The organism is Pseudomonas sp. 18058, from assembly GCF_902706155.1.
GTDB lineage: Bacteria > Pseudomonadota > Gammaproteobacteria > Pseudomonadales > Pseudomonadaceae > Aquipseudomonas > Aquipseudomonas rustica.
Map to the genome: position 1 here is coordinate 1 of NZ_CACSJY010000009.1, position 57671 is coordinate 57671.

Below are 57671 nucleotides of genomic sequence, written 5' to 3' on the forward strand. Positions count from 1 at the left end.
GGCGGTGTGACAATGACATAACGGTTAGCTGACACAACGCCTTCGCGAGCAAGCCCGCTCCCACATTTGGAACGGTGTTGGCTACAAGCCCAGCTCGGACAGGCCTGGGTGATCATCCGGGCGGCGGCCCAGTGGCCAGCGGAATTTGCGTTCGCTCTCTTTGATCGGCAGGTCATTGATGCACGCATAGCGCTGGAACATCAGGCCTTGCTCATCAAACTCCCAGTTCTCGTTGCCGTAAGAACGGAACCAGTTACCCGAATCGTCGTGCCATTCATAGGCGTAACGCACCGCGATGCGCGTGTCGGAGTAGGCCCAGAGTTCTTTGATCAAGCGGTAATCCAGCTCTTTCGCCCATTTGCGCGTCAGAAAGGCTTTAGCTTCCTCGCGGTTATTGGCGAATTCGGCGCGGTTGCGCCATTTGGTGTCGAGGGTGTAGGCCAGCGAAACCTTTTCCGGATCGCGGGAATTCCAGCCATCTTCGGCCAGACGCACTTTCTCGATCGCCGACTCGCGGTTGAAGGGTGGCAATGGCGGACGTACTTGCGCTGCAGTAGACATATCAGACTCCCGATAGGGTTTGCGGTTTAACAACAAGTCCGGCTTATAAAGGCATTACAGATCCAACAACTTTCGCGCCATGTTTTGCGCGTTATCGGCGGCACTGTGATCGCCCATCACACGCGCGACGGTAATGGCGCCGTCAATCAGGATCAGCAGCTGTTTCGCCAGTTGCTGAGGATCCGCGACGCCCTGTTCGGTACATAGCTCAACCACGTAGTCGAGCAGCTTCTGTTTGTGTTCCTTGGCGATCAGACGCACCGGATTCTGTGGATCGCCCGTCTCGCCGCTGGTGTTGATGAAAGCGCAACCACGGAAACCTTCCGAGGCGAACCACTCCTTGAGCACGGTAAACAGGTTGAGCAGGCGATCGGCCGGCGTCTCGGCTTGATCGACGGCGTTGCGGTACCAGTGCATCCAGCGAATGTCGCGGCGTTGCAGAGCGGCGGCGACCAGTTGGTCTTTGTCCGCAAAATAACGGTAGATGCTTTTTCTCGAGACGCCGGCGGTTTTCACCAGGAGATCCATGCTGGTGGCGGCGATGCCACTTTTGTAGATCAGTTTTTCGGTGACGTCGAGGATGATGTCGCGGGTCGAGTTGTCTGTTATTTCGTTCATGTGGCGAACAGTAGAACGATTGTTCTCCATCGTCAATTATTGAATTTTAGATCGCTTTCGCGAGCAAGCCCGCTCCTACATTTGAAATGCGTTCCCCTGTGGGAGCGGGCTTTACAGACACTAACAAGACCCGAAGGATGCGATGGTGTAAGCTCTCGGGTTCTTCGGATTCGACCCATTGCGAGCCCTATGCCGTTGCTTTTCAAACGTTCCTTGCTGCCTAAACTGCGCAGCTTCCCGCTGACCGCCGAGGCCGTGACCATTCTGTCCGGCGCCGCCGAGTTCCGTCGTTGCCTGCTGGAAAAAATCGCCACGGCGACCCAGCGCATCTACATCGTTGCGCTGTATCTGCAGCAAGACGAAGCCGGTCAGGAAATTCTCGATGCTCTCCACGCCGCCAAGCTCAAACGTCCTGAGCTGGAAATCGCCGTGGTCGTCGACTGGCTGCGCGCGCAGCGCGGGCTGATCGGTGCCGGCAAGCAGCCGGGCAATTCCGCGTGGTACCAGGAAATGACACTTACGCACCAGAGCGAAGTGCCGGTGTACGGCGTGCCGGTGCAGACCCGCGAACTGTTCGGCGTGCTGCATTTGAAGGGCTTCGTGATCGACGATTGCGTGGTCTACAGCGGTGCGAGCCTGAACAACGTTTACCTGCACAAGTTCGACAAGTACCGTTTCGACCGTTACCACGTGCTGCAAAGCCACGAACTGGCGGACTCGATGCATCACCTGGTCAAGCATGGCCTGATTGAATCCAAAGCCGTGCATCGCCTCGATCTGCCCAACCTGCCGACCACGCGCAGCCTGCGCAACGACATCGGTGATCTGCGCAGCCGCCTCAAATATGCAACGTACGACACGGCCACTGGCAGCACCGCCAGAGACGGTCTGTCGGTGACACCGTTGCTCGGCGTCGGCAAGAACAACCCGCTGAACCGGGCGATTCTCGAACTGATCGCCAGCGCGCAAAAACAGCTGACCATCTGCACGCCATACTTCAACTTGCCGCTGGGCGTGATCCGCGAGATCAACCGCGCATTGGCGCGTGGCGTGAAGATCGACATCGTCGTCGGTGACAAGACCGCCAACGATTTCTACATCCCGCCGAGCGAGCCGTTCAAGGTCATCGCCGCGCTGCCGTATCTGTACGAGATCAGCCTGCGCCGCTTTGCCAAACGGCATCAGCGCAATATCGACAGCGGCCAGTTGAACCTGCACCTGTGGCGTGATGGCGATAACACCTATCACCTCAAGGGCATGTGGGTCGATCAGCGTTATACGTTGTTGACGGGCAATAACCTCAACCCGCGAGCGTTCCGTCTGGATCTGGAAAACGCGCTGCTGATTGAAGATCCGAAAGGCGAATGGCTGGAACCACGAGCGAAGGAGCTGGAAGAGATTTTCCGCCATACCACGCGGATCGACAGCTTTCAGAATCTTGAGACGTTGCCGGAGTATCCGGGCGCGGTGGCGAAGTTTCTCAAGCGCGTGAGTCGGGTGCGGATTGAGCGGTTGCTGTACCGGATTCTCTAATCGGAATTATGTATTGCGGCTGATATAGCCTTCGCGAGCAAGCCCGCTCCCACAGTTGGAATGCATTCCCCCGGTGGGAGCGGGCTTGCTCGCGAAGGGGCCCGCCCAGACGCTACAAAGTCTTAGTTCAGCCCCAACTTGCCACGCAACGCGGACAGGTCTCCCACAGTTGGAATGCATTCCCCTGTGGGAGCGGGCTTGCTCGCGAAGGGGCCCGCCCAGACGCTACAAAGTCTTAGTTCAGAACCCAACTTCCCACGCAACGCGGGGTCTCCCACAGTTGGAATGCATTCCCCTGTGGGAGCGAGCTTGCTCGCGAAGGGGCCCGCCCAGACGCTACAAAGTCTTAGTTCAGACCCAACTTCCCACGCAACGCGGGGTCTCCCACAGTTGGAATGCATTCCCCTGTGGGAGCGGGCTTGCTCGCGAAGGGGGCCGCCCAGACGCTACAAAGTCTTAGTTCAGCCCCAACTTCCCACGCAGCGTGGACAGGTCTTCCGCCAAGGTATTCACCGGCCCGACCAGCGCTTTACGGTCGTTATCCTTCACCTTGTCATACGTCTCAAATCCACCGTCCTTGGTCTTGTACTTGGCCAGAATCTTGTCGACCGTGGTGAAGTTTTTGTCGACCTTCGCGATGAACGCCTTGTCCTGCTTCTCGATCTGCGGACGGAACAAATCGACGATTTTCTTCGCGCCGTCGATGTTGCCCTGGAAGTCATACAGGTCGGTGTGGCTGTAACGATCTTCTTCGCCGGAGATCTTGGTTGCAGCGACTTCTTCCAGCAGCGCAGCAGCGCCACCGACTACTTTCTCAGGCGGGAAGGTCAGGCCGGCGACGCGGGTTTGCAGGTCTTTGACGTCGCTGTTGAGCTTGTCCGCCAACTCGTTCAGGCCTTGGGTGCTTTTCTCCGAGAACAGCGTGTACTCGATGCGGTGAAAACCGGTGAAGTCATCAGCCTTCACACCTTTCTCGTGGTCGTCGACGCGAGAATCGATGGACGCATCGAGATCACTGAACAGCTCGGCAATCGGCTCGATCGACTCGTAGTAAACCCGGGTCGGGGCGTAGAGCTTTTGCGCGGTGGCCAGGTCGCCTTTCTTCACCGCATCGGTGAATTGTTGCGTGTGGCTGTCCAGCTCATCGAGTTGCTCGGTGACGTAGATCTTGTAGTCCGACACCGGCCCGACCAGATCCAGCGGCGCTGTCGCGGCGAAGGCCGACAGCGGGGTGTTGAGCAAACCAAGGGTCAGCAATAACGCGAGTGGCGTCTTCTTCATGGGGGCGGCTCCAGTGTTGAATGTTGTTTTTAGGCAGCGGTTTTGGGTTGCGTAGCGTTGAGCAGCGAGCGACCGATGAAATCCTTGTCGCCCGTAACACCCGGAAGGGTGAAGAAGTAACCTCCGCCGACCGGTTTGAGGTATTCCTCAAGCGGTTCGCCGTTAAGGCGGGTCTGCACGGTGATGAAGCCTTTTTCCAGATCGGCCTGGTAACAGATGAACAGCAGGCCCATGTCAAGCTGGCCGTTCTTGTTGACGCCGTTGGAATAGTTGAACGGCCGACGCAGGATCAGGTTGGCCTGGCTCGCAGCGGTGCGCGGGTTGGCCAGGCGAATGTGCGCGTCGAGTTTGGTCAGCTTGCCTTCCGGGTCTTTGTGATAGTCCGGGACTTCAGTTTCGTGTTTGCCACCGATAGGCGCGCCGGAGGTTTTCACCCGGCCGAGGATGCTTTCCTGTTCCTGCAAAGGCGTGCGGTCCCAGCGCTCGACGAAGTTGCGGATGATCCGCACCGCTTGATAGCTGCCGTGCGCAGCCCAGGCCGGTTCGTCGCTGCCCGATTGCACCCAGACGATGTTGTCCATGGCTTTCGCATCGTTGGAATTCGGGTTGGCCGAACCGTCGCGGAAGCCGAGGAAATTGCGCGCCGATTGCGCCGGCACACCGGGTTTCGCCGGGGCTTGCGGCGGCACGCTGCCTTCCTGTTTCCAACGCACCAGCAGCAGGTCGGGCAGGTTTTTGACGATGTCGCGCAGGGCGTGAATGTTGGTGTCGGTGGTGTTGGAGCAAAACTGCAGGCTCAGGTCGCCATGGCAGCAATCGGCTTCCAGCGCATCGTTGGGGAAACCGACCATGCGTTGCAGGCGCTTGGGTTTGGCATCGGCCAGACCGAAGCGCTCGTCGAACAGCGATTCGCCGACGGAAACGGTGATGGTCAGGTTATCCGGCGTCACGTTCGGGCCGAGGATGCCGGAATCCGGTGGCGGCAACTTCGGATCGATTTGCTCAACCGGGCCGCCCTTCATCAGGAACGCGATGCGCTCGTTTAGGGTGCGGAACAGTCGCTCAAGGTCTTCACGATCACTGGCCAACACGTCGAACGAAACGAGCATGCCCGACGCCGGGCGTGGGGTGACGATGCCGGTCTGGTGCACGCCGTGGAAATCGTGGCGGTCTTCGGTTTTGTCGCTGCTCGGCGCTTCGGTGACTTGCGCCGGCGCGGCGGCCATGGCCGGGCAGCTCAGGGCTGAGCCGGCGAGGGCGACACCGGCGGCGCCCATGCCCATCAGGACACGGCGACGTTGCAGGTTGAGGGGTTCCAAATCTTTCATCGCGAATTCGTCTTCTGCTTACAGGCCGGAGAGGCCGAGGGCGGGATCAATGCCATCAAGCGCGTCGGCCAGAGCCTGGGCCTTGTCGGCGATCTGCTTGCGTTGTTCGCCGCTGACGGAGTCGTAGCTGGCGTAGCCGTCCTTGATCTTGTAGCTGTTGAGTTGTGTGTCGAAGTCCGTCAGTGCCTTGTCGATTTTCGGCAGCAGGTCAGCGGCTGACTTGCTCAGCATCGGCCGCAGCAAATCGACGACTTTGTGCGCGGTTTCAGCATTCGCGGCAAAACCGTTGAGATCGCTGTGGCTGTAGCGTTCCTCTTCTCCGCTGGCGGCGCGCACGTCGGCCAAGGTATTGAGGTTGCGCACGACGATGTTCACCAGTTGCTCCGGTGGCAGCGATTGGGCGAGCAGTTGCTGTTTGAGCGTGGTGACGTCGCTGAGCAGACGTTGGCCAATCGGCGCCAGTTCATCGAGTTTGCGCTGTTGGAACAGGCCGAATTCGAGGCGATGGAAGCCGACGAAGGCCGGATCCTGTTCGCGTTTTTCGAAATAATCGGCGCGGGCGTTGATGCTGTTGTCCAGCTCGGCCAGGCGTTGAGCGGCCGGGGCCAGACGCTGATAAGCGGCACGGGCCGGCAGGTACAACGCCTGAGCCTGACTCAAATCACCGCTTTCAATCGCTTGATTGAGCGCGGTCACGGCTTTGATCAGCACGCTGCTCTGGCTGGCCAGATAAACGCGGAATTCCGACAGCGGCCCAACGAAAGCGACCATCGATGGTTTGGCTTTCGCGGCAGCATCGGAGGCGGCAGTCGGCGTGACGTGCAAGGTGCCGCGCGGGTTGCTCAGCAGGCCGCAGGTAATCGCGTAATCGCCCGGTTGCAGATTGGCGTTGATCACCTGGCTCAGGCCCGGCGCGATGTTCTCGCGCTCTTCGACAACCAACACGCCGTCGAGGATTTCCCATTCCACCGCGCGGTCGGAGCGGTTGACGATACGGAAGCTGGCGCGGCCGGCCGGTACGGTCAGCGCATTCGGTTCGCAACTGCCCGGATGGATATTCACCACCACTTCATCGTGATTGTGCTGACGCTTGGCCGCAGCCATTTTCGAGGCGTACCAGAACAGGCCACCGGCGGCGATCATGATGACCACCGAACCGGCCACCGCCCAACGCAAGGCGCGGGGAGGGGAGGCCTGAGGAGTATTAGGCTTTGACATGAATGCCCTTATTGGCTGGAAACGGAAGACGATTGCGCGGCGGATTTGGGCGCGGGGAGAAAGAACATCACCAGCGCCACCAGCAGATAAAGCAGATACGCACCGAGGGTGCTGACGGTCGGTGCATCCTGATAACCGAACATGCCGGCCAGCACCGAGCCCAGCGGGCCATCCATCGGCAGCGTCGCGCTGAAGTCGAACAGCACGGTTTGCAGGTGATTCCACAGCCCGGCTTCATGCAGCGCCTGCACCGAGTTGGCGAGAATCCCGGCGGCAACCACCAGAATGAACAGGCCGGTCCACTTGAAGAACGCCGAAAGATTGAGGCGCATGCTGCCGCTGTAGATCAGGAACCCGACGATGATCGCCAGAATCAGCCCGAGCAGGGCACCGATCGGCGCGCCCGGGCCTTCGCTTTGCTGGAACACCGCGAGCAGGAAGAACACCGTTTCCAGACCTTCGCGGGCCACGGCAAAGAAGACCATGGCGATCAGTGCAATGACCTGATGCTTCGAAGAAGTCAGCGCGTGATCGAGTGAGGCTTGCAGCGAATGTTTGATCGAGCGCGCGACTTTGCGCATCCAGAACACCATCGAACTGAGAATCCCCACGGCGACCAGCCCGACGATGCCTTCAAACAGTTCCTGCTGCTTTTGCGGGAATTCGGCGCTGACCAGTTCCAGACCACCACCAACCAGCAGGGCGAGGGCGGCGGCAAGGAAAACGCCGATCCACACGGCAGGCATCCACTGGCCACGGCCGGTTTGCTGGAGGTAACTGGCGATGATGCCAACGATCAGCGCGGCTTCAATGCCTTCGCGCAGCATGATCAGAAAAGGAACGAGCATTAGGTGTCCAACGAATCATTCTGAGGGGTTACAAGTTGTAACATAATGACAACCATTCTCACATGACAATCATTGACACAAACCTGAACAGAAGCTGAACAAAGTAAAGAACAACCATTCTCATGCGGGTGACACCGGAACTTTGTAGGAGCTGCCGAAGGCTGCGATCTTTTGATCTTGGTTTTGAAAATCAAAAGATCGCAGCCTTCGGCAGCTCCTACATAGGGTTTCGTGTGGCCTGAGGTAAGATGCGTGTCATCGAAAAAACAACAAGGTTTACCGCGTTCCATGTCGGAAAAAGACACCATCGCCGTTCAACTGGTGCGTGAAGCGCTGCTGCAAAGTTGTGCCCCGGGCGTGGCCACGGACGAAGTCTTGAACAAGGTCGGGATTGATCCGGCGCTGCTGCAAACCGACAACGGTCGGGTGCCGGCCTCGCAGTACGCCAAACTCTGGCGCCTGCTGGCCCGGCGCGGTGACGACGAATTTTTCGGCATGGATCCGCGCCGGCTCAAGTCCGGAAGTCTGGAATTCCTCTGCCGCAGCGCCATGGCGCAACCCACGCTGGCAGCGGGTTTGAGTACGGGTTTGAGTTTTCTCTCGCTGATGCTCGAGCGCATGCCGGCGCAGTTGGTACACCAGCAGAGCCTCGCCGAAATCGTTCTGCTTGAGGATGACCCCGAACCGCGGCGCGCCTTCACCTATTTCACCTATTGGATGATCGTCCACGGCGTCGCCTGCTGGCTGGCCGGGCGGCGGATTCCGATTCTGGCGATCGAATTGCGTTGCGCTGAGCCGGATTTCACCGATGACTATCGGGTGATGTTTTCCGAGAACCTGCGTTTCGATCGACCGCGCACGCGGATGATCTTCTCGGCGGATTGCCTCGATCTGCCGATCAAGCGGTCTGCCGAAGAGTTGAAACGTTTTCTGGCCCATGCGCCGGCGAACATTCTGGTGAAGTACCGCGATCCCGAGAGCCTGGCGAGTCGGATCAAGCAGGATCTGCGAGAGTTGCCGGCCGAGCAGTGGCCGGAAACCGAGGCCCTGGCGCAGCAATTGTGCATGTCGGCCTCGACCTTGCGCCGAAGACTGGCCGAGGAAGGGCAGACGTATCAGGGGCTCAAGGACAGCGTGCGCAAGGAATTGGCGATTGTCTGGCTGGCGGAGCCTTCGATCAGTTTTGTTGAGATTGCGAGTCGGTTGGGGTTTGCCGATGCGAGTTCGTTTTATAAGGCGTTTCGTAAATGGTCGGGGTCGAATCCGGGGCACTATCGGACGCTAATCCTCAATGAGGTTGTCTGAACTGACGCCTTCGCGAGCAAGCCCGCTCCCACATTTTGGAAAGCATTCCCCCTGTGATGATCGTTCCCACGCTCCGCGTGGGAATGCCTCTAGGGACGCTCCGCGTTCCGGTTCTGAAGTGGACGCAGAGCGTCCGCGGCTGCATTCCCACGCAGAGCGTGGGAATGATCGGTGTGGCAGGGCATGGCCAAACCAGTCAGCCACTTTGATGGCTTTGACCATTGCCCCAACCCCCGCACAGCGCGACTATCCCTCTGTTGTTTACGGTTCCCAGCCTAATAAAAACACAGAGGGATTCTGGCAATGCGCGATTACTTGTCTGCCACCACACAGTTCAACTATCAGCACACCGTGGAAGCCGCGCTCAGCGGTACGCTTGAGGCGCTCAACGCCTGCGTCGAATGCTGCGACCGCCACGCCTTGCCGGGGCGCATTGCGCTGTTCTGGGAAGGCCGCGACGGCGCCAGTGCGACGTACACCTTCAGCGACCTGCAGGACAAAGCTGCGCGTTTCGCCAATTTCCTTCTCGCTCAGGGCGTGCAGAAAGGTGACAAGGTCGCCGGCCTGCTGCCGCGCAACATCGAATTGCTCATCACCGTACTCGCCACCTGGCGCATCGGCGCGGTCTATCAACCGCTGTTCACCGCGTTCGGCCCTAAAGCCCTCGAACATCGCCTGAACAGCTCCGGGGCCAAAGTCGTGGTCACCGATGCGGTCAACCGTCCGAAACTCGCTGAAGTCGCCGATTGCCCAACCCTAGTCACCGTCGGCGGCGCCAAAGGCCAGGGCATCGTCCGTGGCGATTTCAGTTTCTGGGCCGAGCTGGCCAACTATTCCAACCTCTGCGAGCCAGTGCTGCTGACCGGCGAAGACCCGTTTCTGCTGATGTTCACTTCGGGCACCACCGGCCCATCGAAAGCGCTGTCGGTGCCACTCAAAGCCATCGTCGCGTTCCAGAGCTACACCCGCGATGCCGTTGATCTGCGCCCGGAAGATGCGTTCTGGAACGTTGCCGATCCGGGCTGGGCCTACGGCATCTATTTCGGCGTCACCGGCCCATTGTCGATGGGGCATCCGATCACCTTTTACGATGGCCCGTTCACCCTCGAAAGCACCTGCCGGGTGATCAACAAGTACGGCATTACCAACCTCACCGGTTCACCGACGGCCTATCGTCTGCTGATCGCCGGCGGTGACGAGTTCGCCAAGTCGATCAAAGGCAAATTGCGCATCGTCAGCAGCGCCGGCGAGCCGCTGAACCCGGAAGTGATCCGCTGGTTCGCCGACAACCTCGGCGTGGTTATTCACGATCACTACGGCCAGACCGAATTGGGCATGGTGCTGTGCAACCACCATGGCCTCGACCACGCGGTACACGTCGGCGCTGCCGGTTTTGCCTCGCCGGGCCATCGCATCGTCGTGCTCGATGATCAGTACAACGAACTCGGAGTCGGCCAGCCCGGCATCCTCGCCATCGACCGTCCGCAATCACCGATGTGCTGGTTCGGTGGCTACGAAGGCGCGCCGACCAAGGCCTTCGTCGGCGATTACTACTTGAGCGGCGACACCGTGGAATGGAACACGGACGGCAGCATCAGTTTCGTCGGCCGCAGCGATGACGTGATTACCACCTCCGGCTATCGCGTTGGCCCGTTCGACGTCGAAAGCGCGCTGATTGAGCACCCGGCGGTGGTCGAAGCGGCGGTGGTCGGCAAGCCGGATCCGGAGCGCACCGAACTGGTCAAAGCTTTTGTCGTGCTGAGTGCGCAATACCGCGCCGCGCCAGAGCTGGCCGAGGAACTGCGGCAACACGTGCGTAAACGTCTGGCCGCGCACTCGTACCCGCGTGAAATCGAATTTGTCAGCGAATTGCCCAAGACCCCGAGCGGCAAATTGCAGCGCTTTATCTTGCGCAACCAGGAAATCGCCAAGGCTCAAGAGGCCGCGGCGCATAACGTTTCAGCTTGAATCAGGAAAGACAGTCATGCAGATCGAGAACAAGGTTTTTATCGTCACCGGCGGCGCATCCGGCCTCGGTGCGGCCACCGCTGAATTGCTGGTGAATGCCGGCGCCAAAGTGATGCTGGTGGACATGAACGCCGAGGCGGTTGCCGCTCAGGCTCAGCGTCTGGGCGCGCAAAGTGTGGTGGCTGACATCAGCAACGAAGCCGCCGCCGAAGCTGCTGTGCAAGCGACCGTCGCCGCGTTTGGCAGCCTCAATGGTCTGGTCAACTGCGCCGGCATCGTCCGTGGCGAGAAAATCCTCGGCAAGAACGGCCCGCATGCGTTGAGCAGCTTCGCGCAAGTGATCAACGTCAACCTGATCGGTAGCTTCAACATGCTGCGTCTGGCCGCTGCGGCGATTGCCGAATCCGAGGCAAACGCTGACGGCGAGCGCGGCGTGATCATCAACACTGCCTCGGTCGCAGCGTTCGACGGCCAGATCGGTCAGGCAGCTTACGCCGCATCCAAAGGCGCAATCGCCAGTCTGACTCTGCCCGCCGCCCGTGAACTGGCGCGCTTCGGCATCCGCGTGATGACCATCGCCCCGGGCATTTTCGAAACCCCGATGATGGCCGGCATGACCCCGGAAGTCCGTGACTCGCTGGCCGCCGGCGTACCGTTCCCGCCGCGCTTGGGCAAGCCTGCCGAATACGCTGCACTGGTTCGGCATATCATCGAAAACAGCATGCTCAACGGCGAGGTGATCCGTCTCGACGGCGCCTTGCGCATGGCCGCCAAGTAAGGAGGATTTGTCATGACTATTTCCAACGATCCGATTGTTATCGTCAGCGCCGTGCGTACGCCAATGGGCGGTTTTCAGGGCGAACTGAAAAGCCTCACCGCGCCGCAACTTGGCGCTGCGGCGATCAAGGCTGCGGTTGAACGCGCCGGTGTTGCCAGTGATGCGGTTGATGAAGTGCTGTTCGGTTGCGTGTTGCCGGCCGGCCTCGGTCAGGCGCCCGCGCGTCAGGCTGCGCTGGGCGCCGGGCTGGATAAATCGACCCGTTGCACCACCGTCAACAAGATGTGCGGTTCGGGCATGGAGACCACGATTCTCGCCCACGACATGCTGGTCGCCGGCAGTGCCGATGTGGTGATTGCGGGTGGCATGGAGAGCATGTCCAACTCGCCGTATCTGCTGGATCGCGCTCGCGCCGGCTACCGCATGGGCCATGGTCGCGTGCTCGACTCGATGTTCCTTGATGGCCTCGAAGACGCTTACGACAAGGGCCGTCTGATGGGCACCTTCGCCGAGGATTGTGCCGAGACCAACCATTTCAGCCGCGAGGCTCAGGATGCATTCGCCATCGCCTCGACCACCCGCGCTCAGCAGGCGATTCAGGACGGCAGCTTCAAGGACGAAATCGTCCCTCTGACAGTGACCGTCGGCAAAGAACAGGTACTGATCAGCAACGACGAGCAGCCACCGAAAGCCAAACTCGACAAGATCGCCTCGCTGAAACCGGCGTTCCGCGAAGGTGGCACGGTGACGGCGGCAAATTCCAGTTCGATTTCTGACGGCGCGGCGGCGTTGGTGCTGATGCGTCAATCGCAGGCGCAGAAGCTGGGGTTGAAACCGCTGGCGGTGATTCATGGTCATGCTGCATTCGCCGACACCCCCGGCTTGTTCCCGGTGGCGCCGATTGGGGCAATCAAGAAGTTGATCAAGAAGACCGGTTGGTCGTTGGGTGATGTCGATTTGTTCGAAGTGAACGAAGCGTTTGCCGTGGTTGGCATGGCGGCGATGACGCACCTGGAAATTCCGCATGACAAGTTGAATGTGCATGGCGGTGCGTGTGCGCTCGGCCATCCGATCGGTGCTTCCGGTGCGCGGATTCTGGTGACGTTGCTGTCGGCCCTGCGCCAGCGAAACCTCAAACGCGGTATCGCTGCGATCTGCATTGGCGGCGGCGAAGCCACGGCCATGGCCGTGGAATGCCTCTACTAAACACACCACCCCTGTAGGAGCTGCCGCAGGCTGCGATCTTTTGACTTTGATTTTTGGAAAACAAAAGCAAGATCAAAAGATCGCAGCCTGCGGCAGCTCCTACAAGGGATTGTGGAAACCCGGATTTAAGGATTCACCATGATTCCCAACGAAGACCAGACCCAGATCCGTGACATGGCCCGGCAGTTTGCCGAGGAACGCCTCAAGCCGTTCGCCGCCGAGTGGGATCGCGAGCACCGTTTCCCCAAGGAAGCCATCGGCGAAATGGCCGAGCTGGGCTTCTTCGGCATGCTCGTGCCGGAGCAGTGGGGCGGTTGCGACACCGGCTACCTGGCGTACGCCATGGCCCTGGAAGAAATCGCTGCCGGTGACGGCGCTTGCTCGACGATCATGAGCGTGCACAACTCCGTCGGCTGCGTGCCGATCCTCAAGTTCGGCAACGACGATCAGCGCGAACGCTTCCTCAAACCGCTGGCCAGCGGCGCGATGCTCGGTGCCTTTGCGCTGACCGAACCGCAGGCCGGTTCCGACGCCAGCAGCCTGAAAACCCGTGCGCGGCTGGAAGGCGATCACTACGTGCTGAACGGTTGCAAACAGTTCATCACGTCCGGGCAGAACGCCGGGATCGTCATCGTCTTTGGGGTGACCGATCCGAGCGCCGGCAAGCGCGGCATCAGCGCGTTTATCGTGCCGACCGATTCGCCGGGCTACAAAGTCGCGCGGGTCGAAGACAAACTCGGCCAGCACGCCTCCGACACCTGCCAGATTCTTTTCGAAGACGTGAAGGTGCCGGTGGCCAACCGTTTGGGCGAGGAGGGCGAGGGCTACAAAATCGCGCTGGCCAATCTTGAGGGCGGTCGTGTTGGCATCGCTTCACAATCGGTCGGCATGGCGCGTGCGGCGTTCGAAGCGGCGCGCGATTACGCCCGCGAGCGTGACACCTTCGGTAAGCCGATCATTGAACATCAAGCCGTCGCATTCCGCCTCGCGGACATGGCCACGCAAATTGCCGTCGCCCGGCAGATGGTGCATTACGCGGCGGCCCTGCGTGACAGCGGCCAGCCGGCACTGGTCGAGGCGTCGATGGCCAAACTGTTCGCCTCGGAAATGGCCGAGAAGGTCTGCTCGATGGCATTGCAAACCCTCGGCGGTTACGGTTATCTCAACGACTTCCCGCTGGAACGTATCTACCGCGACGTGCGCGTCTGCCAGATCTACGAAGGCACCAGCGACATTCAGCGCATGGTCATCTCGCGCAACCTTTAAACCCAACCCGTGTGTAGGAGCTGACGAGTGCAACGAGGCTGCGATCTTTTGATCTTGAAAATCAAAATCAACAGATCGCAGCCTGCGGCAGCTCCTACACAGGGAATGAATTGAGGAGTTATGTATGAGCTACGAAACGATTCTGCTGGAAAACCATGGCCGTGTTGGCCTGATTACCCTCAATCGCCCGCAGGCGCTGAACGCCCTGAACGCGCAACTGGTCAGCGAAGTGAACCAGGCGCTGGATACGCTGGAAGCGGACGCGAACATCGGTTGCATCGTCATCACCGGTTCGAAAAAAGCTTTCGCGGCCGGTGCCGACATCAAGGAAATGGCTGAGCTGACCTACCCGCAGATCTACATGGACGACCTGTTCAGCGACAGCGATCGCGTGGCCAACCGCCGCAAGCCGATCATCGCTGCAGTGAACGGTTTTGCCCTCGGCGGTGGCTGTGAACTGGCACTGATGTGCGACTTCATTCTGGCCGGCGACAACGCCAGGTTCGGTCAACCGGAAATCAACCTCGGCGTGCTGCCGGGCATGGGCGGCACCCAGCGTTTGACCCGCGCAGTCGGCAAAGCCAAGGCCATGGAGATGTGCCTGAGCGGGCGCTTGATTGATGCGGTGGAAGCGGAGCGTTGCGGGATTGTCGCGCGGATTGTGCCGAGTGATGAGCTGCTGGATGAAGCGCTGAAAGTCGCTACGGTGATTGCGAGCAAGTCGTTGCCGATTGCGATGATGGTCAAGGAGAGTGTGAATCGTGCGTTTGAAGTGAACCTGACGGAAGGCGTGCGTTTTGAGCGTCGGGTGTTCCATGCGGCGTTTGCGACGCAGGATCAGAAAGAAGGGATGGCGGCGTTTGTGGCCAAGCGTGCGCCGGAGTTCAAGGGCAAATAGCGCAGATCAAAAGATCGCAGCCTTCGGCAGCTCCTACAGGAAACGCGTTCCAATGTAGGAGCTGCCGAAGGCTGCGATCTTTTGCCGTTAAAGTTGATAGTTCTTCAAATCCCGCGCAATCACCATCCGCTGAATCTCGCTCGACCCTTCATAAATCTGGGTAATCCGCGCATCGCGGTAGTATTTTTCGACCGGATAATCTTCCAGGTACCCATACCCGCCATGAATCTGAATCGCCGACGAACAGACCTTCTCGGCCATTTCCGAAGCAAACAACTTGGCCTGCGAAGCCTCAGATAAACAAGGTTTCCCCGCCGAACGAAGTCGCGCCGCGTGCAAGATCAGCAGCCGTGCCGCGTTGATCTGCATGTGCATGTCCGCAAGCATGTTGGCGATGCTCTGGTGTTCGATGATCGGCTTGTCGAACTGCACGCGATCCTTCGAATAAGCCAACGCCGCTTCAAACGCCGCGTGGGCAATACCCAATGCCTGAGCCGCGATGCCGATACGTCCACCCTCAAGGTTGGACAGGGCAATCGCCAGACCTTTGCCACGCTCACCGAGCAGATTGGCCTCGGGAATGCTGCAATTGTTCAGCGTCACCGCGCAGGTGTCCGACGCACGAATGCCCATCTTGTGTTCAGTGCGATCCACGATAAAACCAGCGGTATCGGTCGGCACCAGAAACGCCGAGATGCCTTTCTTGCCCAGCTCCGGATCCGTCACGGCAAACACGATCGCCAGTTTCGCCCGTTTGCCGTTGCTGACAAATTGCTTGGCGCCGTTGATCACCCATTGGCCGTCGCGCAGTTCGGCGCGGGTGCGCAGGTTGTGCGCTTCGGAGCCGGCCTGCGGTTCGGTCAGGCAGAAGCAGCCGATGGTTTTGCCACTGGCCAGATCCGCCAGCCAGGTTTGCTTTTGTGCTTCGCTGCCGTAGTTGAGCACCGGGCCGCAGCCGACCGAGTTGTGGATGCTCATGAATGCGCCGGTCGCGCCGTCACCAGCGGAAATCTCTTCCACCGCCAAGGCATAAGCGACGTAGTCGACGTAGGTGCCGCCCCATTCTTCGGGAACCACCATGCCGAGCAAACCGAGCTCGCCCATCTTCGCCACGAGCGCATCGTCGATCCAGCCAGCCTTTTCCCACGCTTGTGCGTGCGGCGCGATTTCGCCACGGGCAAAGTCGCGGGCCATGTCGCGGATCATCACTTGTTCTTCAGTCAGTTCGAGATCGTGCATGGCTCAGCTCCCGCTCTCATCAAAACCGTGGAAGAAACTCGCGACGTGCGCAGCGTCCAGCGCGGCGAGGGTCGGCGGGTTCCAGCGTGGTGACTTGTCTTTGTCGATCAGCAGGGCGCGTACGCCTTCAATCAGGTCGCCACGGGCGAACCATTGGCGATCGAGATGCAGCTCCAGAGCGAAGCAATTTTCCAGGCTCAGGTGGCGACCGCGCCGGAGCATTTCCAGGGTGACGGCCATGGCCAGCGGCGAGCGGGTTTCCAGCAGATCAGCCGTGATGGTTGCCCATTCATGGCTGTCGGCAACGGTCACCGCGCGCAATTGCTCGACCATGCTCGGCACGTCGGGCAGGGCAAAGAAGTGATCGATCGCTGGGCGCAATTTTTCGAGCGGTGCGTCGGGCAGGGTTTGCACGCCGTGTTTGGCCAGCAGGTTTTGCAGCGATTTGAGCGGCGTGTCCTGCCATTCCATCGCGTCGAGTTTTTCGTCGAGGAGTGCGAGTTTGCTGCTGTCCAGATACCAGTCAGCCAAGCCGCAATACAGCGCATCGGCGGCGCGAATCTGCACGCCGCTGACGCCCAGATAAATCCCCAGTTCACCGGGAATCCGAGGCAGGAAATAGCTGCCGCCCACGTCCGGGAAATAACCGATGGCCACTTCCGGCATCGCCAGACGGCTCTTCTCGGTGACCACGCGCAGATCCGCGCCTTGCACCAGGCCCATGCCGCCGCCGAGGACAAAACCGTCCATCAAGGCCAGCACCGGTTTGCGGTAGTGATGAATCGTCAGGTCGAGGGCGTATTCCTCGACGAAGAAATCTTCGTGCAACGTGTCGCCGCTTTTGAAACTGTCGTACAGGGAACGAATATCGCCGCCGGCGCAGAAGGCTTTTTCGCCGGCACCGCGCAACACAACGGCGTGGACGTCGGCATCGGTCGCCCAGGCGTCGAACTGCTGTTGCAGCAGGCGCACCATGTCGAGGGTGATGGCGTTGAGGCCGGCGGGGCGGTTGAGGGTCAGGTGCCCGATGTGGTTGCGAACCTCGGCCAGCACTTCGTTTTGCGTGGCATCCATGGACTGAGTCCGCGGGGATGAAGCCTGAGCTGTCATCAGTAACTCCCTGCTTTTATTGTCTTTATTCGAGAAGCTCGCGCGCGAGCGTTACCGGATCGTAACAGTGCAAATTTGCCATGTACAACGGGGATATGTGCAGGGGCTGTCTGCGTTTTTGCCTTAACACACGATCCCTTTGTAGGAGCTGCCGAAGGCTGCGATCTTTTGATCTTGAAAAACAAAGTCAAAAGATCGCAGCCTTCGGCAGCTCCTACAAGGGTCAGGTGAAGGTTGCGGTGATGCTGCGGCGTTTGGCGTGCAGTTCGCTGGCGTGGATCAGTTGTTCGAGGTCTTCGGGGGTGATGTCGATGAAGGCTTCCATGTCGGCCAGCGCCAGCTTCAAGTCTTCGGCGGTGATTGCCTGGGTGTCGACGGGGGCAACCATTGGCGCAGGTTCTGCGGGGCGTTTCGGATAACGAATCCGCGTCAGATTGTTGTAGGCCAACGCGCTCAGCAGCATGCACGCAGCGCCGAGCATCACCGGTTCCATGGCTTTCCAGTCCATGGCGATCGTTGCGGGATCGGCCAGCACCAACGTCAATGCCAACGCACCCGCCGGTGGATGCAGGCAACGCAGCCAGCACATCAGAATCAGCGCCATGCCCGCCGCCAGACACGCACTGCCGAGGGTTCGCCCGAGTACATGAGCCACCAGCAAAGCGACGACGCCGGCACACAAGTAACCGCCGAGAATCGACCACGGCTGGGCGAGGGCGCCGGAAGAAACGGCAAACAGCAACACCGCCGAAGCACCCAGCGGCCCGATCAAGTGGTACGCGACTTCATGACCAAACACCTGCGCGCACAACCACACACTGAACAGCGTGCCGAGCGCCATGCCGATCGCGGCGCGGCTCCATTCGGTGGGGCGGGTGTTGATGGCGGCGGGCAACCAGCGAGCGAGCATGTAAAACCGATCCTTCTACAAATTCCGGACAAAAAAAAGGACTCGTCCGGCAATCCGGAAAGCCCTCGAAGTGTTCCAACATTGGGGGAGGAACGCGCACAGTGTGCCGATCTATTTCGATGCTGACAAATTCATATAAATGCAGTTTCAGTGCATTACTTTTGAGCTGAAACGACACGACGTCCGCTGATTACGCACAAATAACCACCCACCGCCGCCAATGCGCTCAACGCGTAGAACATGCTCGGCGCTGGTGTGTGCATCAGTAGAAACCCGCACATCACTGGACTCGCCGCACCACCGAGTGCCGCCAGATTCTGCGCGCCGTAGTAGCTGCCGCGCAGTTGTTCCGGGGCGAGGGTGTCGACGAAGAGGAAATCCGCCGGGTAGATAATCATCTCGCCCAAAGTGAAGATAAACATCGCTATGCACCAGCCCACCAGGCTGTCGGCGAGGCTGAAACCGATCAACCCGACGATGAACAACGCCGTGCCGCCGGCTATCCAGTGACGCAGGTGCTCGCGCTTGAGGAATCGGCCGATCTGGTACTGCAGCAAAATCACCGTGATCGCATTGCAGGCGAGCAGGGCGGCCATCGTATCGAGCGTCTGTTGCTGGGTGTGCGTCACCAGCAGGTATTGCGACAGGTACAGGGTGAAGCGCCCGTGCACCAATGTGCTGAGCAGGCAGCCAAGGGTGAAGAGGATCATCGTCCGGTCATTTTTCAGGATCATCAGGGTGTTTAGAAAACTTTGCGGGGGGCTGCTCGGAGAGTCCGAGCTTGCCTCTTTCGTGGCGCCCAGCAGCAGAAAAATACTGCCAATGGCAATCGCCCCGGCAACGATAAACGGCGCCGACGGCTGAACGCCGGCAATCACCACGCCAATCATCGGGCCAACCGCGTAGCCGATATTGGTCAGCGTGTAGTTCAGCGAAAACGCCTTGACCCGTTGGCCCACCGGCAGGTTTTCACTGAGGATCGCCTTCGAGCAAATCAGGAACAGGGCTGACGCCGTTTCGCTGATGATCAGCACCAAAGTGACCAAATAAAGGTTCTGCGCGAAGGTCAAAAGCATCAGACCGATGCCGCTGGAGAGCATGGTCAGGATCAGCAGCTGACGCTTGTCGAGGCGGTCGATGATGTAGCCGCCGTAGAGCGACAACAGCGTCGCGCTAAAGACTGCGATGCCCAAGAGTAGGCCGACGTCTTGCGGATTGAGGCCGAGTTTGTTGCTGAGGAAAAGCGTGAGCAGCGGGCTGATCAGGGCACGGCTGATGACGACGGTCAGGGACGCGACCATTAGCCGGCGGATGAGGGGGGAGTAGTTGGCCACAGCGGAGGGAATGTCCTTATTTCGAGGTTTTGGCGGGCGTGGGCCATCCTCTCTGGACGGGTGCCAGGTGGTCAAGGTGAGATGCCCATTAGTAAGTAGAAGGAGATATACGGAGGCTATGACCGCTTGTCGGGACTGTCAGATTTTACAGGTAGGCAGCGGGCTGACTTTGGCGTTTGAATCACAGTGCCCAAACCACCGCGCCAAGAGGCATAAAATGAGCAACGAAGAATTTCCAATTATCCCATCTTTCGCCTCAGGTAATTCAGGAGAGAATGAAGGGGAGGAAGGCGTTCTTTATGTAGCATCTTACGTAATACCCAAAGAGGGTGGGGTCATTCCTAGAGGGCAAAAATTTAAGTCACAAAAGTTTGGAGGTGTTTGGGTTGAGTATCAGATTCGGTTTCGTTCCCCTGATGGTAGTACTCATACGGAACTGATATACAAATCCTCTGATCGGCCTCTTGATCCTATTGAATTTGTTCCGCCGGCAAAACTTAATCGCGGTCGAAATGACTTCCATTACAGACAGAAACACCAAAGTAATGGCTGTAGCGACTGGATGTCTTCTGGCTTTTATTACATCGCGGAATTGCCGACGATAACGTCACCCCCGTCTACCATTTCGAGTAAAGATTTTGAATTTTCCGGTACGGGAGATTCATCCCATTCAGCTAGGGTTCAACTTCGGCGGTCTTCCGATAATGCTGCTCTGACTGGCTGGGTGTCGGTTAATAATAATACCTGGCGCATTCCATTATCACTGACGGTTGGCGCGTACACTGTTTACCTGGCAGGGAGTGGGACGTCTTGGCAGGTGGAAAGTCGGTCGAACGATATTAATTTTACGGTAAGTTGGACTCCCACAATAACGACGCCTGCGAATAACATAGCTATCCCGTCTTCGTCAGGCTTTACTATTACTGGCAGGGCGAGTCCTAATGCAAAAGTCAACCTCCATATCACAGAGCACGATGTGGTAGCGCTGGGTATCAATGTCAGTAGTAACGGTGACTGGTCAACTTTTGTAAACAACAGAACCAACATGAAACTGCAGTTTGTCACTCAGCAGTATTCAGGCACGTTCTACACCCCGCACTCAGCGGTGCACACAGTCTATCTAGTTGGCAAGCCAATAATTACACGCCCTCAGGATGGTATTGTTTTAACGCCTAAACCGACTATCACCGGCACCGGTTGCCCTGATGCAAAAATACAAATTGTCGAGGCCGGTGTGGGCTCTCCCGTTCTTGGTGAGGGGGTAGTTGCGGCGAATGGCTCTTGGAGTGTGACGATTACAACCGCACTGCCTGAACGTCCGATCAACTTGACGTGTAATCAGACTCTGCAAAGTGTCGTGTCGGTCTGGGCCGATAGTCATCAATTTTCAATTTTGTCAGCGCCCGTCGTTGCAAATCCGGGCTTGGTGGATGTGTTGCCAACCCTGACAGGAACACATTCCACGGGTGTACCAGGCATACAAATTGATATTTACCGTGATTTGAGCGATGAAAAAATTGGTCAGGGTGTCACGGGGGCCAATGGTGCCTGGAGCGCCACGATCACTACTGCACTGGTGCCTGGCGTTGCCCGCGTGACGGCGCTGTTGCGTTTCTATAGTAATGCGTCAACCCGCAGCGCGCCTGTCGCCCTGACTGTAAGACCCGCGCCTCCGGTTATTACTCAAATCATCCATTCCGGCACGACAACAATATTTAAAGGCACGGGCTTTCCCGGTGCGACTGTCGATATTCATCCCGGTAGCGGGACTCCAAATGCTACCGCGTTGGTGAACTCGCAGGGCTACTTCGAAACGACCCCCATTACCATCGTACCTGGTACGACTGGCTCCGGTTGGGGGGCGAGGCAAAAAATTGCCAATGGTAGCGAGTGGCTTTTTTCTATCTATCATCCCGATGCGCCTGTCTTCGACGTGCCGACGCCTGTTCCGACCGTCAACACGCCAACCTTGATCGGGCAAATTCCCACTGTAACCGGACGGGGCAGTGTCTGGCAGGGTCTGGCGGCTGCAACTATCGTGGTCGAGCTCATCGGCACAACGACGGTTACTTTGTCACCGGCAACCGTTACAGCTACCGGCGACTGGACGGCGACAACCGCTACTGCGGTTGCACCGGGCAGCTATACCGTGTCGGTACGGCAGTTGATGAACGGTGTTTACTCACTACCGGTTACGGCGCCAGAGCCTCTGATTATCAAGCCATTGGCACCCACGATCAGCAGTGTCGTGCTCGAAGATTTTTCCCCGAGGATCAAAGGCACCTGCTGGCCTGGAGCGAGTCTGTCCTTGACCTACACTGGCGAGACGACGCACTCCGTTTCTTCTGCTGACGGCAATTGGGAGTTTCGTCGCGATAGCAAATTCAAGCCCGGCAAACACTCGTTCTCTGTCATCCAGACGTTTGGCGGGCAGGGCTCGGTGGCGGCCGGTCCAGAAATGTTCACAGTCGAAACGCCTAAACCCGTGATCACCTTCCCGGGCAAGCAACAGGAAACAGACTTTCGACCCGAAATCAAAGGGACAAACGGATACGAAGGCGCCACCGTCGCAGTGTTCGACAACAAGGTGGAAGGCCCGGCGCTGGGCCAAACTATCGTGCCCGCATCGGGTGTATGGACAGTCAGTCTGAGCAAAGACCTGACCTTGGGCGAGCACGATATTTATGCCCTGCAGACCTTCGAAACACAGGCCTCCGAGCGCAGTGTTTCTGTACGATTCGCGGTTAAGGTGCCAAAGCCTCTGCTCACACCTGTTCCAAACAATTACTACCCACGACGCAGCACATTTAGTGGAACAGGTTGGCCCGGTGCTGCTGTAAAACTGTCTTTCGATGGCGTCGATTACCCAGTGACCGGCGGCATTAAAGTCGATGCAAATGGCCAATGGTCAGCGCTAGTATTTCTAGAGCAACTGGGCGGCAAAACATTAAAAATCACTCAAACTTACGGAGGCGGAGATGGAGAAAGCGTTAACTACGCTTTTGTTACGGTGACCAACGCTCCAACTATTGAAAGCCCCTCGGCAGGGGAGTGGGTCGATCCTTTGTCAATGGTCGTTTCGGGATACACCCACCCGGGCGATACGGTCGTTGTAAGACGTCTCGGTGCAGGAGCCGGCGACAATCTCGGTGCATTCCTGGCAGACAGTGAAGGACGATGGTCGGGCACTGTCAAAAAAATCGAGGGTGATACGAACTATAGCTATTGGGCCTATAGCACCAAAGGTTCGTTTGGAGGAGATCCCAGTGATACCGCCGTCGTCAACCTTCAAGACCTGACTGCGCCTCTGATCACTAACCCTTCAGGCGGTGAGGTAGTCGTCTCACGCGTGGTATTCAGCGGTCGCGGGCTGCCAGGTGCGACGATTCAGGTGGCGGATCTATTCAACCCTTCAATCAATCATGCCCCGATGACCACCGTTGATCAGTCTGGCAAATGGTCAGTCGAGGGCAACACAGATCTCGCTCCTGGCCCCAATTGGGTCGTTGTGCAGCAAACATCAGGCGAAAAAAAATCGCCGTGGGTGCGTAGCGGGCGATTCATTATCGAGGAGCCGCCGACCGGTTTCAGCGCGCCCACTCTCGACAGGCCGTCACCAGGAGAGAAAGTGGGGCTGGAGCCGATGTTGGCAGGCAGTGGCGTAGTCGGTGCGCTGGTGTACGTTCGTCACAACGGCAAGGAATTGCAGCAGGTGCGGGTCGATGAGAAGGGACGCTGGGCTATGCGTCTTCCTGCTTTTGCGGTGGGTGTGAAAACGCTGACGGTACTTCAGGCTCGTTACGGGGTTTGGTCTGCAGAGTTGAAGCCAAATCCGACCTTCAACGTCGTGCAGGTCAGTGCAGATTTTGCAGCGCCTGCAATCGACAGCCCTTTGACCGGAGCCACCGTCGACAGGCGTTTCTGGATCAGCGGCAAAGGAATACCCGGTGCCCGAGTAAATGTGCATAAGTCCGGAGATGGCACCACGGTGTACGCCACCGCTGTGGTCGATGCTTACGGTGACTGGTGTGCGTGCATCAATCGCGAACTGCCGGTCGATGATTTCCACTTCACTGCCCAGCAGATACTCGACGGCAAGGCTTCTCTATATTTCGCGCCAACCGTGGAGGTTAAAGTGGCGGATATTGTTCCGGTAACGATGCTTGAAAGTCATTCAAATGGTGAACAGGTTGCCCCGGTGATGTTGTTGAAAGGGCGCGGTTTTCCCGGTGCCACACTCAATGTGTATCAATTACGTGATCACAGTACTTCGTGGGGTACTGCAAAGGTCGATACGCAGGGATACTGGGAGGTAGTAACGAAGCCCCTTCCACTGGGTAAAATCTCTTTGAACGTAGCGCAATTTTCAAGCCCAGGAAGTTCGTGGGGGCGTGATTACGAATTCGAGGTGGTCAATGCAGGTTAGCTCCCAATTGGTTTGATAAACCGCCAAAATCTTCGTGAGCAAGCCCGCCCCACAAGGGCTTGCGCTGGTCTCAGATGATTGCCAGGCGCATGGCGCAGCGGCGTTCGCCGGGAAAGCCATGGGCGACTTCGGCTTGCAGTGCTTCGCGCAAGTGCTGATCGGTTGAGTCAGAAGTCATCGCGACGAAACCTATACGTTGATAAAACGGCGCATTCCAAGGCAAGTCGCGAAACGTGGTAAGTGTTACGGCCCGCATTGAGCGTTGGCGCGCGTGTTCGATAGCGGCGGACACAAGCGCGCGACCGATGCCTTGCCCCTGAAACAACTGGCTCACTGACAGCTCTTCGATGTGCAACTGCTGGTCGACCTCCACCGCACGCAGAAACCCGGCCAGTTGTTGATCATCGTGTTCAGCCACCCACACGCACGATTGCTCAATCGCCAGTACCTGCTGCACAGCATCGGGCACTTCAGCATCCGCCAACCATGCCAGTGACGGATCAAGCCGAAACAGCTCGGCAGCCGAGCGTTCAATGGCGGGAAGGACGGCCGCGTCAGCCAATAGGGCACGACGCACAGTAAACGTTCTGGTCATGTAGGAGCTGCCGCAGGCTGCGATCTTTTGATCTGGATTGTAAAAAAGCCAAAAGATCGCAGCCTTCGGCAGCTCCTACAAGGGTTTCAGGTGCAGCAGGACGTAATCGTTTTTGTCGAAACGACCTCTGAGCGAGGGCTGCAGGTTCTCCAGAGGCGTGCTTTTGAGCGATTGCAAGTCATTGCGATCCATCATTAGCCATGCGGGGCCTTTGAGCGCTTCGAGTTGTTGCACCGACTCAGTGAACTGCGGTTGCAGATCCTGCTCGATGTTGACCATAAACTTGATTGCCTTCGCATCTTTGCCCATCCCGTGCAGCACCAGCGGCGCTGGGTTTTGCTGAACCTGTGCAAACGCTGCTCGACTGAAAGTCTGCGTGTCGTACAAGCGCCGCTCCACCGGTTCAAACACCGCCGCATACACCGTCCATAACGCCAACACCGAACACAGCGCGAGGACTTCTGGTCGCCAGCGCGGGATTAGCAGTCGCGACAGTGCAACCAGTTGCAGAACGCCTAATGCGATCAGGACAAACGAAACGTCACTCAACTGCTCAGGAAACCGTCGGCGCGCGATCAACAAAACCACCAAAACCGATCGGCGCCTGCCCATAGACCCCGGCCATCAGCAAAAAAAACGCCAGCAGCCCTGCGATCAGGGACTGCCGGCGAATCTCAGGCGATAAGGTGATCAAGCGACGTCGGACGCGTGTGGCCATTGTTGCAGCGGTATCGGCAATTTGCGCGATTCGCCACGGCCCATCGGGAAGTACTGGATACCGTTGCGCTCCAGACGCTCGGCGTCGTACAGGTTGCGACCGTCGAAGATCACCGGATTGTTCAGACGCTGTTTGATCAGGTCGAAATCCGGCGCCTTGAACTGCTGCCATTCGGTGCAGATGATCAATGCATCGGCGCCGGGCAATACCGATTCCGGGGTGCCCATCAGCATCAGTTTCGATTCGTCCGGATAAAGGTTCTGGGTTTCCTGCATGGCTTCCGGATCGAACGCGCGCACGCTGGCGCCGGCGGCCCACAATTCCTCCAGCAACACACGGCTCGGCGCATCGCGCATGTCGTCGGTGTTCGGTTTGAACGCCAGGCCCCACAGGGCGAAGGTCTTGCCGCGCAGTTCGCCTTGATAGAACGCATTGATGCGCTCGAACAGCTTGTGTTTTTGCCGCTGATTGATCGCCTCGACCGCTTGCAGCAAATCGCTGGAGCAATGCGCTTCTTCGGCGCTGTGGATCAGCGCGCGCATGTCTTTCGGGAAGCACGAACCGCCATAACCGCAACCCGGATAGATGAAGTGATAACCGATGCGCGTGTCGGCGCCGATGCCTTGACGCACCGACTCAATGTCGGCGCCCAAGTGTTCGGCGAGTTCAGCGATCTGATTGATGAAGCTGATCTTGGTCGCGAGCATGCAGTTGGCGGCGTATTTGGTCAGCTCAGCGCTGCGCAGATCCATGAACATGATGCGGTCATGGTTGCGGTTGAACGGCGCGTATAGATCGCGCATCACGTCGCGCACGTCATCACCTTCACAGCCGATGACAATGCGATCCGGGCGGCGGCAGTCAGCGACCGCTGAGCCTTCCTTCAAAAACTCAGGGTTGGAAACGATATCGAACTGCAGCAGCCGACCGACCTTGATCAGCGCTTTTTCGATGTGCGCGCGCAAGGTATCGCCGGTGCCCACTGGTACCGTGGATTTCTCCACCAGAATCAGCGGCTGCTCGCGGTGACGGGCAATCGCATCGCCCACCGAGAGCACGTAACGCAGATCCGCCGAACCGTCCTCGCGTGACGGCGTGCCCACCGCAATGAACGCTACTCGACCATGCTGCACCGCGAGTTTTTCATCGGTGGTGAATAGCAGGCGTTTCGAATCGAGCCCCTCGCGCACCAGGCTGGCCAGCCCCGGTTCGAAAATGCTCACGTGGCCCTGACGTAACAGGTCGACCTTCTTCTGGTCGACGTCCATGCACACGACATCATGGCCAACCTCGGCCAATACCGCCGCTTGCACCAGACCGACGTAACCGCTGCCAAATACTGTGATTTTCATGGAGCACTCCTGAGTGCAGGCGCACGAGCCGGACGCGTGTTGATGGTGATGACCCCGAGCATGACCAACGCCACGCCCAGCGATTTAGTGAAACTGAAGGATTCGTTGAACAGCGGCAGACTGGCCGCCAGCAGATACACCAGCGCGTAGCTGATGCTCAGCAGCGAATAGGCGCGGCCCAGCGGCAAGTCGCGCAAGGCGAGCAGCCAGCACAACATTGATAAGGCGTAGGCAAAGATCGCTGCGACAACTACGGCCAGGGCACGCAGGTCGAGGCTGTCGAATGCCAGCCATTGTTCCGGTGCGGGCAGGCGCGTCATGCTCCAGCGCATTGCCAGTTGCGCGGCGCTGACCAGCAAAACGCTGCCGAGGGCGAAAGTGATGCCACGACGTTGATTCATGACTGTTGCCCCAGCAGAGCCACGCCGCCGATGACCAGCGCGACACCAAGCCAATGCTGGCGGTCGATCGGTTCACGGAAAACGAAGCGCGCAATCAAAGTGATCAGGACGAAGTTGAGGCTGAGCATCGGATAAGCGATGCCGACTTCAATGCGCTGCAACACCAGCAGCCAGACCAACAGGCCCGAGCCGAGGGCGAGCAGGGCCAGCCATAACCACGGCGAGCGCAGTTTGGCGGTCAACGAAGCGTCGACGCCGCGCCAACTCTCCACGGCGTACTTTTGCGCGACCTGTCCCAGACAGGTCAGTAGGCACGCGGCCAACAGCAGCAACAGGCTCATGACGCCTCCTTGGGCAGAATCATGATCACCAGGTTGCCCTGCTCGTAGCGGACGCCGTCCTTTGGCAATCTGTCGATTTCGTCCAGTTCGTCCTGCCCCTTGACGCGCATCACCACGCCGACCGAACCGCTGCGGCGCGCCTCGCGCATCCACTGTTGCACTTGATCGGGATCGACCCGCTGTTGAATGCCGTCAGGATAGGCAAGGCCATATTTCAATTCGCCTATCGTGTTGTACAACGCGACTTGCGGGGTTTTCAGACGCCAGGCCAGTGCAGCGGCGGCACCCAGATCATTGCTCAGCAGATGATCGGTCTGAGCCAGTTCAGCGACGTGATGTTTGATGAATTGATCGGGCATCTTGTTGGCGACCACCGATTTCGGCAGCGCCGCCGGCAGTACCGCGATCAGCAACAGGCTGCCGAACGCCGGTGCGGCCCAACATTGCAGCGGCAGAAAGGCTTGCAGCAGGTTGGCGATGATCCAGCCGATCAGCCCGATAAACACCAGCACCAGACTGTGCAGTTCGTGGTCGTACAGCGGCCGGTTCAGTTGCAGGTACACCAGCGCAATCAGCGTGACGATGCCCAACAGCAGATTGAGCAGGCCGTTCAAGCCCAGCGCTCGACCCTGTCCCAGCCGTAAACGGTCGGCCAACGCATTGCCCAACAACAGCGCCATCGGCAGCAGGCACGGCAGAATGTAGGTCGGCAACTTGCCGTTGCTCAGGCTGAAAAACAGCAGCGGCATCAGCAGCCACAGCAACAGAAACACCACGGGGGGCTGGGCGCGTGTCTGCCATGCCTGCTTGAACGTTGTCGGGATCAAACCCGCCCACGGCAGACTGAACGCCAGCAGCAGCGGCAGGTAAAACCACCACGGCGCATCGTGCTGGGCGTCGTCACTGGCAAAACGGCGGATGTGTTCATGCCAGAAGAAGAACCGCCAGAAGTCGGGCTCTTGCGCATGCACCGAGAGCACCCACGGCAAACTGATGAGGATCGCGATGGCAATCGCCACCGGGCCGTACAACAACAGTTCCCGCCAGCGCTTTTGCCAAAGCATCCACGGCAGGGCGATCAACACCGGCAATAACCACGCGAGAAATCCTTTGGTCATAAAACCCATGCCGCACGCCAGCCCCAGCACTGCCCAGGCCAGCATGCGTTTACCGCTGGTTTGACTGTCGACGGCAAACCACAGCGCCACCAGACTCAGGTTGACCCAAAAGGTGAACTGCGGGTCGAGGTTGGCGTATCCCGCCTGGCCGGCAACGATGGTGAAACTCATGTAGAGCAGGGCGCAGGCAAAGCTTTTGCGTGGCTCATTCCACAAACGCCTGGCGATCAGATAACAGAGCAACATGCTCAACCCGGTGCTCAGCGCCGAAACGAAGCGCACGCCGAACAGGTTCTGTCCGAACACATTCTGCGCGAGCGCGATCATCCAGTAGCCGGCAATCGGCTTCTCGAAATAGCGCAGGCTCATAAAGTGCGGCGACACCCAGTTGCCACTCAGCAACATGTCCTGACTGATTTGCGCATAGCGCGTCTCATCAGGAATCCACAAGCCATGCGTGCCCAATGGCAGCAGGTAAGCCAGCAGACAGATGCCCAACAACAGCAGCGGCAATGCCCAGCGTTTAGTCATGCGCCTTGCACTCCCAGCCAGCCTTCACGGCCATCGAGAGTGCCGCGCTGTACGCGACCCACGGGCAAAGTGTTGAAGAACTCGGGCAGCAAGTCGCCCAGCGGTTTGAAGTCGATACCTCGCTGGCGCGCATCGGCCAGCAAGTGACGAAAATCCTCAGCCATCAGAATCCCTTCCACTTCGGCATGAATGGTGTAGACGTTGAGCTTTGCCGGGCGAAACCGCTCAAGGATGAACGCGTTGAAATCCTGCGCGGCGACAGCAGGGCCGACCACCTCATCGAAGGTCGGCAGATCCACCGGTATCTGCGGCGTGCCGGGCGTGCCATCCGCCAACAACGGACGGAACAGCTGCGACCCCCGGCAATCGCTGTTGTAGCGAAAGCCGAAGGCTTGCTTGGCTTCGATCACGCGCTCGTCGGCGCGCCAACCGGCGGCGGCGGAGCAGGTGACTTTCTCGCCAAGAATGTCGCTCAAGGTGTCGACGCCCTGACGAATCTGCTCGATCAGTTGCGCCTCGCTCCAGCGCCCGGCATTCGCTTGCCAACCGTGGTGATCCCACGCATGCAGACCAACCTCATGACCGGCGTCGCGGGCCTGACGCATCAGGTGCCCGAGTTCGCGGCCAATCGGTTTGCCCGGCCACGCCGTACCGGCCAGCAGAATGTCCCAGCCATACAGGCCGGCGGCATTGGAACGGAGCATTTTCCAGAGGAACTGCGGGCGGATCAGGCGCCACAGATGCCGGCCCATGTTGTCCGGGCCGACACTGAAGAAAAACGTCGCCTTGATCTGCGCCTCGTCGAGCATTTCCAGCAAACGCGGCACACCTTCACGGGTGCCGCGAAAGGTGTCGACGTCGATGCGTAGACCGGCCTGCATCAACGCTTGTCCTCGATTTCGAGCATGGCTTCACGCAAGAAGAAATCCAGCGTATTACCAATGGTCTCGCGCATTTCCACAGTTGGCGTCCAGTCGAGCAGTCGCTTGGCGTTGGCGATGCTTGGCTTGCGGTGTTCGACGTCCTGATAACCGGCGCCGTAGAACGCCTTGCTCTCAACGTCGCGGAAACCGGCGAACGGCGGGAAGTTGTCGCGCAGCGGATGCGCTTCGAACTGACGCAGCAACTCTTCACCCAACTGGCGAATACTCGCTTCGTTGTCCGGGTTGCCGATGTTGATGATCTGGCCGTTGCAGACGTCGTTGTCGTTATCGATGATCCGCGCCAGTGCTTCGACGCCGTCAGCGATGTCGGTGAAGCAGCGTTTCTGCTCGCCGCCGTCGAACAGACGAATCGGCGTGCCTTCGACCAGGTTGAGGATCAATTGGGTGATGGCGCGGGAGCTGCCGATACGCGCCGAATCCAGCCGATCAAGGCGCGGGCCCATCCAGTTGAAGGGGCGGAACAGGGTGAAATTCAGGCCCTTGGCGCCGTAGGCCCAGATCACCCGATCGAGCAGTTGCTTGGACACGGAGTAGATCCAGCGCTGCTTGTTGATCGGCCCGACCACCAGGTTCGAGGTGTCTTCATCGAAGTGCTTGTCCTGGCACATGCCATAGACTTCCGAGGTCGACGGGAAAATCACGCGTTTGTTGTACTTGACGCAGTAACGCACCAGTTTCAGGTTTTCTTCGAAGTCGAGCTCGAACACGCGCAGCGGGTTGCGGGTGTATTCGATCGGCGTGGCGATGGCCACCAGCGGCAGAACCACGTCGCACTTCTTGATGTGGTACTCGATCCACTCGGAGTGAATGCTGATGTCGCCTTCCACGTAATGGAAGTGCGGGTGGCCGCGCAGACGGTCGATGGCGTCGGAACCGATGTCCAGACCATAGACTTCGTAGCGATCATCACGCAGCAGACGCTCGGACAAGTGATTGCCGATAAAGCCGTTGACGCCAAGGATCAGCACGCGCGTGCGACGTGGCGCACGACCGGATTCAGCGCCGCGCAGCAGCGAACCGTCGACCAGACCCAACTCACTGGCCAGTTGCGGGCCGCTGAGGAACAGACCGTTGTCGTTACGCTGACCGGAGAGAATCACCAGCGAGTCTTCACCGCAAGCAATGCGCAGCGGATCGACACTGATCACCCGGCCTGGTGCCTGACCGTCGTTGCCTTTGACGACTTCAGCGCTCCAGACGATCAGCTTGTGCTCGCCCACGGCACAGAAGGCGCCCGGGTATGGCTGAGTGACGGCGCGCACCAGATTGAACAGTTGCTCAGCAGGTTTGGCCCAGACCAGTTTGCCGTCCGCCGCCGTGCGACGACCGAATACCGAGGCTTGCGATTCGTCCTGCGCGGTTTCGCTGGTCTTGCCTTGCAGCATCGCTGGCAGGGTGTCACGCAACAGATCGGTCGCGGCGATACGCAGTTTGCCGTGCAGGCTCAGCGCGGTGTCGCTGCGCTCGATCGCCACGCGTTGTTGCGCGACGATCGCGCCGGCATCGGCACGTTTGACCATGCGGTGCAGGGTCACACCGGTTTCGCTTTCACCGTTGACCAGTACCCAGTTCGCCGGGGCGCGGCCACGGTAGCTTGGCAGCAACGAACCGTGCAGGTTGAACGCACCTTTTTTCGCGGTGGTCAGCAGCTGTTCGCTCAGCAGGTTGCGGTAGTAGAAGGAGAAAATGTACTCAGGGCTGAGCTTCGCAATCCGCTCGATCCACAGTGGGTGGTTAACATCTTCCGGCGCATGCACCGGGATGCCTTTGCTGGCGCACAGTTGCGCGACCGAGGCGTAGAAAGCGTTCTCTTTCGGGTCATCGGCGTGAGTGAACACGGCGGCAATGTCGTAGCCGCTGTCGAGCAGGGCTTGAATGCCGGCGCAGCCAATATCGTGGTAAGCGAAGACAACAGTTTTTGCGCTCATGAGAGAACCTGACCGGTAGTAGAAGTAGAAGAAAGACCATCAACCGTGATCGCAGGCGCCGGGTGGGAAGGGTGGCTGCGCAACACTTTTTCAATGAAGAAACGCGGGCGGGCGCGCACGTCGCTGTACATGCGCCCCAGGTATTCGCCGAGCAGGCCCATGCCGATGAACTGGCCGCCGGTGAACACGAACAGCACCGCGAACAGCACGAACATTCCGTCCCCGGCCCATCCGGCACCGAACAGCAGACGCAACACGATCAATGCAGCGGCGAACGCCACGCCGAGACCGGCCATGGCGAAACCGACGATGCTCAACAAGCGCAGCGGCGTGGTGGTCATGCAGGTGATCAAGTCGAACATCAGGTTGATCAAACGCATCGGGCTGTATTTCGAATCACCGTGTTCACGCTCGGCGTGGGCGACGACGATTTCGGTGGTGTGGCGGGCGAAGCTGTTGGCCAGAATCGGGATGAAGGTGCTGCGCTCACGGCAGGCGAGCATCGCGTCGATGATCGTGCGGCGGTAAGCGCGGAGCATGCAGCCGTAGTCGCTCATGGCGACGCCGGTGGAGCGCTGCACGGCGAGGTTGATCAGCTTCGAGGGGTAGCGGCGCAATGCCGAATCCTGACGATTGCCGCGCACGGTGCCGACCACGTCGTAACCTTTTTCCGCCTCGGCGACCAGACGCGGGATTTCTTCCGGCGGGTTCTGCAGGTCAGCGTCGAGGGTGATCACCACATCGCCTTTGCACTGTTCGAAGCCAGCCATGATTGCCGCGTGCTGGCCGTAGTTGCGGTTGAGAATGACCGCCACGAACGGGCTGTCTTCGCGGGTCGCGGCTTCTTCAAGAATGTTGGCGGATTCGTCCCGGCTGCCGTCGTCGACGAGGACAATTTCATAGTCGTGGCGCAGCATCCGGCACGCCGCTTCGGTGCGGCGCAGCAGTTCCGGGAGGCTATCCTGTTCGTTGTAGACCGGGATGACGATCGACACGCAGCGAATCGGATAGGGTTTCACAGGCGTTTATCCATGAGGGTGGCGATGGCCCCGACCACGCGATCAAGGTCTTGATCGCTCATGTCGGGGAACAGCGGAATCGAGCACAGCCGTGCCGAGTTCCATTCGGTGTTGGGCAGGTATAAATCCGGGTCACGCTGGCGATACCAGGTGTGCAGGTGGGTGGCGATGAAATGGATGCCGGTGCCGATGCCCTGATCCTGCAAGCCCTTCATAAAGGCTTCGCGATCCATGCCGCAGCGCTCGCTGTCGATGCGCAGGATGAACAGGTGCCAGGCGTGTTGCTGGGCGTAGGCGGGCAGGGCCAGTGGTTGCACCGGCAGGCCTTCGAGTTTTTGCCGGTAAGCGGCGGCGAGTTCATTCCGGCGCGCATTGATCTCGTCCAGACGTTGCAGTTGTACGAGCGCGATGGCGGCGTTGATGTCGGCGAGGTTGTATTTGAAACCCGGCTCCATCACTTGCGCCTGCGGCTTGCGGCCACCGGTCAGGCGATCGTAGGCGTCAACGCCCAGACCGTGGAATTTGAGCATGCGCACGCGGCTGGCCAACGCTTCGTCGTCGGTGACGAACATCGCGCCTTCGGCACAGGTCATGTTCTTGATCGCGTGAAAGGAGAAAATCGCTGTGCCGTGCGAGCCGACATGACGACCTTTGTAGCGAGTGCCCGCCGCGTGGGCGGCGTCTTCGATGACCGCGATGCCATGCTTTTCAGCCAGCGCGTACAGCGGATCGAGATCAAATGCCGCGCCGGCGTAATGCACTGGGATGATCGCTTTTGTGCGCGGGGTGATGGCGGCTTCGATGCGCGCGGCGTCGGTCATGAGCGTGTCGCGGTCGATGTCGACAAACACCGGTTTGGCGCCGAGCAACGAGATCATGTTGGCGGTCGACACCCAGGTTTGCGAAGGCGTAATCACTTCATCACCCGGGCCGATGCCTAATGCGAGTAAAGCGATGTGCATGCCACCCGTGGCCGAGGAAAGTGCAACGGCGTGACGGCAACCGACATAGTCTGCGAACTGTTCTTCCAAAGCCTGGTTTTCAGGCCCGGTGGTTATCCAGCCCGAACGTAATACTTGTTCGACGGCGGCTATTTCTTCTTCACCGATACTCGGACGCGAAAACGGCAGAAACGCTTGACTCATAAGAACCTCGAGGCGACAGCCATCCTTCAGCCAATTGTCTGAAAAACACGGAATTTCAATGGTTTGGAAGACCGTCCGGGGAATGCCTGATTGACTTTTATGCCCATGGACGGCAGGTTGTAGGCCTTTCGGGGCAACCTGTTGTAATTAAGGTTATGCCGGTTTTTGTGAAAGGAACATCAAAAAGCGGTCGGCAAATCGTCTATCTTTGAGCCGTACAGCCGCCGTTCAGACTTCTTCCATTCATCGGCACTTTTAATAGAAAAGTCCTACGGAAGAGTCATTCCTTATATAAGTTTCTTTGCACTTTTAAGTTGTTTTGTTGAACCGTTTTCTATTCAAGGCCGTTTCGTTTGATTGACTTGTCGAGTATTGAATCCACCCCGTCCAACACTAATCCGCTGACGCTGTATCTGGCACGGCTGGCGCCTTCCAGCCAATTGACCATGCGTTATGTTTTGCAAGATGCGGCTGACCGCCTCGGTTTCGAAGAAGTGAACATCGAGGAAATCCCTTGGCATGCGCTGCAACCTGAGGATGTCATCGCGTTAGTCGCCGCATTGCGCGCCGACAACTACGCGCCGAACACGTCTTCGCTGTATGTAAACGCGGTGCGCGGCGTGATGAACGAAGCGTGGCGCATGAGCCTGATCACGCAGGATCATCTATTGAAGATGCGCTCGGTCAAAGGCATCGCTGGCACGCGGTTGTCGCAGGGCCGCAATCTCAAACGCACGTTGATTCACGAGTTGATGGAAGTCTGCGCTGCGGATCCACGGCCGCAGGGTCTGCGTGATGCTGCCGTGATTGCTTTGCTGTACGGCACCGGCATGCGCAAGTCGGAGTCCGTGGATCTGGATTTGAACCAGGTCGACTTCCGCGAGCGCAGCCTGACCGTCACCGGCAAGGGCAATAAACAACTGATCAAGTACGCGCCGACTTGGGCGTTCGCCAAGCTCAATGCCTGGCTGGAATTCCGTCGCGAGCAGCTCAAGGAAGGCGAGAGCGATGATGCGTTTCTGTTCAATCGCATCCGCCGAGGCAGCCACATTACCCGCGAGCGCATCACCAAACACGCGATCTATTACATCGCCCGTCAGCGCGGCACACAGGTCGGGGTGAAGATCATGCCTCACGACTTCCGTCGCTCGTTCATTACGCGGGTGATCGAGGAGCATGATCTGTCGATCGCGCAGAAACTGGCGCATCACAGCAACATTCAAACCACCGCCAATTACGACGTACGCGACGACAATGAACGTCGCCGCGCCGTGGATCGCTTCGACCTCTGATCAGGGCGAGTGGGGGTCAGGAGGAGGGTGGGCAGCCGCGTGAGCTGCCGGCAGCCTGGGTGATTTGCGCCGCGAGGCGTTTGACGTTGTTCTGCTGCGCCGCCACCAGTTCGTCGATGCTCGGCCCGGATGGCGTTTGCAGGACTGAACGGCACGTCAGCAAGCCACTGTCGGTTGCCCCCAGCGGACGCAAGCGCCATTTCACGTCGATCAAGCCGTACTGGCCCGGAATCGAATCGAAGCGTTGCACTTCAATCCGCACCGATGACCGCTGTTGCCCGGCCGCGCTGCTCAGTTGGTCGACCAGCGCACTGCGCAATTCATCGGCGAGGCTGGCGCCCCACCATTCGGTTTCCAGAATTGCCAGACCACTGTTGCCTTCGCGAATGACGATTTGCGCTCGATCGACTTGCGGCGGTACGGAAATGCCTTCGATGGCAATGTCTGCGCCACTGCGGCCGGCACCGGGTTGCACCGGCGTCAGGGTGTGGAAGCTGATCGGGTCGCTGCGACAGGCGCCGAGCAACAAGCACGCAGCGAGCACGGTGATCTTCAACGGTAATGCCATGGTTTCAGCTCCTGTGCTCAATTGCGTGGTGGACCTTTGAGATCCAGTGGTGCGGCGTTATCGGGGCGACCGCGAATCAGCGATTCCGGATGACGGCCCAGGTAATCCGACAACTCACGCAGCGAGCGTGACATGCGTCCAAGTTCTTCGAGGGTTTCGCCGAGTTTTTCGCGTTGTGGCGAATCTTCGGCCAACGTTGAATTGGCGGACTCCAGCGTTTTGCTGACATCGCCGAGGGTTTTTTGCACGCCCGGCAAAGTCTTCGCATTGAACTGCGTCAGGCCTTTACGCAACTCGATCAGGTTGCCATCGAGATTGCCGGCAATGCGCTCCACTGGCAGTGCATTGATCTTGTTGAGCATCGCTTCGAGTTTTTCCTGCAACTGTTCGAGGCTGCCCGGAATGGTCGGTATGCTGACCGGTCGTGCACTGACGTCGAACGGTACTTTCGGCGCTTTCGGGTAGAAATCCAGACCGATGTACAACTGCCCGGTGAGCAAGTTGCCGCTGCGTGCCTGAGCGCGCAAACCATTCTCGACGAAGGTGCCGATCAGGCGCACGCCGGCGGCTTCGTCGTCGGGGTTGTGGTTGAAGGCTTTCAGCACTTTGGCGTGAGCCTGGCCAAGACGCTGCGGGTAGATGACGATGCCGACATTGACCGGAAAGGTTTGTTTCTTCGCATCGAAGTCGAGATTGATCGCCACGACTTTCCCGATCTCAATGCCGGAAAACTCCACCGGCGCATCGACCTTGAGGCCGCGCATGGGCTGTTCGAAACGCAGACTCAGGTATTGCGCCTTGCCGTTGGGCGGGGCGAGGGCGGACTGTTGATCGTCGAACAGTTCGAAATTACGGTCATCAGCGGCGACCGTGTCGTTGGGACTGTATTCCGGGGCACGGAACGCGATACCGCCGACCAACAGGGTCGACAGCGATTCGGTTTTCACCGCGAAACCGTTGGCGCCGACGTTGACGTCAATGCCGCTGGCGTTCCAGAAACGGGTGTTTTCGGTCACGTAAGCATCGTTGGGGGCATGGATGAACACTTCGATGTTCACGCCTTTGCCATCCTTGTCCAGCTCATAGGCCACAACTTGGCCCACCGGGATCTTGCGGTAGTAAACCGGTGAACCGATGTCCAGCGAACCGAGGTCTTGAGTGTGCAGGCTGAAGCGCTTGCCCGGCTCGCCATAGGTGATTGGCGGCGGGTTCTCCAGGCCTTTGAAATTCTTTGCACGGGTGTTCGACTGGCCGATGTCGGCACCGATGTAATCGCCCGACAACAGGGTATCGATGCCCGACACGCCGCCAGCGCCGATACGCGGACGCACGACCCAGAATTGCGAGTCTTCGCGGGTGAAGGTCTCGGCCTGTTTGGCCAGTTTGATGGTGGCGTTGACGTTCTTCTGATCGTCACTCAACTCCACGTCCGATACATGGCCGATGACCACATTGCGGTAGCGAACTTCAGTCTTGTTGGCGGTGAGACCGTCACCGGTCTTGAAGGTGACCGTAATGGTCGGACCTTCCTGCATGATGTTGTGCACGACCAGCGAAATACCCACCAATACAGCAACAATCGGCACAATCCAGACCAATGACACGCCAAAACGGCGGGTCTTGATCGGTGCCTGGCCTGGTGCTCGCGGCTCGTCGACGGCTGACGACTTCATCCATGTCCTCCTCGGTTTATTGGGCACTGAGCGTCAGTAACGCAAAAGCACCTCATTAATATAGAGGTGCTTGGCGATAGAGCAAATGTGAACAACCCATATGTCATTGAAAATGTAGGAGCTGCCGAAGGCTGCGATCTTTTGATCTTAAAACAGAATCAAAAGATCGCAGCCTTCGGCAGCTCCTACAAGGGGAGGATGTTAACCGAGCAACTCGCGCAGGCGATACCAGAACATGCCCAGAGCCAATAACGGCGAGCGCAGCGCCGGGCCGCCGGGGAAGGTCATGTGCGGCACACCGCTGAACACGTCCATGCCTTGGCTGTGGCCGGCGTGAATCGCTTCGCCGAGCAGTTTTGCGCACCAATGCGTGACGTTCAGGCCATGGCCGGAATAACCCTGCGCATAGAACACGTTTGGATGCTGTTTGAGGCGCCCGACCTGCGGGAAACGGTTGGCCGTGATGCCGATCTTGCCACCCCACTGATAATCGATTTTCACGTCGGCCAACTGCGGGAAGACTTTGAGCATTTTCGGCCGCATATAGGCGGCAATGTCTGTCGGATCGCGTCCGGAGTAGTGACAAGCCCCGCCAAACAGCAAGCGCCGATCCGCCGAGAGCCGGTAATAATCGAGGCCGACTTTCTGGTCGCACACCGCCAGATTCTGCGGAATCAATTGCGCGGCGCGTTCCTCGGATAACGGTTCGGTGGCGATGATGTAACTGCCAGCCGGCAATACTTTGCCACTGAGCTGCTGTTCGAGTTCATCCAGATGCGCGTTGCATCCCAACACCAGACTGCCGGCACGTACGCTGCCGTGTGCACAACGCACTTGAACGGTGGCGCCGTGGATGATTTCCAGAACCTGGCTTTGCTCGAAAATTTGCACACCGAGCGAAGCCGCCAGCCGTGCTTCGCCTTGCACCAGATCCAACGGATGCAGGTGGCCTGAGCCCATGTCCACCAACCCGCCGGCATAGATGTCGGAGTTAACCACTTGCTGGCGAATCTGCTCTGGGCCGATCAGACGGGTTTCGTGGGCATAGCCCAGTTCGGCGAGGTCGAGCAGTTCGTCCTTGAAGGTATCGAACTGCGCGGTCGTGTTGGCCAGATCGCAAAAACCCCAGCGCAGGTCGCACTCGATGCCGTTGTCGCCGATGCGATTGCGCACCAGCTCCACCGAATCGATGCCGGCGCGCTGTAAATAACGCACGCCTTCCTGACCGACGTATTTGGCGAACCCGTCGACGTCATGGCCGATGCCACGGATCAACTGGCCGCCATTGCGCCCGCTGGCGCCCCAGCCGATTCGCCGGCCCTCGATCAGAATCACCGAGAGCCCGCGCTGCGCCAGTTCAATGGCGGTGTTCACCCCGGTGAACCCGCCGCCGATCACACAGACATCGGCGCTCAGATCACCGTCCAGTTGCGGATAAGGTGCAGTCGTCCGAGCCGAAGCGGCGTAATAGGATCGGGCGTGTTCTTCGGTGTATTGATTCATTTGTTCGACTTCACTTTGCTCCAGGAGCGGGTCATCAGACGCATGATCGCCTGGGGCGGGGTGGTAGAAATGTAGAGCTTGTCGAGCACTTCCTGCGGCGGATACACCTCAGGGTTATTGACCAGCTCCGGATCCATGAACTGCTTGGCGGCCGGGTTCGGGTTGGCGTAACCGACCGACGCGCTGACCTTGGCGATCACTTGCGGATCGAGCAGGTAATTGATGAAGGCGTGGGCTTCTTTGGTGTTGCTCGCATCGGCCGGAATCGCCAGCAGGTCGAACCAGAGGTTGGCGCCTTCTTTCGGGATGGCGTAAGCGATGTTCACACCGTTTTTCGCTTCCTTGGCGCGGTTGGCGGCCTGGAACACGTCGCCGGAATAACCGAAGGCTACGCAGATGTCGCCGTTGGCCAGATCCGACACGTATTTCGAGGAATGGAAGTAGGTGATGTACGGACGGATGCTCAGCAGTTTGGCTTCTGCTTTCTTATAGTCTTCCGGGTTTTCGCTGCGCGGGTCCATGCCCATGTAGTTGAGCACGGCGGGGAAAACTTCGTCGGCGGAGTCCATCATCGACACGCCGCACTGGGTGAGTTTTTTCAGGTTTTCAGGCTCGAACAGCACGGCCCAGGAATCGATGTGATCGATGCCCAGCACTTGCTTGACCTTGTCGACGTTGTAACCGATGCCGTTGGTGCCCCACAGGTACGGCACCGAGTGCTCGTTGCCCGGGTCGTTTTTCTGCAGCAGTTCAAGCAGTTTCGGGTCGAGGTTCTTGAAGTTCGGCAGTTGCTCGCGATCCAGTTTGAGGAACGCGCCGGCCTTTACCTGACGGGCGAGGAAATGGTTGGACGGCACGACCACGTCATAGCCGGTGCGGCCGGCGAGGAGTTTGCCTTCAAGTGTTTCGTTGGAGTCGAAAACGTCGTAGATCACCTTGATCCCGGTTTTGGCCTGGAAGTCGGCGAGGGTGGTTTCGCCGATGTAGTCGGTCCAGTTGTAAACGCTGACGGTGGGCTGGGCGTGGGCTACGGCACTGAACAGAACGCTCAGGGCCACCGGGATTACGGATTTCAACAGACGCATATCGACACCTCTTCTTATAATGATCGTTCCCACGCTCTGCGTGGGAATGCCTCAACGGACGCTCCGCGTTCGGCTTTGGATGGGACGCGGAGCGTCCCGGGCTGCATTCCCACGCAGAGCGTGGGAACGATCGACACAGGGGATCTTTTGGGTTGGGTTAAACGCTCAGCAGCAGGAACTCGCGCTCCCACGAGCTGATCACGCGCTTGAAGTTTTCATGCTCGGCGCGCTTCACCGCGACGTAGCCACGCACGAATTTGTCGCCGAGGTATTGCGCCACGGTTTCGCACTCTTCCATTTGCGTCAGCGCTTCTTCGATGGTGATCGGCAGGCGCAGGTTGCGGCGTTCGTAAGCGCGACCTTCCACGGCAGCGCTCGGCTGCACCTTGTCGACCATGCCGATATAACCGCAGAGCAAACTCGCGGCGATCGCCAGATACGGGTTGGCATCGGCGCCCGGCAAACGGTTTTCCACACGCATCGCTTCAGGGCTGGAGGTCGGCACGCGCAGGCCGACGGTGCGGTTTTCTTCGCCCCATTCGACGTTGACCGGTGCCGAGGTGTCCGGCAGGAAACGGCGGAACGAGTTCACGTTGGGCGCGAACATCGGCAGCACTTTCGGGATGTACTTCTGCAAACCGCCGATGTAATTGAGGAACAGCTCGCTCATCTGCCCGTCTTCATTGGCGAAGATCGGTTTGCCGGTGGCGATTTCAACAACGCTCTGGTGAATGTGCATGGCGCTGCCGGGCTCATCACCAATCGGCTTGGCCATGAACGTCGCGGCGACGTTGTGCTTGAGCGCAGCCTCACGCATGGTGCGTTTGAACACGGTGATCTGGTCAGCCAGATCCAGTGCGTCGCCGTGACGGAAGTTGATTTCCATCTGCGCCGGGCCGTCCTCATGGATCAGCGTGTCGAGATCCAGACCTTGCAGTTCGCACCAGTCGTAGACGTCTTCGAACAGCGGATCGAATTCGTTGGCGGCATCGATGGAGAACGACTGACGACCGCTTTCCGCACGGCCCGAGCGGCCCAGCGGTGCCTTCAGCGGCAAGTCCGGGTCTTCGCAGCGTTGGGTCAGGTAGAACTCCATTTCCGGCGCAACGATCGGCTTCCAACCTTTGTCGGTGTAGAGCTGCAAGACTTTCTTCAGGACGTTGCGCGGCGACAGTTCGATCGGGTTGCCGAACTTGTCGAAGGTGTCGTGGATGACGATGGCGGTCGGTTCGATCGCCCATGGAATCACGTAGACCGCGTCAGCCACTGGCTTGCAGACCATGTCGATGTCGGCAGGATCGAGCAGGTCGTAGTAGATGTCGTCGTCGACAAAATCCCCGGTTACCGTTTGCAGCAGCACACTTTCCGGCAGGCGCATGCCTCGCTCATGCAGGAACTTGTTGGTCGGTGCGATCTTGCCGCGGGCAATGCCGGTCAGGTCACTGACCACACATTCAACTTCGGTAATCTTGTGATCTTTCAGCCACGTGAACAGCTGATCGAAAGGGGCATTCATAAAGACCTCGTTATTGGTTTTATAGACGCCGGGGAGGGCGGGTTTCATCTTCCGCCCCTTCCCCTGTGGCGCGTTGACGACTATCTTGGGCGAGCCTTGCAGTTCCATCTATCCACTTTAAGCAGCACCAAAGCGCACCAAAAGAGTGCGCAAGGTCACCCCATGACAACGTGCAATCCGCTCCAGGTACAAGCGTTCAACACCGCCGATGTGGCCGAGCAAGTCCGCGCCACGCCGGGCTGGGTACAGCATTACCAACAGATGTCGCCGGGCCATTTCGCCGGGCAGATTCGCTATCTGGATCTGCAGGGTGTCGAGGTCTACGAAGAGCAGATGAACACCCGCGTCGAGCAGAATTTCAGCGCACCGTCGGGTGCTTTGGCGTTCTGTTTTGATCGCAGTGATAACGCGCTGTACCTGCTCAACGAAGACAGCCGCAACATTTGGATCACCCCGGAGAACTACCAGGAAATTGCCGTGGTGTTCGGCCCGGAGTTCGTCCGTCAGCACGGTCTGGATGTGGCGAAACTCGAAGGTTTGTTCATGACGCAGCTCAACTGCGGACAGAACGCCCTGTTCAGCCGCTGGTTAAGCTCAACTCTCACGAAGTTGACGCAACCACTTGATATTAATGAAAAAGACGCACTGACAAAACAGCTGCTTGAGGACTGTATGTTCCTCCTCGACAACGCACGTGTGTGTCTCGACGGCGGCGGATTACAGCGCCGCGCCGAAGAGCGAAGCATCATGAAACGGGTAGGGGAGTGGGCCGCAGATTCGCCGGAAGACACGCTCAATCTGCTGGAGCTTTCCAACGTTGCGGGCGTGTCGTTGCGTCAGTTGCAGCAAGCGTTCAAGGCCTACACCGGGATGACGCCCAGCCACTGGCTGCGTTTGCGCCGGTTGAACAGTGCCCACCGCGAATTGCTCAAGCGCAGACCCACGGAAACCACGGTGGCCGAGGTGGCGATGCAGTGGTCGTTCTGGCATTTGGGGCGGTTTTCCAGCAGTTATCGCGCGTTGTTTAACGAGTTGCCGAGCGAGACGCTGAAGCGTTAATGAATGCTGCAGCGGCGAAAAAGACCTTTGTCTCCTGAGTGAAGTTAATTAGAATCAGTCTCATTTGAATTCTTACTTCGCGCAGGGCCTCTCGAGATGACTGAAGCAGCGACGCCATCGCAGCAGTGCCTGCACGAACTGTACCGCGACCATCGTGGCTTTCTCGAAACCTGGTTGCGGCGCCGCATGGGCAATGCCTGGGATGCGGCGGATCTCAGTCAGGACACCTTCATGCGCGTGCTGTGCAGCGCGCAACCCATCGTCGACATGCGCGAGCCACGAGCTTATTTGCTTACGGTCGGCAAACGTCTGCTGAGCAATTTCTACACCCGCCGCAGTCTCGAAAAAGCCTATCTCGAAGCCCTCGCGCAATTGCCCGAAGAGTGCGTGCCGTCGCCTGAGCAGCGCTGGCTGCTGCTGGAAACCCTGCAAGCGCTGGACGAATTGCTTGATGGTTTGCCGCGAGCAGTGCGTAAGGCGTTTCTGTGGAGTCAGCTCGAAGGCCTGGGTTATCGCGAGATTGCCGAGCGCTTGCAAGTCTCAGAGCGAACCATAAAACGTTATATGGCAACGGCTTACGAGCATTGTTTGATGCTAGATCTACGATGAGAATAGCGCCCGGTAATGAAGCGCGGGAAGTGGCGCGGGCTGCCGCGCAATGGCTGGCGTTGCTCGAGTCCGGTGAGGCCAGCGAAGCCGATCACTCACGGCTTAAGACCTGGCGCGAGAGCGACAGCCGCCACGAAAACGCCTGGCAGAAGATTCAGTTATTGCGTCAGCGATTTTCCAGTCTGCCCACAGAATTGGCCATGGCCACCCTCGATCGACCGGATCTGGCGCGGCGTGCGGCCCTGAAACGGGCGCTGGCGCTGGCCGCATTGGTGCCGACGGCGTGGCTGATCAGTCGCCAATTACCGTTGGACGTCTGGCGCGCCGATTTGCAAACCAGCACCGGCGAACACAAGCAGACGCTGCTGGCCGACGGCAGCACCTTGCAACTGAACACCGCGAGTGCGGTGAATGTCGATCTCACCAGCCGTCAATTGACCTTGGTGCGTGGTGAAATGGCGCTCAACGTCCGTGGCGGCGCGGCGCTGAAGATCAATGCGCCTTACGGCCGGATCATCGTCAGCCGCAGCGAAGTCTGCGTGCGTCTTAACGAGCGTGATTGCAACGTATCGGTGCTCAGCGGATCGGTGCAATTGCAGCCGTTGCACGGCCTGGCGCTGATGCTGGATGCCGGACAACAGATCAATCTGCAAGCCTCCGGCGCCGGTTTCGTCACGCCGTTCGACGCCAAAATGCCAGGCTGGCGCGACGGTGTGTTGATGGCGCAGAACCAACCTTTGGGCGATTTCCTGCGCGAGTTAAGCCGTTATCGCCCGGGTTTATTGCGCTGGGATCCTGCACTGGAAAACCTGCGCATCACCGGCAGTTTCCGCCTCGACAACACCGATAAAGTCCTCGCACTGTTAGCAGCGAGCCTGCCGCTGGAGGTGCATTCGCGCACGCGTTTCTGGGTCACGTTGATGCCGCGAAAAAATATCGTCTGAAGCCTGTCCCTTTTATTCGCCTCACCGGTCATTGCAGGTAAGTGAACAAAATCGAGAGCTTCTTCCAATGCCCGCAGTATTCCCAAGTCGTTTGCGTCCGTTGTTGCAGTTGAGCCTCCTGCTGAGCCTGAGTGCCAGCCCCGTGTTGATTCAATCCAGTTGGGCCGATGACGCGGCCCGCCGCAGTTATTCGGTGCCGGCCGGCAGTTTGAGTGCTGCGCTGACTCGCTTTGCCGGGTTGGCCGGGGTCAATCTGTCGGTGGATCCGGCGCTGGTCAGTGGCCGCAACAGCAACGGTTTGTCCGGCGAGTTCGGCGTGGAGGAGGGCTTCACCCGCTTGTTGCTGGGCTCCGGTCTGCAACTGCAACCGGTGGGCGATCACGCTTATACGCTGATTCCGGCGGCCGATGGCAGCAGCCTGCAACTGGCGCCGACCTCGATTCTCGGCGCCACCGGATCGAGCGATGCCGATGTGTTTGCTGGCGGCCAGGTTGCGCGGCGTGGCTCGCAGGGCTTGCTGGGGTCGAAAGACTTTATGGAAACGCCGTTCAGCATGACCACCTATACCAGCGAGGCGGTGAAGAATCAGCAAGCGCGCACCTTGGGCGATCTGATTTCCAGCGACCCCTCGGTGCGCGCGACCAACCCTGCCGGTGGCCGCTATGAGCAATTCACCATCCGTGGTTTCAGCTTGTTCAACAGCGACGTTTCGTACAACGGGCTCTACGGTGTGTTGCCGACGTACACCATCGACATGGAAATGGCCGATCGCGTCGACATCCTCAAAGGCCCGAGCCAATTGATCAACGGGATTTCACCACGGGGCAGTGTCGGCGGCGGGATCAACATCGTGCCCAAGCATGCCACCGACCAACCGGTCACTTCGCTGACCGCCAATTACGCCTCGAACAATCAGCTTGGCGGCGCTGTGGATGTCGGCCGGCGTTTCGGTGAGGACAATAAATTCGGTCTGCGCTTCAACGGCGTCAAACAGTCCGGCGACACTGAATGGGATCACCAGAGTGTTGACCGTGACATGGCGGTACTGGGGCTGGATTTTCGCGGTGAACGCTTGCGGCTTTCCACCGATGTCGGCCACACCGAACGCGATACCGATGCTCCCCAGGAACGCGTGCAAGTCGCGGCCAATGCCAAGGTGCCGAGCGCCAACGACGTGCATCGCAACTACGCGCAGCCGTGGAGCCAGGCGAAAACCGAGGACACCTTCGGTACGGTCAACGCCGAATTTGATGTGAGTGATTCGGTGATGCTGTACGGCGGCGTCGGTGCGCGCAAAAGCAATCACGACTTCCTGCGTCATGCGGTTTCCGTGACCAACGATGCCGGTGATTTCAGCGTTCTGCCGCGCGACTTCACCCGCGACGAAAACGTGCGTACGGCCACGGCGGGCGTGCGTAACTGGTTTCACACCGGGCCGGTGAGCCACGAGGTTAACCTCGCGGCCAGCTACTTCTACATGGATTTCGAGAACGGCGGCGCGCGTTATGCGGCAGGGCGCAGCAATCTGTATGACCCGGTGGAAACGGCGAAACCCGGTACGCCGACGCGCTACGACGCCAAGGTTTATACCGAAAACCGTTTCAGCGGCGTGGCGCTCTCGGACACCTTGGGTTTCTTCGATGATCGTTTACTGCTGACCCTCGGTGCGCGCTGGCAGCGGGTCAAAGTCGATGACTGGAGCGATGACTTGAAGGGCGACACCGCTTATGACGAGGAAAAAGTGTCGCCATCCGGCGGCATTCTGTTCAAGGCGACCGACAAACTGTCGCTGTACGCCAACTATATGGAAGGCCTGAGCCAGGGCAAGATCGCGCCGTCGACGTCGGTGAACGAGGATGAGATTTTCCCGCCGTTCATTAGCCGTCAGGTCGAAGTCGGCGCCAAATACGATGCCGGCGCCTATGCGCTGACCGCTGCGGTTTTCCGCATCAAGCAACCAGCGTATGAAACCAACGCCACCACGCGCGTGTTCGGGCCCAATGGTAAGCGCGAGAACAATGGTGTTGAGCTCAGCGTGTTTGGCGAACCGCTGAAAGGCTTCCGCTTGCTCGGCGGTGTGATGTACATCGACAGCGAGTTGACTGAAACCACCAACGGCACGTTTGACGGCAATCGTGCGCCGGCGACGCCGAAGTACAACGTCAATCTGGGGGCAGAGTGGGATGTGCCGAACGTGCAGGGGCTGACGCTGACTGGGCGCGGGATCTATTCGAGCTCGCAGTATCTGGATCAGTCAAACCAGAAGGAGATCGACTCCTGGGAGCGCTTCGATGTCGGCACGCGATACACGTTCAAGCTGGATGAAAAGACCATCACCTTGCGCGGCAATATCGAGAACGTGCTGGATAAGCGTTATTGGAGTTCGGCAGGGGCGTCAGATGACAGTGAACCGGGGTTGACGCTGTCGACGCCACGGACTTATTTGCTCTCGGCCACTGTGGATTTTTGATATGAAAACGCCCGGTATAACCGGGCGCATCATTGTTCTGATCAGAATAGATTCAAAGTCCGCTGTGCTCTTCAACCGGGGCCAGCGGGTTCTGGCAGGCGAAGTTGCCTTTTGAGTTTCTCAACACCGTCAGCAGGCTGTGCTTGAGCAACACCACCGAGCCGGCCAGCAACACCGCATCCTTGATCAGAAAACTGGTCGCACCGCCCATTGCCGGAAAGCCGCCAGCCGACGCCTCCCAGGCGCCCGGTGTGGTGAAAATCAGGGTGAGGGTGGTCAGGTAAGTGACCGCCGAGCCTGCGGACGCCAGCACGGAAATTCGCGGAAACCAGATACCCAGAATCAGACCCAGGCCGATGGCCCATTCCGCCACACCCAAGGCGTAGCTGGCACCTTGTATCCCGAACGCACTGTGCATCCAGCCGAGGATTGCGCTGTTACTGAGCAAAGGCACCAAACCCTCAGCTTCATAGGGAAACCATTTGGCATAGCCAAATATCGCGAAGATCAGTATCAGCGCCCAACGCATTAATTTGATTTCAAAGTCGTTGGAGAGCAAGCGAAGGAGGGCGGGTGAGTTCATGGTAAATCCTTGTCTTTAAGGTAGATGACAACCCATAGAGAAGGATCAACGTCGAAAATTACACATCACCTCAGGGAGGGTGAAGGATTGAGAAAAACAAACCGTTACGGAAATAGCCTACAGATTCTGGCACTGCGTACGCTTAGCGTGTGCAGCCAGTCTATTGGACGTTGACTTGTGGCTCTTCTCATTCTTCGCCTCCCTTTTGTGAGGTTTTTTTTGCCTGAATTTAGTTGGAGAGAGCGTCTGGGGATGGCGATATACTTAACTACACTAAATGACCGTTTAGTCGAGCTATCCAGAAGTTAGCCGCATATTCGAAGGAGAAGGCCGTGATTCAGCGCAGAAGCGGATCTGAAGGCGTGATCAGGGCACTGAATCTGGAGCCTCACGTCGAAGGTGGTTATTTTCGCAGAACCTATCAGGCATACCATCGAGACATGCTCGAAACGGCCAATGGTTCACGATACCTGATGACGTCGATTTATTATCTGCTGGATGAACAATCGCCCGTGGGCCAGTTTCATTTCAATCAGTCGGACATCCTGCATTACTTTCATCTGGGCGACGCCATCGAGTACAGCCTGATTCACGCCGATGGTTCGTTGCAGACATTGGTAATGGGCAGCGACATGCTCGCAGGACAGCTTTTGCAATTACACGTACCGGGCGGAATCTGGAAAGCTTCACGGTTACTGGATGGGCCGAACGGATTTGGATTGATCAGCGAAGCGGTTTCGCCAGGGTTTGATTTTGCGGACATGGAAATGGGTGATCGTCAGAAACTCGTGGAGCAGTTTCCACAGCATCGAACGCTGATTGAGAAGCTGACGCGTGATGAGGGTTGAGTGAGGTGAATTTCAACGGGTTGCTAAAGGCTTCGGGGAAAGAGGTTCTGAGAGCGATGCTGGAGATTGAAATGCTGTGCGCAACCACCCCAACCTCGTAATACTTTGTTACGTGTAATGTATATTATGTTAAATCATGTATTACGGAATGCTGTTCACAACCTGTGGCTCCTGACACTACCCGGAAGTAAAAATTTAAATTTATAGGAAGTAAAAATACAAATCTGGGGATTATACCCGGCTTAGGATTTAGGCTTCGCTTTCAGGCCTTTGTCATAATATTTCAGGCGTCCTAATGCTCCTTCACAGAAGCGCTGACTCACTAACCAGCCCAAAGTCTGTCGTACCCGCTACGCTTCGGGCTCTGTCGGCTGTATGCCTGCCAATTTCATCGAAAGCTGAAAAACTCGCGCTTGACTGCTACTTAGGTCCTGCTCGAGCTTGGCAATTTTCATCAGGTGTTCATTGGTGAACTCTTCTAGGCATTTTTCTAAGTACAAATTCTGCCTCTGCATGGCTGCTATTTGATCAAGCAATTGCGCCTTGATATGGTTGTCTTCCTGCAGTGCGATCCGAAACTTTCGCTCAGCATCCAAAGCCCTTATCGCTTCAAATTTATCTCTAACTAAACCCGCCCATCTGTGCCGCAGGTTGCGTTTAAGGCTATCTATCCCTCGGCGTTCCGCGTCCGCCTCCTCCTTTACAGTTCTCCTCAGCTCAAGCAAAACTGAAGACAAAATAGATCTTATTTTATCAGGAAATGCCGCAAATTTTTCTTCTGCAGTTTCATTTTCCGCTTCGTAGGCGCGAACTTCGCGAAGCAGTTTCGTGATCGTTGAGTATGAACCTCTGCCAAGAAACCCCCGAACTGATCTTGCTGTAACCGGGACGCTTTGAGCTGACAATTTTGTGACCGCATCGACCACTTGGCTTTTTGTTATCGGTGAATACTTTGAAGTCCTCATATGATAACCCTCATTCGAATATGTGAGCGCCCCGTTTGGCGAGAGTTTCCGCAACAAAATTACTGGCTAGAAACACTGAAAATTCTGTGTGCGGCGATAGGAATTTGCTGAGCACTTCCAGTTGGGATCCGCCGGAATTTGGTGAGTGCCCCCGTTGGCAAGAGATATACCTGCAGCAAACCTCTATATTTGCTAATCCGAGGCACCAGGATTCTGTCTACCCCGACCGGAATTTGCTGAGCGCTTCCAGTTGGAGTCCACCGGAATCTAGTGAGCGCCCCAGTTGGAAAGAGTTTTACCTGCCACATTTCACTATATTTACTGGTTCTAGGCACCGGAATTCTGTGTAAGCCGACCGGAATTTGCTGAGCGCTTCCAGTTGGAGTCCACCGGAATCTGGTGAGCGCCCCAGTTGGCAAGAGTTTCACCTGCCACAATCCACTATATTTACTGGTTCTAGGCACTGGAATTCTGTGTAAGCCGACCGGAATTTGCTGAGCGCTTCCAGTTGGAGTCCACCGGAATCTGGTGAGCGCCCCAGTTGGCAAGAGTTTCACCAGCCGCAATCCACTATATTTACTGTTCCCAGGCACCGGAATGCTGTGTACGCCGACCGGAATTTTCTGAGCGCTTCCAGTTTGATACCACCGGAATTTGATGAGCGCCCCGCTTTATGTGGCTTCTAGGCATCAGAATCTCGTCTGCGCATTGGTTGATTGGGTTACAAGCGTTTCTTTACGCGACTGAATCGGAATCTGGGCGCTCGTCACAAAACAGAGGTTCCGTCGCCAACCAAATGCTTAATACAGGTGGCAGAGGTCCATGCTTTTCTTCCAAACCTAACAACTCGACTTTCCGCTGCTCCTCTAACTGGCCAGCGTGCCAAATATCTTCAGCTTCCGGGTAATGACGCAGAAGGCCTTTGGCGCGGAGTCGTAAGGCTTCCGGCAGTGTTGGATCTCTGACGATATCGCGTAAAAACTTTTCTGTTTGTACAACGCTGCGGGTACGCTCATTAACCATGGTCATAACAGAAGTCTCGCTCTTCAAGGGCCAAGAAGCGACATGCTTGTCCGCTAATCAATCCCACAGCCTGGAGGCCATTTGATGGATGCAAAATGATATATTCAGAGTATCAACGTTCGCATCCCCGTTGCAAAATGGATTTGTGATACCTACATCATCAACGACAAATGGCGTCCTTTTAACGTCAAGATCGCTAAACAGGTATGCAAGTTTGCTGCTGAGAACAGTTAAGATATCGATGAAACAGAATACAAAATGTCTGCTGGGTCGAGCCTGGTTTTTGCCGTTTGTGGCAGTTTCTTCTAGCACACCATCGATGAAGGTCTCACCACCGACGCCAACCCAGTTCGAGCCGTCAGACAAAAGCGCAACCTTGGACAGCTCAGACTCAGCTTCAGTGGATTTATGTAATTGAAACCGCAGAAGTCATAGCTCAGGAGGATCCTCAACATGCGCGGGTATCGTTTATTGTGGCCACCCTCTTCTCTCCCTACCTTCGAGATATCTGATCTCGAAGGTAGGGATAATTGGAAGTCTACGATGGGTTTGTTCGAGTTCGACGGTGAAAAATTGTTGGTTCAACGTTGTCGGTAAAGGCAACAAGGCCGCGAAAATTAGTGTACGAGATGAGTATATTTAGGGCTATTTGAAGCGATATCGAGCGTCCCTCTCCCTTCTGCCGGTGCCGTCTCACAAGGAGACTACAACAGGTTTAGGGCATAATGCTTAATCTGCGGGTTTGCCTACATTTACCTAGCACGCCAGAAATTTCAACGCATACGTTTAGAATGTTTACCCTCATTCTTACTATCATTCGCAATGCTCAGTCAGCCGTAGCTTTCAACTTTTGGCGTCCTGCTAAATAACTTTGGATCAAATTTAAACCCCCTGACGCCGCGTTTTTGACGTGAGATATGAACTCTTGAATAGGTCAACTGCTAAAGGATACATCACACCTCTGCATGGTGTGAGTAGCCAGCTTAAATAAACATCTATTTAGTTGAGTTATAAGTAAGCACATTTCAACGCCCTCTTCTTGGATCTTTTCGTTGCAGGACATAGGCTGGCTGTTTACCAAGCCTTGCCCATTCACGGTTGGTATCATTGAGGATGTCGGCGGCTTTTGGGTTCAGGGGATACTGGGTAACCTCCAGTGCCATTAGGTCGGGTAACTGGTAGTCCAGTCGATTCCGGGTCGTTGAAGCAACCCATCCTCTTGGCCGCCATATTCACCTTGAACTATATCCAGCAGTTTCGGGAGGCTAACTGTCTCAACTCGTTGCCGAAAGGGTAATGGAAGCCAACGCTCGAATCGTTCAGGCTCTGCCTAGCCCAAGCTTGGTGAACCCGAGTTCACACGCATCAGGTCGTTGACCTTGGTGGCGGTTTCAAACAGCCAGAGCACATGGTAGCCAATGTCGGCCTCGGAGCCTGGGAACAAGTGGAAAGGCTTCCGCCCCTGCTCTTGAGCTACGGATTTATTTTATCGGAGCCGTTGCGTGCGACACCAGACATCAGCATCAAGCTCCTCCGAGAAATTGTGGTCAGTGATTCCTATGATTTGAAGTTCGAACTCGTGGCAGCGTCTCAAAAACGTGCGGGCTGTGTCTTGGATACCATGTTCGGAAACTTTGCTATCGATCTCGGGTCTGCGGAAATTACCCAGCCGGAGGTCATCGTATGCCCAATGTTTGCTGCCCTCGGGCGTATTCACCTGAAAATCGGCTTTGAACCACCGCATTCATGATAACCACTCAAAGCGCCCTGCCCCTCTTCAAATAATAAAGCCCAGCTCCAAGTCAAGATCGAAACATAGAGCTGAGTATCAATGGTATCTAACACAAGCACTACTGCGTGGGTTACCAATCTTAAAAATACGTTTAACCACCAAGGGATTTCGTGCTGCGATGGTTCGAGTCGCATATTGGTGCAGCACGATTTACCAACTCCGAAGACAGTAGTTAATGCCAGTTAGGCAGAAGGATTTTCTCACATTTACGTAAAAGCTGATTCAGCGCTCGTTTTCAGAAAAATCATTGCATCGTGCCAGAGTAATAAGCGGCCTTGGAGTCGTTTGGTATTGATGATGCTTTTCTTCGCGTGAACCTGAGGCTAAGCCTGCACACCCATCGACGCCCAGAGTCGATCAGCCTCATCAGGTCAGAAAGTAGAAAATTTGTGACCGGAATTTGGTTGGCTCTTCGATCCACGGTAAATGCCCGCTTTCCTCGAATATTTCCAGCGTGGAATTTTCAATACCTGCGTGCATTCGTTCTGCGACGGCGATAGGGCAAATCCAGTCATGCCTGCCACTGACGATTAGGACGGGTGCCTTTATCAAATGGAGCAAAACCGTTTGATCATTGTGAGCAGCGGCGTCGGCGGCATTTTGACTGCCGAACGCATAAAAAGAGATCGGTTTATCTGAAAGCTGCTGACGGGCAGTAGCGAGATTTGTACCCGGATTATTCAAATACAGCGCAAGAATATTACCGACAAACTCCGTGAGTTCATCATCGTTCCTTGGTGGCTTGCCCTTGCCCGAAAAAAAATGATGAGCCAAGTTGACTGCGCTTGAGTAGTCCGGGTTCTCGGCTCGAGTGGAGAGGAAGCGATGAGTATCCTCTGCTGCAGAAAATCCAAATAACTGACTATCGATCAGTATTAATTTGCTGACCCGCTCGGCGTACCGTTGAGCAAAGGACAATGCAATAGTTCCGCCATTTGAGTGCCCCAACAAAACAATAGTGGAGAGGCCGAGGTGCGATCTCAGAGCGTCCAGGTCGTCAGCCATTTGGTTGCTGCCCATCATAGCAGGGTCACTCGGGCGCCCAGATAAACCGCTGCCGCGAGTATCCACAAATACCACTCTGAAGCGTTCCGTCAAAAATTCTAGGCCGCGTTGCAGATAAAAGCTTCCAATACCCCATCCTGGAGAAACAACAAACAACAGGGGGCCGTTCCCTTTTACCCGATAGTTTAAATGGACGCCATTCAAGTCTACAAAGTGACTACCTTGGTTCAGCGCCGTAATATTCATGCCTGTATTTTTTCTGAGAACAGTCATTTAAACCTCTTTAATTGCGTTGCGCCCATGCATTCGATGAATCGCGCTTAGCGCAAGGAGTAAGTTGACTCTTTGCTTAACGACTAGATAGATCAACCCGGATATAGGCCGTGCTCATAGAATCATTCGGTGGTTCGACTATTGGTCACCCCTTGTAAGGGCAGTCCCGCGCGCAGACGATTGATATTAGCCGCAACGCCTGTTGCAATATCTTTGAGAGAATCGAGTGTGATGCCAGCAATATGCGGTGTTGCGATAACGTTACTCATTTGCAAAAGTGGATGCTGAGTATCGACCGGTTCCTGCCAGTAAACATCTATTCCTGCACCACCCAAATGCCCCGATCGAAGGGCGCTAATTAACGCAGCCTCCTCAACGAGACCACCACGCGCCACATTAATGAGCAATGCACCAGCGGGGAGAAAAGCAAGTTCATCGGGACTTATACTATTGCGGGTTTCAGGAGTGAGGCGAGCGCAGATGACCAATATGTCAGCCTGCTTCAAGCAAGTCGCTTTTTCCTCTAGCGAGTAACATTCATCCAGGCCAAATTCCGCCATCTTCGCGGCACTTCGCTGGCGCGTCAGCCCGATCAATTTAACGTCAAAAGATTTGAGACGCCGAGCGAGCGGCAATGCGATTGCTCCCAAACCGTAGAGGCACACCGTACGTCCCGCCAACATAGTCCCTGATGGCGCACCCAATATGCCGTTCCGAACATTAATTTGAGCTATTGTCAGATTTCGGAGCAACGCCAATATCAAAAGCAACGCATGCTCCGCAACGGAGTCTGCGTTTCCTCCATTGGCTGGGACGTTAGCGACTGGAATCCCTAAATCCTCGGCCGCAAGAATATCGATACCCTCCAGACCTACCCCCCATTGTTGCACGAGGCGGCAGCGGCTCATTTCAAGCAAGCGAGAATCGACACTGTGCATTTTGGGAATCAATACATCTATGTTGTTAGGAAGCGTTTTTAGATCCTCTCCTGACCACACAATCACTTCATCACCGGCATCGACTGGCAACGCTTGCCGAAGGGCCTCTGCAGTATCGGGAAAAGTCTCACCACAGAACACAATTCGCATATTACCTCCTTGAACCAACAAGCATGGTTGATATTTGAAGATCAATTAGAGGCTCATATTCCAGCGTCTGCGCTATCGACCGTCTATTGTTCGTTGTGATGATAGGGTGGTCCTGAACGTATGTATGAAATATGCAATGCCAATCTTCCCGGCATGCACGAAGCCGTTCAAGCATCATTACTCGCCGGGGCAGTCAGTTCTTTTCCTACCACACCGCTGTTATTCATTCTGATGTCGAAGATGGAGGTCAGCTTGAGTAAAATGAAGACCTGACAACGCAGTGCAAATAGCCCTGATCAGGCTTTGATACGGGCAAACGTCGCGCATCAGAAGTTTTCATAATTCGGCATCCTCACCCTATGCGGAAAAATCTGAGAACTCTGGTGAATCAGGGGCCGGCCCGCTAGATCGGATCAGCCCGCCAGAGCCAGCGTGTTGGCTACTGGCACAGATCCTAGTGCTTATCGTAGTAGGTTGACCTTGGCTAGATCGATGAGCTGCTTGGCCCGTCCATCAAGGACAGCTTTCAACATGAAGAGCCCGAACCCTTGCGCTTCGGCGAACGTGGTTTTTGGCGGCATGATCAACTCTTGCCTTTCGCTAACAACGTCCACCACGACGGGGCCCGGATGAGCAAAGGCTTCCTTCAATGCACCGGCCAAATCCGCAGATTTTTCAACCCGGATGCCCTTGATACCGATGGCTTGGGCCATTGCTGCAAAGTTCGGGTTATCCAGCTCACAACCAACGTCCAGGAAACCGTGGGCTTTCATCTCCATTTCCACAAAACCCAATGTGCCGTTGTTAAGCACGATGATTTTTACGGGCAGTTTCATCTGCCTCAATGTCAGGACATCGCCCATCATCATTGCAAAACCACCGTCGCCAGACATAGAGACGACTTGGCGACTAGGGAAGGCGCACTGCGCACCGATAGCCTGGAGCATTGCATTGGCCATGGAACCGTGGTTGAACGAACCAATGAGGCGGCGCTTGCCGTTCATTTTTAAGTAGCGTGCAGCCCAAGCAGTTGGCGTGCCGACGTCGCAGGTGAAAATAGCATCCTCAGACGCCAGTTCGCTAACCAGACGGGTCACGTACTGCGGGTGAATCATCGCGCCGTCTGAGCCTCCCTCTGCCAGGGCGTCCAGGTCTGCGCGAGTTTCCCTGTAATGCTTCAAGGCAGCATCGAGATGACCGCTGTCATTGTGCTCCTCTAGCAAAGGAAGCAGTACCTGAAGTGTGGGTTTCACTTGGCCAACCAAACCCATGTCCAAACCGCAACGGTTTCCAAGTGCCTCAGCGCGAACATCAATCTGGAAAATGCGCGCGTCTGCTGGATAAAACTGCCGGTATGGGAAGTCGGTACCCAGCATCAGTAGAGTGTCGCAATCCTTCATAGCCGCATAGCCTGAAGAGAACCCGATTAATCCAGTCATTCCAACATCGTAGGGATTGTCGTACTCGATGAATTCCTTGCCACGAAGCGCATGCACGATAGGAGCTTTCAGCTTCTGAGCTAATCTCAAAATCTCCTCGTGTGCGCCCGCGCAACCCGCCCCGCAAAGCAGTGTGATCTTTTTGCCTTTATTCAGCATGAAAGCAAGCTGCTCAAGCTCGTCACTGCGCGGATGGATGACAGGATCGCTGGGCACAAGCCAACGCGGTACCGGTACCAAGGTAGATTGCAAAGCGACATCCCCCGGGAGCACCACTACAGCCACCCCTTTTTTTGAGATCGCCGCGCGCATCGCGCGCTCCAACACTTGAGGGAGCTGATCCGGACGGCAAACCAATTCAACATAGTGGCTGCATTCCTTGAACAGTATTTCCGGGTGAGTCGTTTGGAAGTATTCGATCCCTATTTCGGTGCTTGGTATATGGGCTGCAATCGCCAATACAGGAACACGGTTTCGGTGAGCATCGAAAAGCCCGTTGATGAGGTGAAGGTTTCCTGGGCCACAGCTACCAGCACAAACGGTCAGATCGCCGGTAAGGTGTGCTTCCGCACCAGCTGCAAATGCAGCTGCTTCCTCGTTGCGCATATGAATCCAGTCGATGGATTCATCCCGGCGCAGTGCATCCGTAAAGCCGTTGAGCGAATCGCCTACCACGCCGTACACGCGATTCACTCCCGCGCCTCGCAGGGCTTCGACTACAAAGTCCGACACTGTTCTTGCCATTTGATGAACTCCTACAAAGAAAGTTTTGTCCTGAAACCAAGACTCAAAATCGAAGTGCAAGGCTATTTGCCATTAAGACAGAGCGGATGGCAGGCCAATATTGATTAGCGGTGGATATCCAAGCGGAATGCGAAAATGATCTATTAGATATCTCAAGTAACAGACCTCATCCATAATTAGTCGATATTATCCACTTGTGTATACCAAATTAACTGTAGAGAGCTGCAGGTAATAGCTAAGTGCAGTGACTTCGCTGGAGTCAGCCTAGGCGGAAACTGTGTACTGATCACTTACACATAAGTATCGGTTTATGCCACTCACTGCTTAACTGATTGATATTCAACACGGATACTCCTTTCAGGTTTTGAATCACCTGATCCTGTGCCTTATCATTGCCTTCATCCAAAGTGGGTGTAACTCATCTGCCTCATGGCGTTGATCAGGTAATGAGCGGGCCAGTACTGGTTTTCGAAAATGCTCCAGATCTGTAATTGTTGGCGATCGCCACGTTGCCGATGGTCCGTTCACATTCGTAATCTGGTGTGAATGGCAGATAGAGAAAAAATTTAAATTCCTCAAGGTTTGTATCGATGTGTATTGCCAGGCGGCTCCGATACGTTTCGATTTAAACACCCGTTTATTCGACACAGACCAGATACCTCTCAGGCTTCTAATAGGTTCCATCGAGGCAAACCCAACCGCCTCGGCTCAATTGAACGACCTAGCCATTGAAGCCTTTAGGAGATCACCATGAACACCAAAGCAATCTACGCCGCTTGCCTGTTTGCCGCCCTGAACATCTGCACTTTATCTGCCCGCGCCGAAGCAGACGTTTCGCCTAAGACCTACACCTATGGCACCCACTTGGACATCAAGAAAGTGGTGTCGCTGACACAGGACGCCGCACCCACCTGCGGGGTTGTGAATGCCCAGATGACCTACCTGGATTCCCAGAGCAAAACGCAGGTCCTGGACTACCGCAAGTTCGCTGACGGCTGCATTGGTGACAACTGAGCCCTCCACTTACCGATTGCCAATCCCCTTTGAAACAGGAGAAAAACCATGAACAACGTGACTCGCTTTTTGACCGCCGCTGCTTTCGCCCTTGCCGGTGCCGCCGCTCATGCCAACGCCGCAGTTGAACAAACCTCCTGCGGCAGCAGCACCTGCTTCCAGTTGACCTCTGTGAACGCGCAGGGCGGCGGTGACTTCTTGGTACAGGACGGCTCGAGCCGTACACCGCAGGGTCAGTTGGTGGCTGCCGATGGATCGA

At 57.2% G+C, this 57671-nt stretch carries 47 protein-coding genes and 2 pseudogenes (1 of these 49 running past the window's edge); 17 read left to right on the plus strand and 32 right to left on the minus strand.

The annotated features are described in order from the left end of the window. Positions 1 to 81 precede the first annotated feature (81 nt). Positions 82 to 561: a nuclear transport factor 2 family protein gene (locus GVL50_RS06870; protein WP_159812219.1), complete on the minus strand. Its 480-nt coding sequence runs from the start codon at positions 559 to 561 to the stop codon at positions 82 to 84. Positions 562 to 615: 54 nt separating this feature from the next. Beyond that, positions 616 to 1179, minus strand: a complete 564-nt coding sequence (locus GVL50_RS06875; RefSeq protein WP_159812220.1) for a TetR/AcrR family transcriptional regulator — start codon at positions 1177 to 1179, stop codon at positions 616 to 618. 189 nt (positions 1180 to 1368) lie between these two features. Here GVL50_RS06875 and pssA point away from each other — a divergent pair, with 189 nt between their 5' ends. Beyond that, positions 1369 to 2712, plus strand: coding sequence for a CDP-diacylglycerol--serine O-phosphatidyltransferase (pssA, locus tag GVL50_RS06880; RefSeq protein WP_159812221.1), 1344 nt, complete (start codon positions 1369 to 1371; stop codon positions 2710 to 2712). Between the two features lie 456 nt (positions 2713 to 3168). Here the strand turns inward: pssA and efeO (GVL50_RS06885) are convergent, their stop codons facing one another. Genes efeO (GVL50_RS06885) through efeU form a run of 4 tightly spaced genes read right to left on the minus strand, consistent with a single transcriptional unit; the run spans position 3169 to position 7387 of the window. Further along, positions 3169 to 3993 (minus strand): iron uptake system protein EfeO, encoded by an 825-nt coding sequence (gene efeO / locus GVL50_RS06885; protein WP_159812222.1) that lies wholly within the window; start codon positions 3991 to 3993, stop codon positions 3169 to 3171. Between the two features lie 29 nt (positions 3994 to 4022). After that, positions 4023 to 5321, minus strand: coding sequence for an iron uptake transporter deferrochelatase/peroxidase subunit (gene efeB, locus GVL50_RS06890; RefSeq protein WP_159812223.1), 1299 nt, complete (start codon positions 5319 to 5321; stop codon positions 4023 to 4025). A gap of 18 nt (positions 5322 to 5339) precedes the next feature. Continuing rightward, complete coding sequence (efeO, locus tag GVL50_RS06895) at positions 5340 to 6539, minus strand: iron uptake system protein EfeO (protein WP_159812224.1); 1200 nt, start codon at positions 6537 to 6539, stop codon at positions 5340 to 5342. A gap of 8 nt (positions 6540 to 6547) precedes the next feature. Continuing rightward, positions 6548 to 7387 carry an iron uptake transporter permease EfeU gene (gene efeU, locus GVL50_RS06900; protein WP_159812225.1) on the minus strand — a complete coding sequence of 280 codons (840 nt, stop codon included), beginning with the start codon at positions 7385 to 7387 and terminating at the stop codon, positions 6548 to 6550. A 288-nt stretch (positions 7388 to 7675) separates the two neighbouring features. On the opposite strand from efeU, the gene GVL50_RS06905 reads away from it, so the two are divergent. The 6 genes from GVL50_RS06905 (at position 7676) to GVL50_RS06930 (ending at position 14808) form a co-directional block, all read left to right on the plus strand. Further along, positions 7676 to 8692, plus strand: coding sequence for an AraC family transcriptional regulator (locus GVL50_RS06905; RefSeq protein WP_159812226.1), 1017 nt, complete (start codon positions 7676 to 7678; stop codon positions 8690 to 8692). 303 nt (positions 8693 to 8995) lie between these two features. Beyond that, entirely contained in the window at positions 8996 to 10660 is a 1665-nt protein-coding gene (locus tag GVL50_RS06910; protein ID WP_159812227.1) for an AMP-binding protein, read from the plus strand. A 16-nt stretch (positions 10661 to 10676) separates the two neighbouring features. Further along, complete coding sequence (locus GVL50_RS06915) at positions 10677 to 11438, plus strand: SDR family NAD(P)-dependent oxidoreductase (RefSeq protein ID WP_053120266.1); 762 nt, start codon at positions 10677 to 10679, stop codon at positions 11436 to 11438. A 12-nt stretch (positions 11439 to 11450) separates the two neighbouring features. Continuing rightward, positions 11451 to 12644, plus strand: a complete 1194-nt coding sequence (locus GVL50_RS06920; RefSeq protein WP_159812228.1) for an acetyl-CoA C-acyltransferase — start codon at positions 11451 to 11453, stop codon at positions 12642 to 12644. Positions 12645 to 12782: 138 nt separating this feature from the next. Then, a complete protein-coding gene (locus GVL50_RS06925) occupies positions 12783 to 13910 on the plus strand; it encodes an acyl-CoA dehydrogenase (protein WP_159812229.1) in 1128 nt (375 codons plus the stop codon). 124 nt (positions 13911 to 14034) lie between these two features. Beyond that, positions 14035 to 14808, plus strand: coding sequence for an enoyl-CoA hydratase (locus GVL50_RS06930; RefSeq protein WP_159812230.1), 774 nt, complete (start codon positions 14035 to 14037; stop codon positions 14806 to 14808). An 87-nt stretch (positions 14809 to 14895) separates the two neighbouring features. Here the strand turns inward: GVL50_RS06930 and GVL50_RS06935 are convergent, their stop codons facing one another. The 4 genes from GVL50_RS06935 to GVL50_RS06950 all read right to left on the minus strand — a co-directional run bounded on the left by GVL50_RS06935 (position 14896) and on the right by GVL50_RS06950 (position 19401). Further along, complete coding sequence (locus GVL50_RS06935; protein WP_159812231.1) at positions 14896 to 16047, minus strand: acyl-CoA dehydrogenase family protein; 1152 nt, start codon at positions 16045 to 16047, stop codon at positions 14896 to 14898. A gap of 3 nt (positions 16048 to 16050) precedes the next feature. Further along, entirely contained in the window at positions 16051 to 17157 is a 1107-nt protein-coding gene (locus tag GVL50_RS06940; RefSeq protein ID WP_159812232.1) for an enoyl-CoA hydratase/isomerase family protein, read from the minus strand. A 223-nt stretch (positions 17158 to 17380) separates the two neighbouring features. Further along, positions 17381 to 18067, minus strand: coding sequence for an HPP family protein (locus GVL50_RS06945; protein ID WP_159812233.1), 687 nt, complete (start codon positions 18065 to 18067; stop codon positions 17381 to 17383). A 155-nt stretch (positions 18068 to 18222) separates the two neighbouring features. Further along, positions 18223 to 19401: an MFS transporter gene (locus GVL50_RS06950; RefSeq protein ID WP_159812234.1), complete on the minus strand. Its 1179-nt coding sequence runs from the start codon at positions 19399 to 19401 to the stop codon at positions 18223 to 18225. A 217-nt stretch (positions 19402 to 19618) separates the two neighbouring features. Between GVL50_RS06950 and GVL50_RS06955 the strand changes: the two genes are divergently transcribed. Beyond that, the gene (locus GVL50_RS06955) at positions 19619 to 23827 is read left to right on the plus strand and encodes a hypothetical protein (protein ID WP_159812235.1); all 4209 of its coding nucleotides are present in this window, start codon (positions 19619 to 19621) and stop codon (positions 23825 to 23827) included. 70 nt (positions 23828 to 23897) lie between these two features. Here the strand turns inward: GVL50_RS06955 and GVL50_RS06960 are convergent, their stop codons facing one another. The 10 genes and pseudogenes from GVL50_RS06960 to arnB all read right to left on the minus strand — a co-directional run bounded on the left by GVL50_RS06960 (position 23898) and on the right by arnB (position 33919). After that, positions 23898 to 24422, minus strand: coding sequence for a GNAT family N-acetyltransferase (locus GVL50_RS06960; protein WP_159812236.1), 525 nt, complete (start codon positions 24420 to 24422; stop codon positions 23898 to 23900). 75 nt (positions 24423 to 24497) lie between these two features. Further along, positions 24498 to 25016: pseudogene (locus GVL50_RS06965) on the minus strand (glycosyltransferase); the annotation flags it as partial. Positions 25017 to 25112: 96 nt separating this feature from the next. Further along, positions 25113 to 26492, minus strand: coding sequence for a UDP-glucose/GDP-mannose dehydrogenase family protein (locus GVL50_RS06970; RefSeq protein ID WP_159812237.1), 1380 nt, complete (start codon positions 26490 to 26492; stop codon positions 25113 to 25115). Continuing rightward, on the minus strand, positions 26489 to 26893 hold the full coding sequence (arnF, locus tag GVL50_RS06975) for a 4-amino-4-deoxy-L-arabinose-phosphoundecaprenol flippase subunit ArnF (protein ID WP_159812238.1): 405 nt from the start codon (positions 26891 to 26893) through the stop codon (positions 26489 to 26491). Before arnF ends, GVL50_RS06970 begins: the two co-directional genes overlap by 4 nt. Then, complete coding sequence (gene arnE / locus GVL50_RS06980) at positions 26890 to 27234, minus strand: 4-amino-4-deoxy-L-arabinose-phosphoundecaprenol flippase subunit ArnE (protein WP_159812239.1); 345 nt, start codon at positions 27232 to 27234, stop codon at positions 26890 to 26892. Before arnE ends, arnF begins: the two co-directional genes overlap by 4 nt. Next, positions 27231 to 28883, minus strand: a complete 1653-nt coding sequence (arnT, locus tag GVL50_RS06985) for a lipid IV(A) 4-amino-4-deoxy-L-arabinosyltransferase (RefSeq protein ID WP_159812240.1) — start codon at positions 28881 to 28883, stop codon at positions 27231 to 27233. The genes arnE and arnT overlap by 4 nt, the downstream gene beginning before the upstream one ends. Next, positions 28880 to 29764 (minus strand): 4-deoxy-4-formamido-L-arabinose-phosphoundecaprenol deformylase, encoded by an 885-nt coding sequence (arnD, locus tag GVL50_RS06990; protein WP_159812241.1) that lies wholly within the window; start codon positions 29762 to 29764, stop codon positions 28880 to 28882. Before arnD ends, arnT begins: the two co-directional genes overlap by 4 nt. Beyond that, complete coding sequence (gene arnA / locus GVL50_RS06995; RefSeq protein ID WP_159812242.1) at positions 29764 to 31755, minus strand: bifunctional UDP-4-amino-4-deoxy-L-arabinose formyltransferase/UDP-glucuronic acid oxidase ArnA; 1992 nt, start codon at positions 31753 to 31755, stop codon at positions 29764 to 29766. Before arnA ends, arnD begins: the two co-directional genes overlap by 1 nt. Then, positions 31752 to 32774: an undecaprenyl-phosphate 4-deoxy-4-formamido-L-arabinose transferase gene (gene arnC, locus GVL50_RS07000; protein ID WP_159812243.1), complete on the minus strand. Its 1023-nt coding sequence runs from the start codon at positions 32772 to 32774 to the stop codon at positions 31752 to 31754. The genes arnA and arnC overlap by 4 nt, the downstream gene beginning before the upstream one ends. Next, positions 32771 to 33919 carry a UDP-4-amino-4-deoxy-L-arabinose aminotransferase gene (arnB, locus tag GVL50_RS07005; protein ID WP_159812244.1) on the minus strand — a complete coding sequence of 383 codons (1149 nt, stop codon included), beginning with the start codon at positions 33917 to 33919 and terminating at the stop codon, positions 32771 to 32773. Before arnB ends, arnC begins: the two co-directional genes overlap by 4 nt. A 446-nt stretch (positions 33920 to 34365) precedes the next feature. Here arnB and xerC point away from each other — a divergent pair, with 446 nt between their 5' ends. After that, positions 34366 to 35211 carry a tyrosine recombinase XerC gene (gene xerC, locus GVL50_RS07010; RefSeq protein WP_256671833.1) on the plus strand — a complete coding sequence of 282 codons (846 nt, stop codon included), beginning with the start codon at positions 34366 to 34368 and terminating at the stop codon, positions 35209 to 35211. 16 nt (positions 35212 to 35227) lie between these two features. On the opposite strand, the gene GVL50_RS07015 is transcribed toward xerC, so the two are convergent. The 5 genes from GVL50_RS07015 to GVL50_RS07035 form a co-directional block, all read right to left on the minus strand. Further along, the gene (locus GVL50_RS07015; protein WP_159812245.1) at positions 35228 to 35779 is read right to left on the minus strand and encodes a membrane integrity-associated transporter subunit PqiC; all 552 of its coding nucleotides are present in this window, start codon (positions 35777 to 35779) and stop codon (positions 35228 to 35230) included. Between the two features lie 17 nt (positions 35780 to 35796). Further along, the gene (locus GVL50_RS07020) at positions 35797 to 37452 is read right to left on the minus strand and encodes an intermembrane transport protein PqiB (RefSeq protein WP_159812246.1); all 1656 of its coding nucleotides are present in this window, start codon (positions 37450 to 37452) and stop codon (positions 35797 to 35799) included. Between the two features lie 201 nt (positions 37453 to 37653). Beyond that, complete coding sequence (locus GVL50_RS07025; protein ID WP_159812247.1) at positions 37654 to 38955, minus strand: FAD-binding oxidoreductase; 1302 nt, start codon at positions 38953 to 38955, stop codon at positions 37654 to 37656. Then, positions 38952 to 40040 carry a polyamine ABC transporter substrate-binding protein gene (locus GVL50_RS07030; RefSeq protein WP_159812248.1) on the minus strand — a complete coding sequence of 363 codons (1089 nt, stop codon included), beginning with the start codon at positions 40038 to 40040 and terminating at the stop codon, positions 38952 to 38954. The genes GVL50_RS07025 and GVL50_RS07030 overlap by 4 nt, the downstream gene beginning before the upstream one ends. A gap of 157 nt (positions 40041 to 40197) precedes the next feature. Further along, complete coding sequence (locus tag GVL50_RS07035; RefSeq protein WP_053120225.1) at positions 40198 to 41556, minus strand: glutamine synthetase family protein; 1359 nt, start codon at positions 41554 to 41556, stop codon at positions 40198 to 40200. Positions 41557 to 41718: 162 nt separating this feature from the next. Here GVL50_RS07035 and GVL50_RS07040 point away from each other — a divergent pair, with 162 nt between their 5' ends. The 4 genes from GVL50_RS07040 to GVL50_RS07055 all read left to right on the plus strand — a co-directional run bounded on the left by GVL50_RS07040 (position 41719) and on the right by GVL50_RS07055 (position 46638). Further along, positions 41719 to 42615: a helix-turn-helix domain-containing protein gene (locus GVL50_RS07040; RefSeq protein WP_159812249.1), complete on the plus strand. Its 897-nt coding sequence runs from the start codon at positions 41719 to 41721 to the stop codon at positions 42613 to 42615. Positions 42616 to 42711: 96 nt separating this feature from the next. Then, entirely contained in the window at positions 42712 to 43224 is a 513-nt protein-coding gene (locus GVL50_RS07045; RefSeq protein ID WP_159812250.1) for a sigma-70 family RNA polymerase sigma factor, read from the plus strand. Next, entirely contained in the window at positions 43221 to 44168 is a 948-nt protein-coding gene (locus GVL50_RS07050; protein ID WP_159812251.1) for a FecR domain-containing protein, read from the plus strand. The genes GVL50_RS07045 and GVL50_RS07050 overlap by 4 nt, the downstream gene beginning before the upstream one ends. Before the next feature lie 67 nt (positions 44169 to 44235). Next, positions 44236 to 46638, plus strand: a complete 2403-nt coding sequence (locus GVL50_RS07055; protein ID WP_159812252.1) for a TonB-dependent receptor — start codon at positions 44236 to 44238, stop codon at positions 46636 to 46638. Between the two features lie 52 nt (positions 46639 to 46690). On the opposite strand, the gene GVL50_RS07060 is transcribed toward GVL50_RS07055, so the two are convergent. Then, entirely contained in the window at positions 46691 to 47221 is a 531-nt protein-coding gene (locus tag GVL50_RS07060) for a YkgB family protein (RefSeq protein ID WP_159812253.1), read from the minus strand. 332 nt (positions 47222 to 47553) lie between these two features. Between GVL50_RS07060 and GVL50_RS07065 the strand changes: the two genes are divergently transcribed. Continuing rightward, the gene (locus GVL50_RS07065) at positions 47554 to 48069 is read left to right on the plus strand and encodes a cupin domain-containing protein (protein ID WP_159812254.1); all 516 of its coding nucleotides are present in this window, start codon (positions 47554 to 47556) and stop codon (positions 48067 to 48069) included. Between the two features lie 350 nt (positions 48070 to 48419). On the opposite strand, the gene GVL50_RS07070 is transcribed toward GVL50_RS07065, so the two are convergent. Continuing rightward, positions 48420 to 49034, minus strand: a complete 615-nt coding sequence (locus GVL50_RS07070; protein WP_159812255.1) for a DNA-binding protein — start codon at positions 49032 to 49034, stop codon at positions 48420 to 48422. Between the two features lie 735 nt (positions 49035 to 49769). After that, positions 49770 to 50063, minus strand: coding sequence for a BPSL0761 family protein (locus GVL50_RS07075; RefSeq protein WP_159812256.1), 294 nt, complete (start codon positions 50061 to 50063; stop codon positions 49770 to 49772). Positions 50064 to 51465: 1402 nt separating this feature from the next. Between GVL50_RS07075 and GVL50_RS07080 the strand changes: the two genes are divergently transcribed. Further along, on the plus strand, positions 51466 to 51807 hold the full coding sequence (locus tag GVL50_RS07080) for a hypothetical protein (protein ID WP_159812257.1): 342 nt from the start codon (positions 51466 to 51468) through the stop codon (positions 51805 to 51807). A 408-nt stretch (positions 51808 to 52215) separates the two neighbouring features. Here GVL50_RS07080 and GVL50_RS07085 read toward each other — a convergent pair whose 3' ends face one another. From GVL50_RS07085 to GVL50_RS28945, 4 genes and pseudogenes are all read right to left on the minus strand, one after another. Then, complete coding sequence (locus tag GVL50_RS07085) at positions 52216 to 53127, minus strand: alpha/beta fold hydrolase (RefSeq protein ID WP_159812258.1); 912 nt, start codon at positions 53125 to 53127, stop codon at positions 52216 to 52218. A gap of 122 nt (positions 53128 to 53249) precedes the next feature. Next, entirely contained in the window at positions 53250 to 54215 is a 966-nt protein-coding gene (locus GVL50_RS07090; protein ID WP_159812259.1) for a 2-hydroxyacid dehydrogenase, read from the minus strand. 461 nt (positions 54216 to 54676) lie between these two features. Then, on the minus strand, positions 54677 to 56398 hold the full coding sequence (gene poxB, locus GVL50_RS07095; RefSeq protein WP_159812260.1) for a ubiquinone-dependent pyruvate dehydrogenase: 1722 nt from the start codon (positions 56396 to 56398) through the stop codon (positions 54677 to 54679). A gap of 286 nt (positions 56399 to 56684) precedes the next feature. Then, a pseudogene (locus GVL50_RS28945) lies at positions 56685 to 56942 on the minus strand (hypothetical protein); the annotation flags it as partial. A gap of 206 nt (positions 56943 to 57148) precedes the next feature. Here GVL50_RS28945 and GVL50_RS07100 point away from each other — a divergent pair. Further along, positions 57149 to 57412: a DUF2790 domain-containing protein gene (locus tag GVL50_RS07100; protein ID WP_159812261.1), complete on the plus strand. Its 264-nt coding sequence runs from the start codon at positions 57149 to 57151 to the stop codon at positions 57410 to 57412. Positions 57413 to 57460: 48 nt separating this feature from the next. Beyond that, positions 57461 to 57671 carry the 5' portion of a hypothetical protein gene (locus GVL50_RS07105; protein WP_159812262.1) on the plus strand. It continues 161 nt past the right edge of the window, so only the first 211 of its 372 coding nucleotides appear in the window; it begins with the start codon at positions 57461 to 57463; its stop codon lies beyond the right edge, outside the window.

Bases quoted from the DNA above. Each gene is read 5' to 3' on its own strand.
- GVL50_RS06870 (WP_159812219.1), bottom strand. From the start codon at position 561: ATGTCTACTGCAGCGCAAGTACGTCCGCCATTGCCACCCTTCAACCGC.
- GVL50_RS06875 (WP_159812220.1), bottom strand. From the start codon at position 1,179: ATGAACGAAATAACAGACAACTCGACCCGCGACATCATCCTCGACGTC.
- pssA (WP_159812221.1), top strand. From the start codon at position 1,369: ATGCCGTTGCTTTTCAAACGTTCCTTGCTGCCTAAACTGCGCAGCTTC.
- efeO (WP_159812222.1), bottom strand. From the start codon at position 3,993: ATGAAGAAGACGCCACTCGCGTTATTGCTGACCCTTGGTTTGCTCAAC.
- efeB (WP_159812223.1), bottom strand. From the start codon at position 5,321: ATGAAAGATTTGGAACCCCTCAACCTGCAACGTCGCCGTGTCCTGATG.
- efeO (WP_159812224.1), bottom strand. From the start codon at position 6,539: ATGTCAAAGCCTAATACTCCTCAGGCCTCCCCTCCCCGCGCCTTGCGT.
- efeU (WP_159812225.1), bottom strand. From the start codon at position 7,387: ATGCTCGTTCCTTTTCTGATCATGCTGCGCGAAGGCATTGAAGCCGCG.
- GVL50_RS06905 (WP_159812226.1), top strand. From the start codon at position 7,676: ATGTCGGAAAAAGACACCATCGCCGTTCAACTGGTGCGTGAAGCGCTG.
- GVL50_RS06910 (WP_159812227.1), top strand. From the start codon at position 8,996: ATGCGCGATTACTTGTCTGCCACCACACAGTTCAACTATCAGCACACC.
- GVL50_RS06915 (WP_053120266.1), top strand. From the start codon at position 10,677: ATGCAGATCGAGAACAAGGTTTTTATCGTCACCGGCGGCGCATCCGGC.
- GVL50_RS06920 (WP_159812228.1), top strand. From the start codon at position 11,451: ATGACTATTTCCAACGATCCGATTGTTATCGTCAGCGCCGTGCGTACG.
- GVL50_RS06925 (WP_159812229.1), top strand. From the start codon at position 12,783: ATGATTCCCAACGAAGACCAGACCCAGATCCGTGACATGGCCCGGCAG.
- GVL50_RS06930 (WP_159812230.1), top strand. From the start codon at position 14,035: ATGAGCTACGAAACGATTCTGCTGGAAAACCATGGCCGTGTTGGCCTG.
- GVL50_RS06935 (WP_159812231.1), bottom strand. From the start codon at position 16,047: ATGCACGATCTCGAACTGACTGAAGAACAAGTGATGATCCGCGACATG.
- GVL50_RS06940 (WP_159812232.1), bottom strand. From the start codon at position 17,157: ATGACAGCTCAGGCTTCATCCCCGCGGACTCAGTCCATGGATGCCACG.
- GVL50_RS06945 (WP_159812233.1), bottom strand. From the start codon at position 18,067: ATGCTCGCTCGCTGGTTGCCCGCCGCCATCAACACCCGCCCCACCGAA.
- GVL50_RS06955 (WP_159812235.1), top strand. From the start codon at position 19,619: ATGAGCAACGAAGAATTTCCAATTATCCCATCTTTCGCCTCAGGTAAT.
- GVL50_RS06960 (WP_159812236.1), bottom strand. From the start codon at position 24,422: ATGACCAGAACGTTTACTGTGCGTCGTGCCCTATTGGCTGACGCGGCC.
- GVL50_RS06970 (WP_159812237.1), bottom strand. From the start codon at position 26,492: ATGAAAATCACAGTATTTGGCAGCGGTTACGTCGGTCTGGTGCAAGCG.
- arnF (WP_159812238.1), bottom strand. From the start codon at position 26,893: ATGAATCAACGTCGTGGCATCACTTTCGCCCTCGGCAGCGTTTTGCTG.
- arnE (WP_159812239.1), bottom strand. From the start codon at position 27,234: ATGAGCCTGTTGCTGCTGTTGGCCGCGTGCCTACTGACCTGTCTGGGA.
- arnT (WP_159812240.1), bottom strand. From the start codon at position 28,883: ATGACTAAACGCTGGGCATTGCCGCTGCTGTTGTTGGGCATCTGTCTG.
- arnD (WP_159812241.1), bottom strand. From the start codon at position 29,764: ATGCAGGCCGGTCTACGCATCGACGTCGACACCTTTCGCGGCACCCGT.
- arnA (WP_159812242.1), bottom strand. From the start codon at position 31,755: ATGAGCGCAAAAACTGTTGTCTTCGCTTACCACGATATTGGCTGCGCC.
- arnB (WP_159812244.1), bottom strand. From the start codon at position 33,919: ATGAGTCAAGCGTTTCTGCCGTTTTCGCGTCCGAGTATCGGTGAAGAA.
- xerC (WP_256671833.1), top strand. From the start codon at position 34,366: ATGCGTTATGTTTTGCAAGATGCGGCTGACCGCCTCGGTTTCGAAGAA.
- GVL50_RS07015 (WP_159812245.1), bottom strand. From the start codon at position 35,779: ATGGCATTACCGTTGAAGATCACCGTGCTCGCTGCGTGCTTGTTGCTC.
- GVL50_RS07020 (WP_159812246.1), bottom strand. From the start codon at position 37,452: ATGAAGTCGTCAGCCGTCGACGAGCCGCGAGCACCAGGCCAGGCACCG.
- GVL50_RS07025 (WP_159812247.1), bottom strand. From the start codon at position 38,955: ATGAATCAATACACCGAAGAACACGCCCGATCCTATTACGCCGCTTCG.
- GVL50_RS07030 (WP_159812248.1), bottom strand. From the start codon at position 40,040: ATGCGTCTGTTGAAATCCGTAATCCCGGTGGCCCTGAGCGTTCTGTTC.
- GVL50_RS07035 (WP_053120225.1), bottom strand. From the start codon at position 41,556: ATGAATGCCCCTTTCGATCAGCTGTTCACGTGGCTGAAAGATCACAAG.
- GVL50_RS07040 (WP_159812249.1), top strand. From the start codon at position 41,719: ATGACAACGTGCAATCCGCTCCAGGTACAAGCGTTCAACACCGCCGAT.
- GVL50_RS07045 (WP_159812250.1), top strand. From the start codon at position 42,712: ATGACTGAAGCAGCGACGCCATCGCAGCAGTGCCTGCACGAACTGTAC.
- GVL50_RS07050 (WP_159812251.1), top strand. From the start codon at position 43,221: ATGAGAATAGCGCCCGGTAATGAAGCGCGGGAAGTGGCGCGGGCTGCC.
- GVL50_RS07055 (WP_159812252.1), top strand. From the start codon at position 44,236: ATGCCCGCAGTATTCCCAAGTCGTTTGCGTCCGTTGTTGCAGTTGAGC.
- GVL50_RS07060 (WP_159812253.1), bottom strand. From the start codon at position 47,221: ATGAACTCACCCGCCCTCCTTCGCTTGCTCTCCAACGACTTTGAAATC.
- GVL50_RS07070 (WP_159812255.1), bottom strand. From the start codon at position 49,034: ATGAGGACTTCAAAGTATTCACCGATAACAAAAAGCCAAGTGGTCGAT.
- GVL50_RS07075 (WP_159812256.1), bottom strand. From the start codon at position 50,063: ATGACCATGGTTAATGAGCGTACCCGCAGCGTTGTACAAACAGAAAAG.
- GVL50_RS07080 (WP_159812257.1), top strand. From the start codon at position 51,466: ATGGTAGCCAATGTCGGCCTCGGAGCCTGGGAACAAGTGGAAAGGCTT.
- GVL50_RS07085 (WP_159812258.1), bottom strand. From the start codon at position 53,127: ATGACTGTTCTCAGAAAAAATACAGGCATGAATATTACGGCGCTGAAC.
- GVL50_RS07090 (WP_159812259.1), bottom strand. From the start codon at position 54,215: ATGCGAATTGTGTTCTGTGGTGAGACTTTTCCCGATACTGCAGAGGCC.
- poxB (WP_159812260.1), bottom strand. From the start codon at position 56,398: ATGGCAAGAACAGTGTCGGACTTTGTAGTCGAAGCCCTGCGAGGCGCG.
- GVL50_RS07100 (WP_159812261.1), top strand. From the start codon at position 57,149: ATGAACACCAAAGCAATCTACGCCGCTTGCCTGTTTGCCGCCCTGAAC.